The following is a 57,671-nucleotide window of genomic DNA, read 5'->3' on the forward strand; positions in this document are numbered from 1 at the left end:
CTATTAATATTATACTGGTATAAATACAAATATCTTTTTTTAAGAAAAAATAATTTTGTGTATTAGAAAAATTTGTAAATAAATTTTTAATTGTATTAATAGATTTTCCTATATAAGAAATAGGAAGTAAAGTTAAAATATTTGATATTACAATTAATAAAAATCCTATACACAAACGTAATTTGTATCTTTGACAATATTTTTTGCTAAAAGCAAATAAACCACTCATATAATATGCAAAAATACAAACTTTTTAAGTTTGATTTCTTATTTATATAATTGCAACAAAATTTTGTTGTATATAAAAATCAACATTTTTAATAAAAAATGTCTATAAGACGATACTTTAGAATAAGAGGTTTACAATTTTTATATGCTCAATATTTATCTAAAATGGATTCTAATCAAGTTGAAGTTAATATGCTTCAAAGTATTGAAGAATTACATAATTTATATATTTTTCTTCTTTGTTTAATTTTAAAAATTAGAGAAAACGCTATAAATTTTAAAAAAAATAAGCATAATGATTTTTTTATAAAAAAAATTGCATATAATTCCGTAATACAAATATTATCTAATAACAAATATTTAATAAAAGAATGTAATTCTTCAGAAAATTCTGGAAAAATATTGTGGAAAAAACAAAATGAATATATTTTTCTTTTTTTGAAAGAAATGCAAAAATCAACTTTATACAATAATTTTTGTGATAAAACTGATCTTTCTTTTGAAGAAGAAAAAAAATTTATTATAAAATATTACAAAAATTTTATTATTCCTAATAAAAGATTAATAGAATATATAGAAGATTTATATATTCATGGACAGGAAAATTTATGTATAGCTCATACCATGGTATGTAAAACTTTACGATTTATAAAACATTATACTCCAGTTAATTTTAAATTATATAATATTTATAAAAATGATGAAAATAAAAAATTTATTATTAAATTATATAGAAATACTATTTTTCATAAAAAGGAATTTAATGATTTAATTAATAATATATCAAATAATTGGGATATAAAAAGAATAGCAATTCTAGATTTAATTATATTACAAATGGCTATTTGTGAATTTTTGTATTTTCCTAATATTCCTCCAAAAGCGACAATGAATGAATATATAGAAATTACAAAAATATTTTGCATGGAAAAAAGCAAAATTTTTATTAATGGAATATTAGATCAAATATTTAAGCTTTTATACAAAAAAAAATAAAATATAGGAAAAATCCTTAAAATATATTTTATAGTTCACTATTTTTATATTTTTAAAATATTATTTTATGTTTTTTTTATTACAACAAAACTCTATTGCAAATACTATTTGGATGTTTGCATTAATTTTCATTATATTCTATTTTTTTATGATACGTCCTCAAATTAGAAAACAAAAAATTGAAAAAAAATTTCAAAAAAATTTAAAAAAAGGGAATAATATAGTAACAAATTCAGGAATACACGGTAAAATCATAGTTATTACAGATAACTTTTGTGTACTAGAAACAATTACAGGAAAAATAAAATTTGAAAAAAATACAATTTCCAAAGAATTAACCCAATTACGTTATAATAATAATGATGAAGATCAAAAAAAAGAAAAAGAAAAAAAATAAAGTTTATGTTAATAGGAATCACTGGAAAAATGGGATCTGGAAAAAGTTTATTTTCTTCTTTTTTTAAAAAAAAAGGAGTCCCTATATATTACTCGGATCAAAGAGGTAAAATATTAATGAATAAAATAAAAATTATAAAGAAAAATATTATAAAATTTTTTGGTAAAAATTCTTATAAAAAAGAAAAAATAAATAAAACTTTTTTATCAAAAATCGTATTTAAAAATCCTATAGCATTAAGATTATTATGCTCTATTGTTCATCCATGGATTTCTATTGATTTTAAAAATTGGAAATCTTCAATACAAAAAAAAACTTTATACATAATCAAAGAATCTGCTATTTTATTTGAAAGTGAAAGTTATAAAGAATGTGATTTTATTATTACTATAACTTCTCCTATAGAAAAAATGATTGAAAGAATAATAAAAAGAGATAATTTAAGTGAAAATCAAATTATCTATCGTTTAAAAAATCAAATATCTAATAAAAAAAGAGAAAAAAAATCTAATATGATTATTAGAAACCATTTATCTACAACTTATCTTCATTATAAAGCAGATAAAATACATGAATTATTAAAAAATTTATATTATTATGGGAAAAGGAGATAAAAAAACCAGAAGAGGAAAAATAAAAAATAAAACTTATGGAAATCTTCGTCCAAATCCAAAAAATGATAGAAAAAAGAAAAAAAAAATTATTCGTCTTTCTCCCCCGTAAGAAAAGATAAAAAATATATTAATTGTGCTAAACTTCCTAAAGCAGAGATAACATAAGTCATAGCTGCCCAATTTAAAGATTCTTTTGCTTTATTATATTCTTGATAATTTACTATATTTTTATTTTTCATCCAATTTAAAGCTCTATTACTTGCGTCAAATTCTATTGGTAACGTAATAAAAGAAAAACAAACAACTAAAAAAAATAATCCTATTCCTAATTTAAGTATAAAAGAATCTTTTCCACCTGAACTGTAAAAAATAGTCAATCCAGATATGATAGCAATGTTAGTAAACATAGAACTAAAATTTATAATAGGAATCAAATGATTTCGTAAACTCAATAAACTATAACCTAATTTATGTTGTAATGCATGTCCACACTCATGTGCAGCTACCGAAGCAGAAGCTGCTGTTTTTTCATAAAAAACTTTTTCGCTCAAATTGATTGTTTTATTTAAAGGATTATAATGATCTGTAAGATCTCCTTCAGTATAAAGAACATTTACGTCATAAATACCATGATCTGTTAGCATTTTTTCCGCTATTTCTTTTCCACTCATATTAGAATGTAAATAAAATTTGGAATAAATTCTGAATTTATTTTTTAATATAATATTCACAATAACACTTAATAAAAAAGTAGTCCCCAAAATAAAATAGTAAGTCATAGAATCTATTTTAAAACAAAATTATTAATTTATCAATTAAAATGAAAATATATATAAATTTATCTTTCAAACTTCTGATTATGAATATTCCAATAATAAACAATTTAAAAAGAGTCGTAATCATTGGCGCTGGATTTGCTGGATTACAAGTAGCAAAAAAATTGAGAAGAGATAAATTTCAGGTTATCCTCATCGATAAAAACAATTATCATACTTTTCAACCTTTATTATATCAAGTAGCAACAGCTGGATTAGAACCAGATTCTATAGCACATTCTATTAGAAATATTATAAAAAAAACAAAAAACTTTTTTTTTAGATTAGCTTATGTTCATTATATAAATACAGAAAAACAAAAAATATATACAAATATAGGAGATTTATCTTATGATTATTTAATTATAGCTACAGGATCTGTTACTAATTATTTTGGTAATAAAAATATTGAATTTTTTTCATTACCAATGAAATCTATCCCAGAAGCTTTAAATCTTAGAAGTCTAATTTTACAAGATTTTGAATCTGCTTTACTCATAAAAAATGATAAAGAAAGAGAAAGGCTTATGACTTTTGTTATTGTAGGTGGAGGGCCAACTGGAGTAGAACTTGCTGGAGCTTTAGCTGAAATGAAAAAATACATACTTCCACATGACTATCCAGATTTAAATATTCAATCTATGAATATTCATTTATTACAAGGGACTCCAAGACTATTAGATGGTATGTCAGAAAAATCAGCCAAACAAGCTTATAAAAATTTGAAAGAATTAGGTGTTATTATTTGGTTAAATTGTTTAGTTAAAGATTATGATGGAAAAATAGTTTTTATAGAAAAAAATAAAAAAATAGAATCCGCTAATGTTATATGGGCTGCAGGAGTAAAAGGAGCTATAATAAAAGGTTTTTTAAAAGAAGATATAAAAAGTAATAGAATTTTAGTAAACAATTATCTTAAAGCTATAAAATATAAAAATATTTTTGCTATTGGAGATATTGCTTATATGAAAAGCTATCCAAATGGACATCCTATGACAGCGCAACCTGCTATACAACAAGGTAATTATTTAGCAGAAAATTTTAATTCTTTTCAAGAAGAAAAAAAATGGATAAAACCTTTTATTTACAAAAATTTAGGTTCTATGGCAACTATAGGGAGAAATAAAGCAGTATGTGATTTTCCTTTTTTTAAATTAAAGGGTTTTTTAGCATGGATTGTTTGGATGTTTGTTCATTTAGTAAGTTTAGTTGGGTTTAGAAATAGAGTGATAGCCTTAACCAATTGGATTATTCAATATTTTCATTATAATAAAAGTGTACGTTTAATTATAAGACCATTTAATAGAAAAAATAGAAAAAAAAAGATCATTTAAAAACCAATTTAGAAAGAATATTTTTTATTTTATTTTCTGTTTCTATATATTCATGATTAACATTACTATTCATCGTAATACCACTTCCTGCATATAATGTTATTTCTTTCTTATTTTCTTTTATTCTTGCACACCTTAAATTAAGGTATAATTCCATATTTTTTTTATCTACAATTCCTATATATCCTGTATAAAAGTTCCTTTTATATTCTTCATGTTTTTGAATAAATTTTAAAGATTCTTTTTTAGGGAATCCGCATATAGAAGGAGTAGGATGCATCCGATTTAAAATTTCATAAAAATCAGGTTCTTTTAAAAAAGAAAAAGAAATTGGTGTTTTTAAATGTTTTAAATGACCTATTTTCTCTATTTTAGTTTTTTCTATAATAATGGATCCTTTATAAGATTTTAATAAATGAATAATATATTTTATTACAATTTGATGTTCTTTTATTTCTTTTTTGGTCCATTTATAGTTACCCCAAATAGTTCCTGCTAAAACTGATGTTTTAAATTCTTTTTTATTACATTTCATTAATAATTCTGGAGAAGATCCTATCCAAAATCCATGATCAACATCATACCAAAGACTAATAAAAGCATTAGGATAAGAAAAAATTAACTTTTTAAAAGTTTCTTTTAAAGAAAAATTTTGAAAAGAAATTTTTATAGATCGTGATAAAACTACTTTTTTAAAAAAACCTTTTTTAATATTTTTTATTGCTTTTTCTATTATATTTTTATATTTATAAGAAAAAATTAAAAAAGAAGAATTTTTGAAAAAAGTAAAATTATTATTATTATCTAATAAAGATTCTTTTATTTCTACAAAATAAATTTTTTTAGGTTTTATTTTTATCGTATAATTTTTATCAAAATCTTGAATTAAAAAAAATTTTTCTCCTTGAGAATCATAATGAGAATAAAAAAAAACTTTTTTTTCATTAGGTCTTCTAAAAAGAACAAAATTATTATGATCCCAATAATTTTTTATAATTTTTTTATATAAGGAAAAAATACTAATTTTTTTTATCATATTTTTTTTTTGAAATTATAATATTAGTCATTTTGCAAAAACTAATAATTTTTTTTTTTTCGTTATAAATATGAATTTTAATAACATGTAAAGTATTTCCCTTACAAATCATTTTAGCCTTTGAAAATAAAATTCCTTTTTTTATACTATGAATATGATTTGCAGAAATTTCAATATTAAAAACATTTATATTTTTTTTTTTATAAATATTAATAAAAGATAAAGAACTTCCTACACTTTCAGATAAAATCATTGTAGCTCCTCCATGAAGATATCCAAAAGGCTGTAACATTTTATTATTGATAGGCATTTTTGCTGTTAAAATATCTAATTTTGTGGATAAATAAATAAATTGAATATGCATATCACTTATCAAGGTATTTTTTTTTAAATTATTTAATTCATTTAATAATTTTTGAATTTTTTCTTTCATATAAAAAAACACTTAAAAAATTAAAATGCACATAAATTTATTGTACTAATTTACGTGACTTTTTTTTTGACTAAAAATAAAAATTAAAAATTAATGAATATGAAAAAAAAAAAAATAAATGATGATTTTATTCCTTTAATTGGAGAAAAAAATAAAATTATTGGTTTTGAAAAAAAAGAAAAAATTCATACAGAAGGATTATTTCATAGCGCTGTATCTGTATTTATTTTTAATATAAAAAATGATGATTTAATGTTACAAAAAAGGTCTTCCAAAAAATATCATTCTTCTATGCTTTGGACTAATACATGTTGTAGCCATCCTAAAAAAAATGAATCTGTTTTAATGGCAGCACATCGTTGTTTAATAGAAGAAATGGGATTTGATTGTTTTTTAAAAAAAAAATTTTGTTTTACTTATTATAAATTTTTCAATAATGGATTAATAGAAAATGAATTAGATCATGTTTTTGTAGGATTTTACGAAAAATCTCCAATAATAAATTACAAAGAAGTAGACAATTGGAAATGGATTTCATTAAATAAGTTGATTAAAAATATTCATATTAATCCAAATTCTTATACAATTTGGTTAAAAATAATTCTAAAAAATTATAAAAATAAATTAATAAAAAAATAAAAATGAAAGCAACTATAAGTAGAAAAGGACATTTTAGTGCTGCTCATCGACTTTATAATCATCATTGGGATTATAAAAAAAATATTGAAATATTTGGAAAATGTGCTTATTTAAACTATCATGGACATAATTATGAATATATTGTTAGTATTACAGGAAAAATAGATCCAACAACAGGATTTGTTTTAAGTTTGCAAAAATTAAAAAATATTCTTTATGACGAAATTGAAGAACTTTTTGATCATAAAAATATTAATTTAGATATAAAAGAATTTTACTCTATTAATCCTACTGCAGAAAATATTGTTATTTTCATATGGAATAAAATAAATAAAAGAATATCTTCTAATTTAGATTTAAAAATAACTTTATATGAAACAGTAAATAATTTTGTTGAATATGACGGGAAGAAATAATAAAAATTTGATAAAAACAATTTTATATAAAAATCACTTACGTTTAGGGGCTAAAATGGTTGATTATTCTGGATTTTGCATGCCTCTTCAATATACTTCTTCTTTAATAGAACATATGGCTGTTAGAAATACATCCGGTATTTTTGATGTTAGTCATATGGGAAAATTTATTTTAAAAGGAAAATCTTCTATGGAGATGATTCAGTATTTAACCACAAATGATTTATCTAAAATAAAAATAGGACAAGCTCAATATTCTTGTTTTATTAATAATTATGGAGGAATTATAGATGATTTAGTTATTTATAAAATTTCAGAAGAAAAATTTTTACTTATAGTTAATGCAATTAATATTGAAAAAAATAAAAAATGGATCAATTATTATATAAATAAAAATATATTTTCTAATATAGAATTAATAGATTTTTCTAAAGAATATTCTCTTTTAGCTATACAAGGACCTATGTCTTTATTTTATATTCAAAAATTAACAAATATAATATTGCATAAAATTCCTTTTTATCATTTTGATATTGGTGAATTTTCAGGAGTAAAGAAAGTATTAATTTCTTGTACAGGTTATACTGGATCTAAAGGAATAGAAATTTATATACCTAATAAATATGCTGAAAAAATATGGAATTCTATATTAGAAATAGAAAAAATAATTCCTTGTGGAATAGCAAGTAGAAATTCATTGAGATTGGAAATGGGTTATCGTTTGTATGGAAAAGATATTTCTGAAAAAATAACTCCTATAGAAGCTGGATTATCTTGGATAATAGAATTTAAAAAAAAATTTCTTGCAAAAGGAATATTGCAAAAACAAAAAAAAGAAGGGAAACACAAACAATTTACATCTTTTATTATAGAAGAAAAAGGAAAAATACCAAGAGAAGGATATCCATTAATAGATGAAAATGAAATTATTATTGGAAGTGTAACTTCTGGTATTTTTTCTCCAATTCTAAAAAAAGGCATTGGATTAGGATATTTAGATAATAAAAAAAAAAAACCTGTATTTATTTCAATAAGAAAAAAAAAGGTACCTATAAAAATAGTAAAATTACCTTTTTATAAAAAATAAAAATAAAAAAAAATATTTATTATAAACATTTTAAAAAAAATTTTTTATTAGCTGTTCCTGTATTTTTAACTCAATTAGGTTTGATATGCATAAGTTTATCTGATAATATGATGGTCGGTCTTTTAGGAAAAACAGCATTAGCTTCAGTTTCATTGGCTAATGCTGTTTTTTTTATTATGATTATTTTTGGATTGGGAATTACTACAGCTATATCTTCTTTGATTGCATCAACTGATGCAAAAGGGGAGTACAAAAAAGGTGCTATTATTTTATATCATGGATTAATAATAAACTTATTTTTATCCATATTAATGTATGGGTTTATACATATATTTTTTTATATTTTACCCTATTTAGGACAACCTGAAGAAATTTTAAATGAAACTATCTCTTTTTTGAGAATAATAGCTATTTCTTTTATTCCATGGATGATATTCGAAGTTTTTAGAAAATTTTCTGAAGGATTATCCCTAGTATATCCGAGTCTTATTATTACTTGGATTTCAGCTTTAATTAATTTAATATTAAATTATATGTTTATTAATGGAAGCTTAGGATTTCCTAAATTAGGAATAATAGGTGTCGCTTATGCAACTTTAATCTCTCGCATAATCATGTTAATAGGAATTATATTATTATTATATAAATATAAAAAAGTACATGATTATTACAATTATTTAAAATATTTTTTTTTTAAAAAAAAATATATAAAAAAAATACTAAAAATTGGTATTCCTTCTGGATTACATGTATTATTTGAAATGAGTACTTTTGCTATTTCTTCTTTTATATCAGGAAAATGTGGAATAAAAGTTTTAGCTGCTCACCAGATAGTTATTAGTTTAGTATCTTCTAGTTTTCTTCTTAGTACTGGTCTTTCTGTAGCAGCAACAGTAAGAATAGGAAATAATTTTGCTTTAAAAAATTATTCTGAATTAAGAATAATAGGAAAATCTATTATTTTTATGGGAGTTATTTTTATGCTTATTTGCAGTTTTATCTTTATTTATTTTAGAAATGAAATTCCTTATATGTATATAAAAAATGATGATGAAGTAATTCGTATAGCAAAAAAAATGATTTTTATTGCTGGATTATTTCAATTATTTGATGGTTTACAAGGAATTATCCTTGGAGCTTTAAGAGGATTACAAGATGTTCGCATACCTATGTGGATTAGTTTTTTTTCTTATTGGATTATTGCTTTACCTACAGCTTGGTTTTTATCTATTAAAATAGGAGGAATAGGAGTATGGATTGGTTTAGGGTTAGGCCTTTTTATATCATCTATATTACTTTTTATAAGATATGAAACTATAACTAAAAGACTTATAAATAATAAAAATACAATAATAAACTAATATTCAATTAAATAAATTCATTTTATTACAATAATAATAATTAAATATTTATATTTGTTATATGCAACAAAAATTAAGAAATGGTATTTTTTAACCATTTTTTTATGAAAACATTTAAAGAATACAATTTTTTTAACGATAAAATTCTTCAATCTTTAGAAGAAATAGGTTTTAAATATCCAACACCTATACAAGAAAAGGTAATTCCCTTTTTGCTTTCTTCAGAAAGAGATATCATCGCATTAGCTCAAACAGGAACAGGGAAAACAGCTGCTTTTGGATTACCAATTATTCAAAAAGTTGATTTTGAATTAAATAGACCTCAATCTTTAATTTTATGTCCTACAAGGGAGCTTTGTATACAAATTACACGTGATTTTTGTCGTTTTACTAAATTTTTATCATTAATTCGTATTATTTCTTTGTATGGTGGAGTAAATATTGAATATCAAATTAAATCACTACAAAAAAAAACTCATATCATAATAGGTACTCCAGGAAGAGTTATTGATTTAATTAAAAGAAAGGAATTACATCTTAATCAAATTAAATATTTGATACTTGATGAAGCGGATGAAATGTTGAATATGGGATTTAAAGAAGAATTAGATTATATAATCCATAAATTACCAAAAAAAAGACAAAGTCTTCTTTTTTCCGCAACAATGTCTAAATATATGAATGAGATAGCGCATACTTATTTAAAAAATCCTGTAGAAATAATTACAGGAAAAAAAAATGAAGTGGCTGACGATGTTAAACATGTGTATTATATGGTTGAAAATTTTAAAAAAAAATATTTAGCCTTAAAAAGAATTGTAGATATTAATCCAGAAATATATGGAATTATATTTTGTAGTACTAAAAAAGAAACTAAAGAAATAGCTGAATCTTTAATTCAAGATGGGTATAACGCAGACGCTTTATATGGAGATCTTTCACAAACACAACGTGAATTTGTTATGAGGAGATTTAGAAATAAAAATTTACAATTTTTAGTAGCAACGGATGTAGCGTCTCGTGGATTAGATGTAAATAATATAACTCATGTTATTAACTATAATCTTCCGAAAGAAAGTCAAATTTATGTACATAGAAGTGGTCGTACTGGAAGAGCTGGAAAATCTGGAATTTCCGTTTGTATTATTCATGCTAGAGAAAGTAAGAATATAAGAGAATTTGAAAAAAAAATAGGAAAAAATTTTAAACGTATCATGGTTCCTACAGGAAAAGAAATATGCGAAAAACAATTATTACATTTTATAGAAAAAGTAAAAAAAGTTGTTGTAGATGAACAATTAATGCAGAAATTTCTTCCAAATATACAAAAAAATTTAGAATTTTTTGATAAAAAAGAATTGATAAAACGATTTTCTTGGATTGAATTTCATCGATTTATAAATTTTTATAAAAATTCTAAAGATTATAAAAATATAAATCCCATTTATACTCCCTACTCTATAGTAAACAAGTTCAAAAAAAAACCTTTTTTAAGGTCAAAAAAATTAAGAAAAGAATCCTTTTCTAAACTTTTTTTAAACATAGGATATAAAGATAATTTAACAAAATTAGGATTGATAAATTTAATTAATCAAGCAGTTAATAATTCACGTATTAATATTGGACATATAGAAATTTTATCAAATTTTTCATTATTTGAGGTAGAAAAACGTTTTAAAAATAAAATATTAATAGGAATGAGTAGAATAAATCATTTGGGAAGACCTATTTCTATAGAAACTAAAAATTAAAACTTATGGCAGGGAATATTTTTGGAAATTTATTTAGAGTTAGTACTTTCGGAGAAAGTCATGGAGAAGCTTTGGGTGGAGTTATTGATGGATGTCCATCTGGTTTAGAATTAAATTTTGAAGAAATTCAATATGAATTAAATCGTAGGAAACCAGGACAATCATCTATCGTGACTCAACGAAATGAACCAGATAAAGTTAATTTTTTATCTGGAATTTTTGAAAAAAAAACGACTGGAACTCCTATTGGTTTTGTTATTTATAACAAAGATCATAAATCAAGTGATTATAAACATATAAAAAATATTTATAGACCATCTCATTCAGATTTTACATATACAAATAAATACGGAATAAGAGATTATAGAGGAGGAGGCCGTTCTTCTGCAAGAGAAACAATATGTAGAGTAGTAGCTGGAGCTATAGCTAAACAATTAATAAAAAAGATCATCATAACATCTTATGTTTCTTCTGTAGGTAAAATATCCGTTAATAAATCTTATAAAGATTTAGATTTATCTAGAGAATCAATAGAAAAAAATACTATAAGATGTCCTGATCCAGATGTTGCAGAAAAAATGATCGATGAAATTAAAAAAATAAAAAATAAAGGAGATACTATAGGTGGAACCATTATTTGTGTGATTAAAAATATTCCAATAGGAATTGGAGAACCTGTTTTTGAAAAATTACATGCAGAATTAGGAAAAGCTATGTTATCAATTAATGCTGTAAAAGGATTTGAATATGGAAGTGGTTTTTTTGGAACTAAATTAACTGGTTCTCAACATAATGATTTTTTTTATCCAAATGGAAAAACCAAAACAAACTTATCTGGAGGAATACAAGGAGGAATATCAAATGGAATGGATATTTATTTTAGAATAGCTTTTAAACCTGTAGCTACAATAATGAAAAAACAAAAAACTATAGATAAACATGGAAATTTTGTTTTAATGGAGGGAAAAGGAAGACATGATCCTTGTGTTTTACCTCGTGCTATTCCTATTGTAGAAGCTATGACCGCTTTAGTTTTAGCTGATTATTGGATGTATACTAAATTATCTAAATATTCTTCAATTTTTAATTGAGTTATAAATTTATCATTTTTATTTTAGGACCAACAGGAATAGGAAAAACTTCTATATCCTTATTTTTAGCTGAAAAATTTAAAACTGAAATTTTATCTTGTGATTCTAGACAATTCTATAAAGAATTAAGAATTGGGACTGCTATGCCTACTATGGAAGAACTTAATCGCATCCCTCATCATTTTATAGGACATTTAAGCATTAATCATACTTATAATGCAAAATATTTTGAAACAGATTCTTTAGAAAGAATTTCAAAATTATTTAATAAATATTCTATTTTGATTATGGTGGGAGGATCAAGTTTATATGAAAAATCTGTAACAGAAGGTTTATCAGAAATTCCTAAAATAGATTTTAATATTAGAAATAATTTGATTTTTTCCTTTAAAAAAAAAGGAATATCTTTTTTACAAAAAGAATTTATGAAAATTAAAAAACAAGGGGAATTAATAGATATTCATAATCCAAGACGTTTAATACGATATTTAGAAATAGTAAAATCCACAGGATATCATCCTTCCTTTTTTTTTCAAAAAAAAAAACCATATAAAAGAAATTTTATAGTTTTAAAAATAGGATTAATAATGCCAAAAGATAAAATTTATTCTAGAATAAATAATAGAGTTGAAAATATGATGGAAAAGGGTTTTTTAGATGAAGCAAAACTATATTATGATCAAAGAAATTTAAATAGTTTGCAAACTATAGGTTATAAAGAAATATTTGAATTTATTTCCAATAAATGTAAAAAAAATTATTTTAATGAAACTGTAGAAAAAATAAAAAAAAATACTAGAAAATATGCAAAAAGACAATTAACTTGGTATAAAAAAGATCCTTATATTACATGGTTTAATCCAAAAGAAAAAGAAAAAATTTTAAATTTTATTTTAAAAAAAATGGGCAATACTGGATTTGAACCAGTGACCTCCTGCTTGTAAAACAGATGCTCTAAACCAAACTGAGCTAATTGCCCTTATTTATTCAAATGTAAGAAAAAAATTTTTATAATATAATAAAATTTCAGATACAATAAACGTACTTCCACTTATTAATATTAAATCATTTTTTTTAGCTTTACTTTTTGCGGATAAAAAAGCTTTTTCTGCAGAATAAAAAAAATTTATTTTTTTACTATTTTTAAATATTTTATTTACTAATATTTTTAAATCAAAAATTGGAAATTTTCTACCTATATTAGGTTGACAAAAATAATAAAAAGATTCAATAGGAAAATATTTTAATAATTTTTCTACTCTTTTTTCTTTAACAAATCCTAAAACTAAATGTAATTTTTTATATGATTCTTTTTTTAATTGATAATTAATCATAGAAATCCCTTCTTCATTATGAGCTATATCACAGATTATTTTTGGATTTTTTTTTTGTAAAATATGCCATCGTCCTTTAAAATTTGTATTTTTTATTACGTTTTTTAATCCTTCTTTTATAGATTGATGAGAAATAAAAATGTTTTTTCTATGATGTAAAATATTTATAATTTTTAATACAATATTTTTATTAAAATTTTGATAATTTACTTTAAAAGGTATTTCATATTTAAAATCATTTTTATTTTTTATAGAAAAATAAATTGGAGCATTTTTTTTAAAAGCTTCTTTTAAAAAAATAAATTGTATTTTTTTTGATATATTTTTTCCTACTATTACAGATACGTTTTCCTTAATTATTCCTGCTTTTTCTAAAGCAATTTTTAATTTGTTATTTCCAAGGGTTTCTGTATGATCTATACTGATATTAGTGATTACAGATATTTCTGGAATAATAATATTAGTTGAATCTAATCTTCCTCCCATTCCAACTTCAATGATTGCTATATTTACTTTTTTTTCTTTAAAATATTGAAAAGCTAAAGCCGTATTCATTTCAAAAAATGAAATATTTTCTTTTTCTATAAAATTTTTATTATTTTTAATAAAATCTACAATAAAATTTTCATCTATTAATATTCCATTACAAGTTATTCTTTCTCTAAAATCTATTATATGAGGAGAAGTAAATAATCCAATTTTATATTTTTCTTCTTGTAGAATAGAAGATAACATATGTACTGTAGATCCTTTTCCATTTGTTCCACCAACATGTATACTTTTAAAAAAATTTTGAGGATTTCCTAAATAAGAACAAAAATTTTGTATTCTTTTTAACCCTGGTTTATATGATTTTAATCCTGTATTTTGATAAATAGGAAGACGTTTAAAAATCCATTGAACTGTTTCTAAATAATTCAAATTACAAGTATTAAAATGATATAGCAAAAATATATTTTTTAAAAAAAAATAATTATATTCGCATTAAAATTGATTTCTAATTAATATAATAGAATCACATTTTATTGAAAAAATTATAGAGGAAGATATAGGAAATGGATTTCCTATGGATAAGATTAGATTTCGTTTTCCTCCTGAACCAAATGGTTATCTTCATATTGGACATATAAAAGCTATATGTATAAATTTTGAGTTAGGTAAAAAATATAAATCTCCAGTTAATTTAAGATTTGACGATACTAATCCTATAGTAGAAAATAAGGATTTTATAAAATCTATAAAAAAAGATATTATTTTTTTAGGTTTTAAATGGAATATTGAAAGCTATGCTTCAGATTATTTTCAAAAATTATATGAATGGGCTATAAAATTAATTAAAGAAAATAAAGCTTATGTAGATAAGCAATCTAAAAATAAAATACAATTTCAAAGAAAAAACCCTTTTGAAATTGGTATTCATAGTGATTATAGAAATAGATCTATAGATGAGAATTTATATTTTTTTGAAAAAATGAAAAATGGTTTTTTTAAGGAAGGATCTTGTGTTTTAAGAGCAAAAATTAATATGAGTTCTTCAAATATGAATATGCGAGATCCAATCATGTATAGAATTTTGAAAAAAAAACATCATAGAACTGGAAATAAATGGTGTATTTATCCTACTTATGATTGGACTCATGGACAATGTGATTATATTGAACAAATATCTCATTCTTTATGTTCATTGGAATTTGAAAATAGACGTCCATTATATAACTGGTTTTTAGATCAAATACAAGATAGTAAAAAAATAAGGCCAAAACAAATAGAATTTTCAAGATTAAATTTAAGTCATACTATAACTAGTAAAAGAAAAATTCAATATTTAATTGAAAAAAAAATTATTCCATCTTGGGATGATCCACGAATATTAACAGTTTCTGGATTACGTAGAAAAGGATATACCTCTATTGCTTTAAAAAATTTTATTCATAAAATAGGAGTGACAAAAAGAAATAATGTTATTGATATATCTTCTTTAGAATTTTGTATTAGAGAACATTTGAATAAAATAGCTCCTAGAGTTATGGTTGTATTACACCCCATTAAATTAATTATTGATAATTATTCCATTAATACAACTGAATGGATGTCAGCCGAAAATAATCCAGAAAATTCTAATTTTGGAAATAGAAAAATTCCTTTTTCTAAGTTTTTATATATTGAAGAAAATGATTTTTTGGAAAAACAAGAAAAAAATTTTTTTCGTCTTTGTATTGGAAAAGAAGTAAGATTAAAAAATGCTTATATCATAAAAGCAAATTACATAATAAAAAATTCTAAAGGAAAAATAAAGGAAATACATTGTACTTATGATACAAAAAGTAAATCTGGAGAAAAAATAAAAGAAAAAAAAAGAATAAAAAGTACCTTGCATTGGGTCTCTATAAAACATTCTTTCCCCATAGTTATTAATTTATACAATACACTTTTTTTGAAAAGTAATACAAATAATTTCCATACATGTATCAATCCAAAATCAAAAGATGAAATTATAGGATACGCAGAACCTTCTTTAAAAAAAGCAAAAATAGGAAATCATTTTCAATTTCAAAGAATTGGGTATTTTTATGTAGAAAGCATTAATGTTAATAAAATGATTTTCAATAAAACGGCATCCATAAAAAACCAATGGGATAATAAAAACTAAATAAGTTTTACAGAAATATTTTCATATTCTCTTAATCCAGTTCCTGCAGGAATTTTATGTCCTACTATAACATTTTCCTTTAATCCATATAAACAATCAGTTTTACTACTTATAGCTGCTTCACTAAGAACTTTTGTAGTTTCCTGAAATGAAGCTGCAGATATAAAAGATTTAGTTTGTAAAGCTGCTTTAGTTATTCCTTGTAATATAGGTCTAGCGGTAGCAGAAATAGCATTTCTAGTTTTTATTAATTTTTTATTTTTATATTTCAAAACAGCATTTTCATTTCTAAAATCTCTATAACTAATAATTTCTCCATTTTTAAAAATTTCTGAATCTCCTGAATTTTCTACTACTTTCATTTGAGATATTCTATCATTTTCTTCTATAAAATCATCTTTATATTCAATATTCCCTTCTAAAAATTTAGTATCTCCAACATCAATTACTTCTACTTTTCTCATCATTTGTAATACAATCACTTCAAAATGTTTATCATTAATTTTTACACCTTGTAAACGGTATACATCTTGTATTTCTTTAACTAAATATTCTTGAACTGCCCTAGCCCCTTTTATGTTCAAAATATCATTAGGAGTTACAGCCCCATCTGATAAAGGCGTTCCTGCTTTTACATAATCATTTTCTTGAACAAGTATTTGATTAGATAATTTTACAAGATATTTTCTAATTTCTCCTGTTTTAGATTCTACTATAATTTCTCTATTTCCTCGTTTTATTTTACCATGACTTACTATCCCATCCATTTCTGATACTACAGCTGGATTAGAAGGATTACGGGCTTCAAATAATTCAGATAAACGAGGTAACCCTCCCGTAATATCTCCAGATTTTGCTGATTTTCTTGGAACTTTTACTAAAATTTTTCCTATATCTATTTTTTCCTCATCTTCTACCATTAAATGAGCTCCAACCGGTAAATTATACACTTTTAATTCTTCATTTTCATGATTCAATATTTTCAATGTTGGAACTAAATTTTTATTTCTTACTTCTGTTATTACTTTTTCTTGAAATCCAGTTTGCTCATCTATTTCTACTTGAAAAGTAACACCTTGTTCTAAATGTTGATAAGATATAATTCCTGAAAATTCTGCAATAATAACGGCATTATACAGATCCCATCTACAAATTAAATCACCAGATTTTAATTGATCTCCATGTTTAACATATAAAGATGCTCCATAAGGAATATTATTAACCATTAAAATAGATGATTTTTCTTTATTAAAAAGTTTCATTTCTGTAGATCTAGAAACTACTATTCCTACCTTATTATAATTTTTTTTTATTTTTACAAATTTTAAATCTTCAAATTCTATTATTCCATCATATTTAGCTCTTATTTGTGAAGATTCTGTAATATTTCCAGCAGTTCCTCCTACATGAAAAGTACGTAATGTTAATTGAGTTCCAGGTTCTCCAATAGATTGTGCAGCAATAACCCCTACCGCTTCTCCCTTTTGTACTATTTCTCCTGTAGATAAATTACGTCCGTAACATTTAGAACAAATCCCCATTTTTGCTTCACAAGTAAGAGGAGATCGTACTTCTACTATTTCAATTTCAGATTCATCAATGATTCTGGCTATTGTTTCATGAATCATATCACCAGAAGCTACTATTAATTTATTATTAATGGGATTAAATATATCATTTAATGATATACGACCTAAAATTCTATCGAATAAAGTATCAACTATTTCTTCATTTTTTTTTAATGCAGATATTTCTAAACCACGTAAAGTATTACAATCTTCTATTTTGATAATTACGTCTTGTGCTGCATCTACCAAACGTCTTGTAAGATATCCTGCATCTGCAGTTTTTAATGCGGTATCTGCTAATCCTTTACGTGCTCCATGAGTAGATATAAAATATTCTAAAATAGAAAGTCCTTCTCTAAAATTAGATAAAATAGGATTTTCAATAATTTCTCCTACAGGAGATCCTGCTTTTTGAGGTTTTGCCATTAAACCGCGCATTCCAGAAAGTTGACGTATTTGTTCTTTTGATCCTCTAGCTCCAGAATCTAACATCATATATACAGGATTAAATCCTTGTCTATCTTCACGCATATATTTCATTACTTTTTCTGTAAGCATAGCATTAGTATTTGTCCATATATCAATTACTTGATTATAACGTTCATTATTCGTAATCAATCCCATATTATAATTCATTTTCACATTATCAACCTGTTTAATAGCGTGATGAACCATATATTTTTTATTATCAGGAATAATAATATCACCTAATCCAAAAGAAAGACCCCCTTTAAATGCATTATAAAAACCTAATTCTTTAATATTATCTAAAAAATTTGCAGTAGTAGGAACATCTGTAAGATGTAATATTTTTCCTATAATTTCTCTTAATGATTTTTTTGTAAGAGATTCATTAATATATCCTACTTTTTTTGGGACAACTTGATTAAATAAAACTCTACCTACAGTAGTTTCTATTAATTTTTTAAAAAATTTATCTTTTTCACGAATATTAACTTTAACTTTAATTAAAGCATGTAAATCTACTACTTTTTGATTATATGCTATTTCAACTTCTTCTGAAGAATAGAAAATATATCCTTCTCCTTTTACTTTATTTATAGAATTTGATAATAAAGGTTTAGTCATATAATATAACCCCAATACCATATCTTGAGAAGGAACTGTAATAGGAGATCCATTAGCAGGATTTAATATATTTTGAGATGCTAACATTAAAAGTTTAGCTTCTAAAATAGCTCCATGGGATAATGGAAGATGAACGGCCATTTGATCCCCATCAAAATCAGCATTAAAAGCTGCACAAACTAAAGGATGTAATTGAATTGCTTTTCCTTCTATTAATTTAGGTTGAAAAGCTTGAATTCCTAATCTATGTAAAGTAGGAGCTCTATTTAATAATATGGGATGTCCCTTTAATGAATTTTCCAAAATATCCCAAATTATTGGATCTCTTTTATCAATAATTTTTTTAGAAGATTTAACAGTTTTTACTATTCCTCTTTCAATTAATTTTCTTATTACAAAAGGTTTATAAAGTTCAGCTGCCATATCTTTAGGAAGTCCACATTCATGCAATTTTAAATGAGGTCCTACTACAATAACAGATCGTGCAGAATAATCAACCCTTTTCCCTAAAAGATTTTGTCTAAAACGACCTTGTTTCCCTTTTAAAGCATCAGATAAAGATTTTAAAGGACGATTAGCTTCCGATTTTACGGCAGATACTTTTCTTGAATTATCAAAAAGAGAATCTACAGCTTCTTGAAGCATTCTTTTTTCATTTCTCAAAATAACTTCAGGAGCTTTAATTTCTATAAGTCTTTTTAAACGATTATTTCTTATAAGTACGCGACGATATAAGTCTGTCATATCTGAAGCAGCATAACGGCCTCCATCTAAAGGGACTAAAGGTCTCAATTCAGGTGGAATTACGGATAACACATGGATAATCATCCAAGCTGCATTCCCTCCATTTTTTTTTCCTTCTTTAAAAGATTCTACTATTTGCAAACGTTTTAATGCTTCAATACGTCTTTGTTTAGAAGTCTCATTATTAGCTAAATTTCTCAATTCAATTGATAAAATATTTAAATCTATACGATTTAATAATTCTTTTATACATTCTGCTCCCATTTTAGCAATAAATTTATTTGGATCAGAATCTTCTAACTGTTGATTTCCTTTTGGAATATTATTTAAAACATATAAATACTCTTCTTCAGTAAGAAAATCTCCTTTTTGGAAAGGAGATCCATCTGAACGAAAAGAGACACCTCCTTGAATTACTACATATCGTTCATAATAAATAATCATTTCAAGTTTTTTAGAAGGTAATCCTAATAAATAGCCAATTTTATTAGGAGATGAACGAAAACACCAAATATGAACAACCGGAACAACAAGACTAATATGTCCCATACGTTCTCTTCTTACTTTTTTTTCTGTAACTTCAACTCCACATCTATCACAAACAATTCCTTTATAACGAATTCTTTTATATTTGCCACATGCACATTCATAATCTTTTACAGGACCAAAAATACGTTCACAAAAAAGACCATCTCTTTCCGGTTTATGAGTTCGATAATTTATCGTTTCTGGCTTTAATACTTCTCCATGTGATTCTTTTAAAATAACTTCAGGAGAAGCTAATCGAATAATTACTTTATTAAATTTATTATTCTTTTTTTTATTCATGATTTTTTTTGATATAAAAAAAACATTACAATACTTATATTTTACTACTCTTCTAAACGAATATCTAATCCTAATCCTTTTAATTCATAACAAAGAACATTAAAAGACTCTGGATTATTTGGTTCAGGCATAGGGTCTCCTTTTACTATAGATTCATAAGTTTTAGCTCTTCCAACGACATCATCTGATTTTACGGTTAATATTTCACGTAAAATATTAGATGCCCCAAAAGCTTCTAATGCCCAAACTTCCATTTCTCCAAAACGTTGACCTCCAAATTGAGCTTTACCACCTAAAGGTTGTTGAGTAATTAAAGAATAAGGTCCTATTGAACGAGCATGCATTTTATCATCTACCATATGTCCTAATTTTAACATATATATAACTCCAACCGTAGCGGGTTGATCAAATCTTTCCCCAGTTCCTCCATCAAATAAATAAGTTGTACCAAAACGAGGAATTAAAGCTTTATCTGTAAATTCACAAATTTTTTCTATAGATGCTCCATCAAATATAGGGGTTGAAAATTTTATATTCAATTTTTGTCCAGCCCAACCTAATACGGTCTCATATATTTGTCCTATATTCATTCTAGAAGGAACTCCTAATGGATTTAAAACAATATCAACTGGACTTCCATCCTCTAAAAAAGGCATATCTTCCTCTCTAAGAATACGTGCAACAACCCCCTTATTACCATGTCTTCCAGCCATTTTATCTCCTACTTTTAATTTTCTTTTTTTAGCTATATACACTTTTGCCATTTTAACGATTCCAGAAGGTAATTCATCTCCAACCGTGATAGAAAATTTTTTATGTTTTAAAGAATTAGTTAAATCATTAAACGAAATTTGGTAATTATGTAAAATTTCTGATATTAAATTATTAGTTTTTATATTATCAACCCAATTATTTGAATAAATACCTATATAATCCGATATACTATCAAAAATTTTTATAGAAAAAGTAACTCCTTTTTCTATAATTTCTTCTTTTTTTGCATTAAAAACGGAATTATAACATTTTTTTCCATTTAAAATAAATAACAATTTTTTTAATAAAAGAGTTCTAAGATTTAAAAATTTTTCTTTATATTTTTTTTCTAAAAATTCTATTTTTATTTTATCCTTAGCTCTAGATGTTTTGTCTTTTATGCTTCTAGTAAAAAGTTTTGTATCTATAACAACTCCGAATAACGATGGTTCTGCTCTTAAAGATGCATCTTTAACATTTCCTGCTTTATCTCCAAAAATAGCTCTTAATAATTTTTCTTCTGGAGTAGGATCAGATTCTCCTTTTGGAGTTATTTTTCCAATAAGAATATCTCCAGGTTTTACTTCAGCACCTACCCTTATAATCCCATTTTCATCTAAGTCTTTAGTAGTTTCCTCACTTACATTGGGAATATCATTCGTTAATTCTTCCATACCTAGTTTTGTATCTCGAACATCCAAAGAATATTCATCTATATGTATTGAAGTAAACCAATCTTCACTTACTACTTTCTCAGAAATTAAAACAGCATCTTCAAAATTATATCCATTACACGGAATAAAAGCTGCTTTTAAGTTTCTTCCTAAAGCTAATTCTCCATTTTCTGTTGCATATCCTTCACATAAAATTTGTCCTTTAAAAACTTTCATTCCCTGTTTTACAATAGGTTTTAAAGTAATACATGTATTTTGATTTGTTTTTCTAAATTTAATTAAATCATAAACTTGAACTTCAGAATCAAAATTTACTAAAGCCTCTTTATCCGTTTTATCATAACGAATAATTATTTTTTTGGCATCAATATATTCTACTACTCCATTTTTTTTTGCATTAATTAAAATACGAGAATCTCTTGCTACTTGTTTTTCTAATCCAGTTCCTACAATAGGAGCCTCAGGTTGCAATAATGGAACTGCTTGACGCATCATATTAGAACCCATAAGTGCTCTATTTGCATCATCATGTTCTAAAAAAGGGATTAAAGACGCAGATATAGAAGCTATTTGGTTAGGAGCAATATCTATATAATCCACTTGATTTGGTTTTACAATTGGAAAATCTCCATCTTCACGAGCTATAATTCTATTAGAAAAAAAATTTCCATTTTTATCAATTGCATTAGCTTGTGCTATAATTTTACCTTCTTCTTCTTCTGCACTTAAATATTTTACTTTAGATTTTAAATCTACTTTTTGATGATCTACTATACGATAAGGGGTTTCAACAAATCCCATATTATTTATTTTAGCAAAAACAGAAAGAGAAGAAATTAATCCTATGTTAGGCCCCTCTGGAGTTTCTATTGGACATAATCTTCCATAATGAGAATAATTTACGTCTCTTACTTCGAACCCAGCCCTTTCTCTAGATAATCCACCAGGACCCAAAGCAGATAACCTCCTTTTATGAGTTATTTCAGATAATGGATTTGTCTGATCCATAAATTGAGATAATTGATTTGTTCCAAAAAAAGTATTTATTACAGATGATAAAGTTTTAGCATTTATAAGATCTATAGGCATAAACACTTCATTATCACGTACATTCATCCTTTCTCTTATTGTTCTAGCCATTCTAGCTAAACCAATACTAAATTGAGCATAAAGTTGTTCTCCAACAGTTCTTACTCGTCTATTAGATAAATGATCAATATCATCTACTTCTCTTTTAGAATTAAATAAAGCATTTAAATGTTCTACTATAGCAATAATATCTTTTTTAGTTAAAACTAAATAATTTGGATCTATTTTTAAACCAAGACGTTTATTTAAACGATATCTTCCTACAGGACCTAAACTATATCTAGTATCGGAAAAAAAAAGTTTATCTATAACCCCTCTAGCGGTTTCTTCATCTGGGGGTTCAGTATTCCGAAGTTGTCTATAAATATATTCTACTGCTTCTTTTTCTGAATTTGTTGGATCCTTATGTAAAGTATTATAAATAATAGAATAATCTTTTTTTCTTCCTCCTTCTTTATGTAATAAAACAGTTTTTATTTCGTGGTTTTTCATAAGATCAATATGTTCTTGTTTTAAAAAAACATCTCTTTCTATAATAATTTCATTTTTTTCTATCGATCCTACTTCTCCTGTATCTTCGTCTACAAAATCTTCATGCCAAATTTTTAAAACTCTAGCTGCTAAAGTTCTATTTAAAATATTTTTTCCATTGTCTATTATTTTTACTTCTTCAGATAAATCAAATATTTCCAATATATCTTTATCTCTTTCATATCCTATAGCACGTAATAAAGTAGTCATTGGTAATTTTTTCTTTCTATCTATATATGCATACATGACATTATTAATATCCGTAGCAAATTCTATCCATGATCCCTTAAATGGAATAATCCTAGCAGAATAAAGTTTAGTTCCATTCGCATGATGAGATTGTCCAAAAAAAACTCCTGGAGAACGGTGTAACTGAGAGACAATTACCCTTTCTGAACCATTAAAAATAAAAGATCCAGAATGAGTCATATAAGGATATGTTCCTAAATAAACATCTTGATATACTGTTTCAAAATCTTCATGTTCAGGATCTGTACAATAGAGTTTTAATTTAGCTTTTAAAGGAACATTATAAGTTAAACCTCTTTCAATACATTCTTCAATAGAATATCTAGGAGAATCAATGGAATAACCTTTAAATTCCAAAACAAAAGAATTTCTTGCATCAGAAATAGGAAAATTTTCTGTAAAAGCTTTGAATAATCCTTCGTTTTTTCTATCTTCTGGTTTTGTATCTAATTGAAAAAATTCCTTAAATGATTTTATTTGAATATCCAAAAAATCAGGATACTCTACTTGTTTTGCCACTGAAGCAAAAGTAATTCTTTCTGATATTTTTTCTGTATTCACCAATTTTAATTTAATGGATATTTTAAAATTTTTTTTTTAAAAAAACATATTTATTTTAATTCTATTTCAGCACCTATTTCTTCAAATTTATTTTTTAAATCCTCTGCTTCTTTTTTATTTATAGATTCTTTTAGTACACTAGGAATATTATCAACTAAATTTTTAGACTCTTTAAGGCCTTTTCCAGTTATTTCTTTCACTAATTTAACCACAGATAATTTAGAATTACCAGATGATTTCAAAATTATATTAAAAATGCTTTTTTCCTTTTTTTCAAGTATTTTTTCTTTTTTATTAGAAAAATCTTCTGACTTTACTGAACTATATGGTTCTATCCCATATTCTTTTTTTAAAAGAGTAGCTAATTCCCCAACTTGTTTCACAGTTAAATTAACTAATTGTTCTGCTAATTTTTCTATCATTTTATTATTTTTTTTTAAGTAAATAAAGTATAAAAATACTTTGTATGTTTTTTATAACGATTTTTTAGAAGATAAAGATTCTAAAAATCCATATATTTGATGTTTTGTTGATTTTAATAAAGTTAAAATGATATTTTTAATTGGATTTTGAATAAAATTTAAAACATCAATAATAATTTCTTCTTTAGATTTAATATTTATCATAATATTTAAATCTTTATTTCCAAAATAAAAAGATTTTTGTAAGTAAGCTACTTTCAAATATGGTTTTTCTATTTTTTCTTTAATATGAAAATTTTTTATAATTTTTGCTATCATATTTCCTACTCCTATATTTGAAAATAACATAGTAGTATTTCCTTTTAAAATAGGAAAAAAAGAATCTAATTTTTTAGTTTCCATTTTTTCTAAAGCTTTTTTTAATAAAGTATTTTTTACTACTTTCATTTTAATATCATGATCATGAAAATTTTTTCTTAAAAAAGATATTTTATTTGAATTTAAATCATATATATCAATTAAATATATAATTTCATGATCAGATAATATTGAAATTAATTTCAACAATTCTTTTTTTTTATTTTCCTTATTCATTTGTTAACGAAACTTTTTGAATCTAATAAAATACTATTACTCATAGTAGTAGATAAATAAATACTTTTTATATAAATTCCTTTAGAAGTAGAAGGTTTATTTCGAATAATTTTTATCATAAACTCCTTAATGTTATCCAATAAATATTTATTTGAAAATGAAATTTTTCCTATTGAAGCATGAACAATTCCATAACGATCTGCTTTAAAAAATATTTTTCCAGATTTTATTTCTTTAATAGATTTTTTTGGATTCGTAGTTACAGTATCCATTTTAGGATTTGGCATTAATCCTTTAGGTCCTAAAATTTTTCCTATACTAACTAACTGATTCATAACATTAGGTGTAGCTATGACTACATCAATATTAGTCCATCCAGATTTAATTTTTTCAATATAATCTAATCCAACATAATCTGCTCCAGCTTCTTTAGATTCTAATTCTTTATCTTTATTTACCAAAGCTAAAATACAAACTTTTTTTCCTGTACCATGAGGTAATTGGACCGTCCCTCTAACCATTTGATTTGGTAAACGAACATCTATTCCAAGATGGATAGAAAGATCAACAGAAGCATCAAATTTAACAAAATTTATTTCTTTAAGAAGCAGTATAGCATCTTCTAAAAGATATTTTTTTTTAGAAATTTTTTCTAAAATTTTTTTTCTATTTTTAGTTATTTTTTTTGACATATGAAAATGTAGAATATTTTAAGATTCCACCTCTATCCCCATAGATTTTGCAGTTCCAGAAATCATAGATATAGCAGATTTAATTGAAAAACAATTTAAATCTTTCATTTTATTTTTTGCAATTTTTTTAACTTCATCTAAACTTATTTTACCAATTTTCAATTTATTAGATTCTTTAGATCCTTTTTCTTTTTTTATCATATTTAGCAATTGAGTAGATACTGGAGGTTCTTTTATTAAAAAAGAAAATGATTTGTCTTCATATACAGTTATTACAACGGGACATATTTCTCCATTTTTATCTTGAGTACGAAAATTATATTGTTTACAAAATTCCATTATATTAACTCCAGAACTTCCTAATATAGGCCCAATAGGAGGTGCTGGAGTTGCTTTTCCTCCATTTATTTTTTGTATTTTAATACTTTTTATTATTTTTTTATTTTCTTGAACCATAATTATTAAATTTTTTCTATTTGTGTAAAATTCAATTCTAATGGAGTTTTCCTACCAAAGATTAAAACAGCTAATTCTAATTTTTTTTTTTCTTCGTTAATTTTCTCAATTGTCCCATTAAAACCTGTAAAAGGACCATCTATTACTTTAATTGTTTCTCCTACGATAAAAGGGATGCTAAAATTTTCATAATTTTCAGATAGTTGATCTATTTTCCCTAACATTTTATTAACTTCTTCTTCCCTCATAGGAATAGGAATTGCGGAACTTCCTTTTCCTTCACTTAAAAAATTAATAACCCCAGGAACATTTTTTATTGCATGAAAAGCTTCTCCTTCTAAATTAGCTTCCACCATAACATATCCTGGATAATGAACTTTTTCTCTGTGAATTTTTTTTCCTTTTCTCATTTGTATAATTTTTTCAATAGGAACTAATATTTTTCCTATATATTCTTTAAATCCATTATCTCTAACTTCATTCTCTATATATAACTTTACTTTGTTTTCTTGTCCACTAATAGTTTTAATAACATACCATTTTTTTACTAAATTACTCATCAATATATAATTTTATAAAGAAAATAATTTTTTAATTAAAAAAATAAAAAAACCATCCACTCCATATAAAAATATGGATAGAAATATAGAAAAAAAAGATACTATCATTGTTGTTAGTTGTAAATCTTCCCACTTAGTCCATGTCATACAATGAAAAAATTCTTCATAAATTTCCAAAAAAAAATTATTTTTTTTCATAACACAATGCATAAAAATAAAGCACGGACGGTAAGGTTCGAACTTACGACCTTCGGTTTTGGAGACCGATGCTCTACCAACTGAGCTACATCCGTAAAATTTATAATTTTAATCTATTATCGAAATTACTTTTCCTGCTCCTACGGTTTTTCCTCCCTCACGAATAGCAAAACGCAAATTATCACTCAACGCAACAGGCTGATGTAATTCCACTTCCATAGAAATATTATCTCCTGGCATGACCATTTCTATTCCTTTTGGAAGATGAATTTCTCCTGTTACATCTGTTGTTCTTAAATAAAATTGAGGTCTATATTTATTATGAAAAGGAGTATGTCTTCCTCCTTCCTCTTTTGTAAGAATATATACTTCTGCTTTAAATTTTTTATGAGGTTTAATAGATCCTGGTTCACCAATAACCATTCCTCTTCGAATATCTTTTTTATCAATTCCACGTAACAATAATCCTACATTATCTCCTGCTTGCCCTTTATCCAATATTTTTCTAAACATTTCTACCCCTGTTACAGTAGAAGATAATTTTTTTTCTCCCATTCCTATAAGATCCACTAAATCTCCTGTATGAATAATTCCACTTTCAATACGACCAGTAGCTACTGTACCTCTTCCTGTTATAGTAAAAACATCTTCCACCGGCATTAAAAATGGTTTATCCATTTCACGAATAGGTTCAGGAATATAATCATCTAAGATTTTCATTAAATCTTTAATTTTTTCAATCCATTTTTTTTCTCCATTTAAAGCTCCTAAAGCAGATCCTTGTATAATAGGAATATTTTCTCCATCATATTCATATTTAGAAAGGAGCTCTCTAATCTCCATTTCTACTAATTCCAATAACTCTAAGTCATCTACTTGATCTACTTTATTCATAAAAACTACAATTTTAGGAACTCCTACTTGACGTGCTAATAGGATATGTTCCCTAGTTTGAGGCATAGGACCATCTGTAGCCGCAACAACTAAAATTGCTCCATCCATTTGAGCTGCTCCTGTTATCATATTTTTTACATAATCAGCATGTCCAGGACAATCAACATGAGCATAATGTCGTTTAACAGTTTCGTATTCTACATGGGACGTATTAATGGTAATTCCTCTAGCTTTTTCTTCAGGTGCATTATCTATAGCATCAAAACTCTTTTCTTCTGCTAGTCCTATTTCTGACAAAACTTTCGTTATCGCAGCAGTTAAAGTTGTTTTTCCATGATCAACATGACCTGTAGTTCCTATATTTAAATGTGGTTTGTCTCGTTTAAATTTTTCTTTTGCCATGATAAAATTTTTAAAAAATTCAAAAAAATAAGCCAACGGCGGGAGTTGAACCCGTGACCTCTTCCTTACCAAGGAAGTGCTCTACCACTGAGCTACATTGGCCATATAAAAGAGCGGAAGACGGGATTCGAACCCGCGACATTCAACTTGGAAGGCTGATGCTCTACCAACTGAGCTACTTCCGCTTATAATGAATGGGGAGAGCAGGATTCGAACCTGCGAAGGCAAAGCCAACAGATTTACAGTCTATCCTCGTTAACCAAACTTGAGTATCTCCCCGAAAAAAAGCCGGAGGAGGGATTCGAACCCACGACCCCGAGATTACAAATCACGTGCTCTGACCAACTGAGCTACACCGGCAAATAAAATTTTATTCGTAATAAATAATGAAAATTAGGATGATACAAATCTATCAAAAAAATAATAAATTATCATAAAATTTTTATATTTTTTATCTTATAATTAAATACAAACAATAAAATAACACCAATAAATATAAACATATCGGATAAATTAAAAATTGGTTTAAAAAACTGAAAGTGACTACCTCCAAAAAATGGGATCCAGGTAGGTAAACAAGTATTTATTATAGGTAAATAAAACATATCTACCACACATCCTTCCATAAGGGAAGCATATCCTACATGAAAACTATTTTCAAAAAATGAATTTATTTTAGATATTCCAAAATAAGGGATCCATTTATTATATAGTTTACTATAAACTGTTCCTGTATCAAATAATAGTCCATATAAAGCACTATCTAAAAAATTTCCTATAGCTCCCGATAAAATAAAACTAGTAGGAATGGTTAAATAATGAGAAGATCCTTTTTTTATATTTTTGTAAAGAAAAGAAGATATTAAAAAAATTAAGAAAAAACGAAAAATACTTAATAATATTTTTCCAGAAGATCCATTCCCAAAATAAATACCATAAGCCATCCCAGGATTTTCTATAAAAAAAATCCAAAAAAAAGGAAATATGGAGATACCAGTTCCTAATTCAAAATGAGTTTTAATATAAATTTTTAAAATTTGATCTATTAATAAAATAGAAAAAATAATGAAAAAAAATTTTTTCAAAAAATTAAGATTTATTTATTTTTTTTCTACAAATTTTTTTCCTTCAATGCTTAAAGTCGTATGAGGAACAGCCATTAAACGGGCTTTAGGTATTAATTTTTTTGTAATACGACAAATTCCATAATCTTTATTTTCTACTCTAATTAAAGCCGTATTTAAACTTTTTATAAACATTTGTAAATGTTGAAGAATTTTAGCATTTTGCTCCTTACTCAAGGTTTCCGAACCTTCTTCAAAAGCTTTAAAAGTAGGAGAAGTATCATCTGTACCATTATTTTGATCATTAGTAAAAGACTCCTTAAGAATAAATAAATCTTTTTTTGCTTTTTCTAATTTTTCAAGTATAAGTTTACGAAACTCTTTTCTTTCTTCCATAGAATACCCTTTTTTTATTTTTTCTTCCATTTTTCATGTATTTTCTACTTTTCGAATCTGTATATATAATATATTTTCTCCAAAATAGATTTTCTCTCCTTTCACCTTTTTTTCTTTTTGTAAGAAAATATCCAAAGAAAGAGTTTCTCTACAAATAAAATCTTTATTTTTTTGTATAAAAAATTGTATTCTCTGATTTAGTGTACTAATGTATATAAATATTTTTTCAACTATATCATAATTATATTTTTTTCTTAATTTTTGTATATGTCTAATTAATTCTCTTATTAATCCTTCTTCCAAAAGAAAATCTGTAATACGTAAATCTAATGCTATTGTTAATTCATTATCAAATAAAATAGACCAATTTTTAATATATTCAGTAGTAATTTTTACATCTTCTAAAAGAAGAATAATTTTTTTACCTTGAAAAAAAATAACACAATGTTTATTTTTTTCTATTTCTTTAATTTCTTTTTGAGTAAATTTTTTTATAATATCGGAAATATATTGAGTTTTATTTCCAAATTTATATCCTAAAGATTGATAATTTGGTTTAATATGTTTAATTAATTCTAAACTTTTATAAGAAGAAGGAAATTCTAATTCTTTTACATTAGCTTCCTTTATCATAATTTTATATGATTTATTTAATTGAATACGTTTTTTTTCATCAGAAATAAGAATAAGTAATTTTTGCAAAGGTTGACGAATTTTTATTTTATTTTTTTTTCTAATAGAAAAAACCATAGCAATAATTTTCTGCACTAAAGACATTCTATCTTCTAATTCTTTATTAATTAAATTAGGATTATAGTGAGGAAAATTAGTCAAATGAATACTATCAAAATATTCTTTTTTAGTAATAGAATTTAAATCTAAATATAGTTTTTCAGAAAAAAATGGAACAATAGGAGAAATTAACTTAGCAATAACAATTAAACAATTATAAAGTATTTGATATGCAGAAATTTTATCTTCTGCATATTTTTCTTTCCAAAATCTTCTTCTACACAATCTTATATACCAATTACTTAATTTATCTAATACAAAAGATGAAATTAAACGTGCAACTTTAGTAGGATTGTAATTAGCATAATAATTATCCGCTTTTTGAATTAAAGAATTTAATTCAGAAATAATCCATAAATCCAATTCCGTATAATTATAAGTTGACTCCTTTTCTTTATAAAAAAATCCATCTATATTAGCATACAAAACAAAAAAAGAATAAATATTATACAGTGTACCAAAAAATTTATTAATCACTATCTGAATCCCATCAACATTGAATTTTAAATTATCCCAAGGTTCAGAATTATATATCATATACCATCGTATTGCATCAGGACCATAATTATTAATTAAATCAAAAGGATTAATTGAGTTCCCTTTACTTTTAGACATTTTATGTCCGTTTTTATCCAAAACTAAACCTGTTGATATAACATTTTTATATGCTATAGAATTAAATAATATACTACTAATAGTATGTAAAGTAAAAAACCATCCTCTTATTTGATCAATTCCTTCTGATATAAAATCTGCAGGGAATAATAAATTTTTATCTATATATTCTTTATTTTCAAATGGATAATGAAATTGAGCATATGGCATAGCTCCAGAATCAAACCATACATCTACTAAATCTGGTTCTCTTTTCATTGGAACCCCTTTAGAAGAAACGAGTATAACTTTGTCTAAAATATGTTTATGTAAATCTATTTTTTGATAATTATCATCACTCATATCATTTAATCTAAAATTTTTAAATATATTATGAGACATCAATCCATATTGAATAGATTTTTTAATTTCTATAAATAATTCTTGAATTGATCCAATAATTATTTCTTCATCTCCTTTTTCTGTTCTCCAAATAGGTAGAGGAGTTCCCCAATATCTAGTACGTGATAAATTCCAATCTTTTGTATTCTTCAACCAAGAAAAAAAACGTTTTTTACCTATAAAATCAGGATTCCATTTTATTTTTTTATTTAACCCAATCATTTCATCCTTAAATTTCGTAGTTTTAATAAACCATGAATTTAAAGGATAATAAATAATTGGTTTATCTGTTCTCCAACAATGTGGATAAAAATGAGTATATTTTTCTGTTCTAAATATCTTTTGTTTTTTTTCTAAAAAAAGAACAATTTCTTTATCTACATAAAAAAAATTTTCTTTTTTTAAATTAAAATCATTTTTTACATACTTTCCTCCAAATCCATGAGGAAAATTTTTTAAAAATTTTCCTTGTAAATCTACCAAAGGTACAGGTATATTTTCTTTATTTAAAACTAACATTGGAGGAATATTATATTTTTTAGCTATCATAAAATCTTCCACTCCAAATGTTGGAGATATATGCACAATTCCAGTTCCTTCATCGTTATTTACAAAATCTCCTACTACAATTTGAAATGCATTTTTTTCATTATGATAAGGCTTAAACCATGGTAATAATTGTTCATATTTACTAAATATTAATTCTTTACCTTTAAATTTTTCTACAATAAAATAAGGTATTGGATGATTATTATTTTTTACATTAAAAAAATTTAAATTTAATTCAAAATTATTTGATACAGAATAAAATTTACTAGATAATAATACTTTATGAAGTAATTTTTCAGATAAAATAATATATTCTATTAAATAAGTATAAGTGTTATAAGTTTTTACTAAAATATAATCTATATCATATCCAACAGCTAATGCTGTATTTGAAGGGAGAGTCCAAGGAGTAGTTGTCCATGAGATTAAATATATATCTTCTAATATATTTTTAAATTTATTTGAAAAAGTATTTTTTTTAATTTTAAATTTTAAAAATGGTGATATTTCTTTTACTTTTCTATAAGTTCCCGGCATATTTAATTCATGATGACTCAATCCTGTTCCAGCAGCAGGAGAATAAGGCTGAATTGTGACCCCTTTATAAATAACATTTTTATAATATAATTTTTTTATTAACCACCAAACACTTTCTATATATTTTGTATTATAAGTGATGAAGGAATGATCTACATCAATCCAATATCCTATTTTATCTGTAAATGATAACCATTTATTTAAAGATTTTTTTGCAAATTTTTTACAAAAAATATTGTATTCTTCTATAGAAATTTTATTTCCTATATCATTTTTAGTAATTCCCATTTTTTTTTCTACATTGAGTTCAATAGGAAGTCCATGCGCATCCCAACCAGCTATTCTAAAAACTCGTTTTCCTTTAAGAGTATGGTATCTGCAAAAAATATCTTTTATTGTTCTTACTAATATATGATGTATTCCAGGATTTCCATTTAATGAAGGGGGACCTTCATATAAAACATAGGAAAAAGAATCTTTTTTTTTAGAAAAATTTAAACTATTTTGAAAAATCTTATGTTTTTTCCAATATTGAGAGATCTCTATAGTTATCTTATTAAGATCCAATTTTTTATATTCTCTAAATATTTTTGACATAAGGTTTTTATTATAATGATAATTTTTAAAAAATCTTTTATTAAATTCTAAATAATGATATTATTATGAATAAAAAAGATAATTCTTTTTGTAAAAAAAAAGAAGAAACTCCATTAATTAAACAATATAATGATATAAAAACTAAATATCCAGATACAATTTTATTATTTCAAGTTGGAGATTTTTATGAAACTTTTGGAGAAGATGCAATCAAATGTTCTAAAACATTAAATATTGTTTTAACTAAACGATCTAATATTCATTTAGCTGGATTTCCTTATCATTCAATAAATACTTATTTACCAAAATTAATACAATCAGGATTTCGTGTAGCAATTTGTGATCAATTAGAAGAACCAAAAAAAGGTAAAAATATTGTAAAAAGAGGTGTTATAGAGCTTATAACTCCAGGTATAATAATAAATGAAAATATTTTAAAAAATAAATCTAACAATTTTTTAGCCTCTATTCATATAGAAAAAAATAATTTAGGATTAAGTTTTTTAGATATTTCTACTGGAGAATTTTTTATAACAGAAGATAAAAAAGATAAAATATTACAATATTTAAAACTTTTTAACCCTAGTGAAATTCTTTTTCAAAGAAAAGAAAAAAATTTTTTTGATCAATTATTAAAAAATAAATATTATACTTTTTTAATAGAAGATTGGATGTTTGATTATGCATTTGCATATGAAAAATTAACATCACATTTTAAAACTAATTCTTTAAAAGGATTTGGAATTGATGATTTAAAATTAGGAATTATTTCTTCTGGAGTTATTTTATTCTATTTACAAAATACTCAACATTTCAATATGAAACATATTTCTTCTATACAAAAAATAAAAAAAGAAGAACATATGTGTATTGATGATTTTACTTTTCGAAATTTAGAAATATTTCATTCTTTGAATCAAGAAGGAGTTTCTTTAATAAATATTTTAGATAAAACCATAACACCTATGGGTGGTCGATTATTAAAAAATTGGATTCTTTTCCCTTTAATAAATATTCTTCATATAGAAGAACGCCAAAAAATAGTAAAAGAATTATATTTTAATAAAAGTATACGTTTTTTTATAAAAAGAAAACTTAAAGATATTCATGATATAGAAAGAATGATTTCCAAAATGATCACAGGAAAAATATCACCTCATGAAATATATATTTTTAACAAATCCTTAATTTCCATTATTGAAATAAAAGAAAATATTTTATCTCAAAAATCTAAAATACTTATAGATATTGGAAATTCTTTTATTGATTGTTCCTTTATTTCTAAAAAAATAGTTGATACTATACAAAAAAATCCTCCACATCAAATTGAAAAAGGAAAAGGAAATGTTATTATGAAAGGATTTTCTAAAAAATTAGATAATATACGTTTACTTTATTTTTCACAAAAAGAATATTTGGATAGACTTTGTTCAAAAGAACAATTAAATACCGGAATAAATAATTTAAAAATTGGATATAATAATATTTTTGGATATTTTTTTGAAGTAAAAAATTCAAAAAAACATAAAGTTCCATCTCATTGGATACAAAAACAAACATTAACTAATTCATCCAGATATATTACTGAAGTTTTAAAAACTTATGAATTAAAGATTTTAAATGCTGAACAAAAAATGTTTTTTTTAGAAAAAAAAATATTCAATAATTTAATTGATCAAATATTAGAAAATATAAAACATTTACAAAAAAATGCGAAAAAAATTGCAGAATTAGATGTTTTATGCTCTTTTTCTAATTTAGCATTAGAAAACAATTATGTTCAACCAAAAATTAATCAATCCTTAAAAATATGTATCATAAAAGGAAGACATCCAGTTATTGAAAGACAACTAATATCCAAAACGTCTTATATTCCTAACAATATTATTCTAAATAAATCAGATCAACAAATTATTATAATAACAGGTCCAAATATGTCAGGTAAATCTGCTATTTTGCGGCAGACAGCTATTATTATACTCATGGCTCATATTGGAAGTTTTGTTCCTGCAAAATATGCAGAAATAGGATTGATTGATAAAATATTTAGCAGAGTTGGAGCTTCCGATAATATTTCTTTAGGAGAATCCACTTTTATGGTAGAAATGAACGAAACGGCAAGCATATTAAATAATATTTCCAAAAGAAGTTTTATTATTTTAGATGAAATAGGAAGAGGAACAAGTACTTACGATGGTATTTCAATAGCAAAATCTATTGTTGAATTTTTACAAGAAAATAAATTTCGACCTTTAACTTTATTTGCAACTCACTACCATGAATTAAATGAAATGAGTTCTTTTTTTAAAAGAATAAAAAATTACCATGTTTCTGTAAAAAAAATTAATGATAATATTATTTTTATGCGTAAGTTAATAATAGGAGGGAGCGATCATAGTTTTGGCATTCATGTAGCAAAAATATCAGGAATGCCTATGAAGATTATTTATAGAGCAAAAGAAATATTAAAAACATTAAATAAAAAAAAAGAACTTTGAATTATTAATTTGTTTATTTATATTGGCGAGAATAGCTCAGTTGGTAGAGCACGACCTTGCCAAGGTCGGGGGCGCGGGTTCAAATCCCGTTTCTCGCTTTTTTTTACCTGGGTGGTGGAATTGGTAGACACACAGGACTTAAAATCCTGTGATCATTGCGATCGTACGGGTTCAAATCCCGTCCCGGGTATTTATTTTTTGAAAATAGTTTGGCGTTTCTTTTGTTATACTTACACTATGTGGATGATTTTCTTTTAATCCTGAATTAGTTATTCTTACAAATTTTCCTTTTTGCATGAGTTCGGTAATAGAAGATACTCCACAATATCCCATACCAGAACGCAATCCTCCACAAATTTGATAAATTACATCTTTTATTTTTCCTTTATAGGGGACTATAGCCTCTATTCCTTCTGGAACAGATTTTTCATGAAATTGAAAATAACGATCTTTACTTCCTCTTTTCATAGCAATTAAAGACCCCATTCCTACATAAGTTTTAAATTTTCTTCCTTTAAAAAAAACTTCTTCTCCAGGAGATTCATCTGTACCTGCAAATAAACTACCAATCATAACAGAACTAGCTCCAGCAGCTATAGCTTTTACTACATCTCCTGAATATCGAATTCCTCCATCAGAAACTACATTAACATTTCTTTTTTTAGCATATTCATATACATCATTAATAGCTGTTATCTGAGGCATTCCTACTCCAGCTATAACTCGCGTTGTACAAATAGAACCAGATCCAATTCCTACTTTTAAAATATTAGAACCAGCGTTTATTAAATCTTTTGCCCCTTCCATTGTTACTACATTTCCAGATAATAATGGAATTTTTGGAAAAGAATATCGAATGGATTTTATAGTTTTTAATATTCTAGAAGAATGACCATGTGCAGAATCTATTACTATAATATCCGATCCTATTTTAACTAAAGAATCTACTCTTTCTAAAGTTTCATTATCTATACCTATAGCTGCTCCAACACGAAGACGTCCTTTAGAGTCTTTGCATGCATTAGGATATTCAATTAAATTATCAATATCTCTAATTGTAATTAATCCTATTAATTTATTATGATCATCTATAATAGGTAATTTTTCTATTCTTGCTTTTAATAAAATATTTTTTGCTTTTTCTAAAGTTATATTTTTTTTGGAAGTAATTAAGTTTTCTTTCGTCATCACATCTTCTACTAAAGAATCTAAATTTGTACGATATTTTATATCTCTTCTAGTAATTATTCCTACCAATAAATGATTTTTTTCTATTACAGGTAATCCTGATATTTTATATTTTTTCATAAGAGATTGAGCGAATTTTAACGTAGAATTCCTAGAAAGAGTAATAGGATCATCAATCATTCCACTTTCACTTCTTTTTACTTTATAAACTTCTTCGGATTGATTTTTTATATTCATATTTTTATGTATAATTCCTATTCCTCCTTCTCTAGCTATGGATATAGCTAAGGAAGATTCTGTTACTGTATCCATAGCTGCACTTAATATGGGAATATTAAGAATAATATCAGATGTTAGATAAGTTTTAAGAGAGACTTCTGATGGTAAAATGGAAGAATAGGATGGAACAAGGAGGACATCATCGAAAGTTAAAGCCTCTTTTAAAATTTTTTTATTTAAAAACATAATTTTTTATTTATAAAAATATATAATTTTGTTTAGGTTTAATAAAAAAAACACAATTTTATAATATTCTTATTTTCAAATAAAAAAGAAAAGATAAAACTTAATTATATTACTTTTTGTATTTGAAAATAAAAAAAATACAAATAATGATATATTTTTTCATTCCAAATTTTTATATAAATTTGTCCAGAATATGTAATAACTGAAATACTATTGATTATGATGAAAAAATTAAGAATTACTGTTACTACAATCCTATTAGCAATATTTTTGTTTACTATCAGTTGTAATAACAAAAACAAAAGTGAAACTCCTTCTCCTGCAACAGAAGAAGAAAAAACAGCTAATAATAATGAAAATCAAACAGATTCTACAACTACAACAAATCCTCCTGCTACTTCTGGATCTGGAGAAGAAACCTCAAAAAATAATAATGAGGAAAATGGAACTACATCTGAAAAAGAAAAAGTGACTTCTGAAGAAAACGAAAAAAACAATAAATAGAAGAATAAAAAGCAAAAAAGAGTACGCTTAATTCTCTCTTTTTTGCTTTTCTTCTCTTATTCTATAAACTTTTAATCCTTGCTTTTTTACCTTTTAAATATCTAAAATAATAAATTTTGGCTCTTCGAACTTTACCTTTTTTATTAATTTCTATTTTTTGTATATTTGGCTGATTAAAAATAAATATACGTTCTATTCCTATACCTGCACTTATTTTACGTATGGTAAATGTTTTAGTTAAACCTTTTCCTTGTTTTTTTATTACGACCCCTTTAAAAGATTGTATTCTTTTTTTTTCTCCCTCTTTAATTTCAAAAAAAACAGTTATTGTATCTCCAGAACAAAATAATGGAAAATTATTTTTTGAAATAAATTTATTTTCTATATATATAATTATATTTTGTAACATAAAATTCATAATTTTTTTACTTCACATATAATTTCTTTTGCCAAAAAATTAGCTCTTCTTTTTGAATAACTTTCAGTGTGTATTCTAATGATATTTTCGGTATTAGATTTTCTTATATGTATCCATTCATTATTTAATAAATAAATTTTAATTCCATCACTAAAATTTATTTTTTCTTTTTTATATTTTTTTTTTATTATATTAAACAATATTTTAATTTTTTCATGAGAATAAAATCGTATTTTTTTTTTAGACATAAAATAATTAGAATATCTTTTTTTTAATTTAGATAATGTAATATTTAGTTTAGCTATTTGAGTTAAAAATAAAGCAATTCCTACTAATGCGTCTCTTCCATAACGTAAATCAGGATAAATAATTCCTCCATTACCTTCTCCTCCAATTACAGCATGTACTTCTTTCATTTTTTTAACTACATGTACTTCTCCTACAGAAGTAAAATAATGTGGAACCCCTTTTTTTATAGAAAGATCTTTTAATGCATAAGAAGAAGATAATGTAGAAACAACAGGACCAAATTTATTTTCTAATATATAATCAGCAATAGATACCAAAGTATATTCCTCTCCAAAAAAATCTCCATTTTCACAAATAAATACTACACGATCAACATCAGGATCCACTGATATCCCTAAATTTGCTTTTATTTGTGGTACTTTTTTACATATTTCTCTTAAATTTTTTTCAATAGGTTCAGGATTATGAATAAAATCTCCATGAGGTTCACAATACATTTTTACTACATGAACGCCCAAATATTTTAAAAGTATAGGAACAGCTATTCCCCCTGTAGAATTTATTCCGTCTACCACGATTTTTAATCTAGCTTTTTCAATAATATTTTTATCTATAATAGGTAATGAAATAATTTTTTTTATATGTTTTTGAATATAATTTTTAACATAAAAAATATTACCTAATTTTTTATAAGAAGAAAAACGAAAATGTTCTTTTTCTACTATAAAAAATAATTTTTTAAAATCTTTTTCAGATAAAAATTCTCCACAAGAATTGAACATTTTTAATCCATTCCAATTTTTTGGATTATGACTAGCCGTTAACATAATCCCTCCATCCGCTTTTTCATTTTTAACGGCTATTCCTACGGTAGGAGTAGTGGATAAACCTATGTTTATAACATTTATTCCAAGACTTTGAAAAGTAATTACTAAAAATTGTTGAAATAAAGCGGAAGTTACTCTTCCATCTCTACCTAATATAATAATATATTTTTTTTTTTTATATTTTTTTTTCATCCAAGAAACATATCCAGCAGAAAATTTTATTATCTCTAAAGGAGAAAAGCCTTCTCCTACTTTTCCTCCCAATGTTCCTCTTATTCCAGATGAAGATTTTACAAGTGTCAAAAATTAATTGAATTTTTTTATTTTTTACAAACAAAAATACAAAATTAAATTTTGAGATTTATTCAAATTCTATAACTTTTATGGGAGATGTTTTATTAATAATAAAAAAAGAAGGAAAAAATATTGATACAAAACAAATAAAAATAATGGAAAAATTTATCATAAAAATATGATTTATGTTAAAATAAACTGGAACATAATCTACAAAATATTGTATTTTATTTAATGAAATTAAATGAAATTTTTTTTGTATTACTAATATAGTAATTGCTATTCCATTTCCTATAATTAATGAAGGAATAAATATTTGTAAAACATACAATAAAAATATTTTTTGTATTACTTTATTTTTTGCCCCTAAAGTTTTTAAAATACCTATGGTTTTAATTCTTTCTAAAAGAAGTATTATAATAAATACAATCATATTTATAATCAAAGCTAAAAAAACAATAAAACTAATAACAATAATATTTACATGAAAAATATTTATCCACTCTACAATTGAATGATAATTTTTATCATAAAAAATTTGAACTGAAAAATCATTAGGTTTTTTTTTATAAATTTTTATATTTTTTTCTTTATAAAAAGAAGGAGATAAAAAAATTTCTAATTTTTCTGAAAAAAATTTTTTTTGATAATAAATATGTGGAATAAATTTTATATTTCCAATAATGTAAACATTATCAAATTCTGGAATACCAGTTTCATATAAACCAGAAATTTTAAATTTTTTGGATAAAATAATAGGTTTTTTATTATTTTTAAAGAAAAAAAAATATATTTTTACATTTGAACCAATATTTAATCCTAATGATAAAGAAATTTTTTTTGATAAAAGAACGCTTTGATTGGAAAATAACTTTTTTTTTATATTAAAAATGTTTCCTTTTATCAAAAAAAATTTAAAAAATAGTGGGTTATAGTCTTTATATAATCCTTTATAAATATATCTATCTGTTTTTTTATTTGTATTAATAATCACATTATTTTCGGCTATTTTATAAATTTTTTCAATATAATTAAGATGGAAAAAATTTTTTTTTAGAAAATTTATTTCTTTTATATTTAACGGAACAATAGAATCTTTTTTTTGAACAAAAATTTGACCTTTAATATTAAATAATTTATTTTTTACAATTTTTTTTAAACCAAATCCTATAGAAAAAGTTAAAATAGTTATAATTAATCCGAAAATTATTGTTATTTGTGTAATGATTACTATTGATCTAAGATATTTATTTTTACTGCAATCTTTCCAAACTGTTTTTTTAGAAAAAAACCATTCAAAATTCAATACATTTTCATTTTTTTAATCTTCATCTAAATAATTTTCATTATTAAAATCTATATCATTATTTTCATCATATGGAGATTTTAACATTTCCTTGTCAAAATCTCCATATGATGACATTAAAAAACTTTCTTTATCAAGAACATTTTTTTTATAATCTTCTTCCCAAACTAATGAATTTTGTTTTTTTTCTTCCATATTTACGAATTTAGCTTGATCACTTATAAATTTTAAACGAAATTTATCCAATCCTCCATTTCTATGTTTAGCTATGATAATTTCTGCTTGACCAACACAAGAATCATTCTCTTCATCTGAATCCCAAATTCGAAATCCATAATATTCAGGTCTATAAATAAATAAAACTATATCTGCATCTTGTTCTATAGCTCCTGATTCTCTTAAATCAGATAATAAAGGACGTTTACTTCCTCCTCTTGTTTCCACAGCTCTAGAAAGTTGTGATAATGCTATTATAGGAATATCAAGTTCTTTAGCTATAGATTTTAAATTTCTAGAAATAATTGATATTTCTTGTTCTCTATTTTGAAATTTAGAACCATGATCATTTATACCCATTAATTGCATATAATCTATCAATATTAATTTTATACCATGTTGAGATATTAAATGACGACATTTTGCACGTAAACTGAATATAGATAAAGAAGGAGTATCATCTATAAATAGAGGAGCATCCTTTAATTTTTTTGATTTATTTATCAAACATTCCCAATCTAAATTTGACAAATTTGCTCTTTTAATTTTTTCTGAAGAAATTCCAGTTTCTGATGATATTAATTTTGTAATTAATTGAATAGAAGACATTTCTAATGAAAAAATAATAACCGGTATTTTTTGTTCTACAACGATATTTTTTACCATGGATAACATAAAAGTAGTTTTACCCATTCCAGGTCTAGAAGCCAATATAATTAAGTCAGAATTTTGCCAACCAGAAGTAATTTTATCCATTTTATAAAATCCAGAAGAAATACCACTTAGCCCTTCTTTTTTTGTTTTTTTAATTTTATCAATAGCTTTTTTTACAAGACATGGAGTTGTTTCATATTTTTTTGTTATTAAATATTTTTTATTGACTTCGAATAATTTTGATTCCGCATAATCCAAAAGATCAAAGACATCCGTACTTTCCTCATAACATTTTTGTATAATATCAGAAGATATACTAATTAATTTTCTCAAAATAAACTTCTGTAAGACTATACGACTATGATATTCTATATGCGCAGAAGAAATTACTTTTTGTGTTAATTCTATCAAATAAAACTCTCCACCTATTAATTCCAATTTTCCAATTTTTTGTAATTCATCCACTACAGTATATAAATCAATTGGATTTGAATGATGGTATAATTTCTGTATAACTCTAAAAATTTCTTGATGTGCTTTTTTATAAAAAATTTCAGGAAAAAGGATATCAATAATTTCATCTAATCCTTTTTGATCTACCATAACAGCCCCTATAACAGCTTCTTCTAAATCTAATGCTTGAGGAGGTATTTTTTTATAAAAAAAATTATCTTCTTTTCCTGATTTTATAAAACTATTCACTTTATTCATCTCATTATTATACACTATTCCTATTCTATCCTAATCCTCCTTTTTTTTTATGATGAAATGGATGGAGTAATATTATTTATTGAATCACTAAATTTATTCATCAAAAAAACCTATGGAAATATACTTATTTTTTCTCTTTTTAATAAGAGATTCAATTTCAATTATAGATAATTGTTTATAATGTTTAATAATTTGTTTTTTTACAAATTTATAAGCTTTATTTGGACAAAAATGAGCTCCACCCAAAGGTTCTTTGATAATATCATCTATAAGATTTAATTTATGCATATTTTCTGCCGTTAGTTTTAATGCTTCTGCTGATTTTTCTTTTTTATCCCATGTTCCCCAAAGTATTGTAGAACAACTTTCGGGTGAAATAACAGAAAACCAAGAATTTTCCATCATAGAAACCTTATCTCCTATACCTATTCCCAAAGCCCCACCACTTGCTCCTTCTCCTATAATTAAAACAATAATAGGAACTTTTAAACACATCATTTCATAAATATTTTTTCCAATTGCCTCCCCTTGACCTCTTGTTTCTGCTTCAATTCCAGGAAAAGCTCCTGGTGTATCAATAAAAGTAACAATAGGCTTACTAAATTTTTCAGCTAATTTCATAAGACGTAAAGCTTTTCTATAGCCTTCTGGATTAGGCATTCCAAATCTTCTATATTGTCTATCTTTGGTATTTTTACCCTTTTGAGTACCTATCAACATAAAAATATTATCCTCTATTTTACCAAAACCTCCTACGATAGCTTTATCGTCTCCAAAATTACGATCTCCATGCAATTCTATAAAAGAATCTTTTTTTGTTATATACTGTATATAATCTAAAGTATAAGGTCTATTTGGATGTCTAGATAATTGTACTCTTTGCCAAGGAGTTAAATTATTATGTAATTTTTTAATAGTTTTTTCTAATTTTAACTTCAATTGATTACAAACTTCCCTCATATTAACTCCACTTTTTTTTTCAATCAAAAGACAGTTTATATATTGATCCTTAATTTCTTGTATTGGTTTTTCAAAATCTAAATATTCCATTATAAAAAAAAATTAATTGGTAAATGAATGGATATACTCATGATTCATAAAAGAAATATATTCTGTAGATATTCCTTTTGGACACTCTATTTCACATGCTTTAGTATTGGTACAAGTTCCAAATCCTTCTTCATCCATCTTATTAACCATATTTAATACTCTTTTTTTTCTTTCTATTTTTCCTTGAGGTAATAAAGCAAATTGTGAAATTTTTGCTGAAACAAATAACATAGCAGATCTATTTTTACATGCAGCGACACAGGCTCCACAACCAATACATGTAGCCGCATCAAAAGCTTTATCTGCTTTATTTTTTGGAATAGGAATCATATTTCCATCTACTGTTTTTCCTAATGTATTTACGGATATAAAACCACCTGAAATCATTATTTTATCAAAAGAAGATCTATCTACAACAAGATCTTTAATGATAGGAAAAGGTTTAGCTCTCCAAGGTTCTATATATATAGTTTCTCCATCATAAAAATGTCGCATATGAAGTTGACAAGTGGTAATTAAACTATCTGGGCCATGTGCTCTTCCATTTATGTATAATGAACACATCCCACAAATTCCTTCACGACAATCATGATCAAATGATATGGTAGAAGATTCTTTTTTTTCACATATAATCTTATGATTTAATAAATCTAACATTTCTAAAAAAGAACTATCAGGAGATATATCATGAACTGGATAAATTTTAAAAAACCCTTTTTCTTTATTATTTTTTTGTCTCCATATTTTTAATTTAAAATTCAAAAGTTTTTTCATAAAATTAATTATGTTTTGTTTTATTTATAAGAACGTGTTTCTGGTTTTACAAAACTATAATTTAAATTTTCTTTATGCATAATTTCATCACTAATGGATTTACTTTCTTTATTATACATCCATATAGAAACATATTTATAATGTGAATCATCTCTAAGAGCTTCTCCTTCTTTTGTTTGATATTCTTCTCTAAAATGACTTCCGCAAGATTCTTTTCTATTCAAAGCATCCATTGCTATGAGCTCTCCCAATTCTAAAAAATCGGACACACGTCCTGCTTTTTCCAATTCTGAATTAAATCCATCTTCAATTTTTCCAGGAACAAAAACATTTTTCCAAAATTCATCTCTAAGTTCTTGTATTTTTTTAATAGCTTTAGATAATCCTATATAATTTCTACTCATACCTACATATTTCCACATTATTTTTCCAAGTTTTTTATGAAAAAAATCAACAGACATATTTCCTTTATTTTGAATAAATTTTTTAATTCTATCTTTTACATTTTTCTCTGCATTTTCAAATGCTGGATGTTTGATAGATATTTTTTTTGTATTTTTCACAAATTTTGATAGATAATCTGCTATAGTATACGGCAAAATAAAATATCCATCAGCTAATCCTTGCATTAATGCAGATGCTCCCAACCTATTCGCTCCATGATCAGAAAAATTTGCTTCTCCTATTATATAACATCCAGGTATAGAAGACATTAAATTATAATCTACCCATAACCCTCCCATTGTATAATGAACGGCAGGATAAATTTTCATAGGAGTATCATAAGGATTTTCATTGGTTATTTTTTCATACATATGAAATAAATTTCCATATTTAGATTCTATAATTTTTTCCCCTAATTTTTTTATTTCTAATGAATCATAGTTTTGTATGCCAAGTTCATTTGCTCGTTCTCTTCCATATTTATCTATAGCATGATTAAAATCTAAATAAACCCCCTCTTTAGTTTCATTATCTACTATTCCAAATCCTTTATCACAACGCTCTTTAGCCGCTCTAGAAGCTACATCTCTAGGAACAAGATTCCCAAATGAAGGATAGCGTCTTTCTAGATAATAATCTCTTTCTTCTTCACTGATATTTTCAGGTTTTTTAGTTTTTTTTCGTATAAAAATAGAATTTTCTAATTTTTTAGGAACCCATATACGCCCATCATTTCTTAATGACTCTGACATTAACGTTAATTTAGATTGATAATTACCATGGACTGGAATACAAGTAGGATGTATTTGCGTGTAACAAGGATTAGAAAAATATCCTCCTTTTTTATGAACTTTCCATATAGCACTTACATTAGATCCCATTGCATTAGTAGATAAAAAAAATACATTTCCATAACCTCCTGATGCTATTACTACAGCATGTGCTGTATGTTTTTCAATTTTTCCAGAAATAAGATTTCTAGCAATGATTCCTCTAACTATACCTTCTACAATTACTAAATCAAGCATTTCATGTCTATTATACATTTTTATTCTTCCTTTTCCTATTTGTCTAGACATAGCAGAATAACAACCCAATAATAGTTGTTGTCCTGTTTGTCCTTTTGCATAAAAAGTTCTAGAAACTTTTGCCCCACCAAAGGATCTAGTTTCTAAATATCCTGCATAATCACGAGCAAATGGAACCCCTTGAGCTACACATTGATCAATAATATTAGAAGATATTTCTGCTAAACGATAAACATTAGCTTCTCTAGATCTATAATCTCCACCTTTAATAGTATCATAAAAAAGTTGATAAATAGAGTCATTATCTCCTTTATAATTTTTAGAAGCATTGATTCCACCTTGAGCTGCTACAGAATGAGCTCTTCTTGGAGAGTCTTGATAGCAAAAAGCTTTAACTTTATATCCTAATTCAGCTAAAGAAGTACAAGCAGAACCTCCTGAAAGTCCTGTTCCAACAACAATAATTTCCATATTACATCTATTATTAGGAGATACTAATTTTAAAGTAGATTTATGATTTTTCCATTTTTTATGTAGAGAACCTAATGGAATTTTTGAATTTAATGAATTTTTCATCATTGAAAAATATTAGTTATCTTAAAAAAAACCAAATAGCAATAATAGAAAACCCGGAGCAAATAAACCAAAAATAAAAAAAACCAAATTTTTGTATCCAGATTAATCTCTTTTTATTGGATAATCCTAAAGATTGAAAAGAAGATTGAAATCCATGGTTTAAATGAATTCCTAAAATTAAAAAAGATAATATATATATAAATGTGTATAAAGGATTTTTGAATAAAGAAATCACGATATAATAATCTGAAGTAAAATGATTAAATTTCATGGGTATCATGAAATTTATTAGATGCAAAATTAAGAAAAATAAAATTAAAATTCCTGTATATATCATGGTCCTACTACTAAATGTCGTTGTAAAATAAGATTTCATCGCATAATCTACTTCTCCTTTTATTTTTCTATTTTTCCAATATAATTGAACTCCCAAAATAATGTGAATAATGAACCCTATAGCAAGAACATATTCCATTATTTTAATAATAAAATTTTTTCTCATAAAAAAAACGGCTTCATTGAAAGCTTTTTCTCCTAAAAAAAGAAAAAGATTCACACTCAAATGCAATAATAAAAAAATCATAAGAAAAATTCCTGTGGTAGCCATGACTACTTTTTTTCCAATAGAAGATTGAAAAAAATTTCTATAATTCACTAATAGGATATAAATAAGTAAATATAAGAAATATTTTATGAAAAATTTTTTTGTTTATTTATTTTATATAAAGCTCTTATTAACAAATCTATATCTTTTTTTTCATTAAAAATTCCAAAAGAAATCCTAATAGGCATCATTTTATTCAAAAGATATCTATTTGTGATAGATTTAATTACATGAGATTCTTTTTTTACGTCACTATGACAAGAACTACCTTTAGAAACAGAAACTCCCATTAAATCCAAATGAAAATATAATAAATGATCTTTTTTTGTTGGATATAAAAAATTTAATATAGAAGGAATGCTTTTATCAATATCAGATGATAATCCATTAAAAATAATATTTGGAATTATTTTTTTTAATTCTGAAATACAATATAATTTTAAATTTTGTATTTTTTTTATATGTCGTAAAAAATTACAACAACATAATTGAAAAGCTTCAGAAAGACCTGCTATTCCATGTGTATTTTCCGTACCTGAACGAATTCCATATTCTTGTAATCCTCCAATTAAAAAAGGTTTTATTTTTTTTAAAATATTATTTCTGATAAAAACAAATCCTATTCCTTTTGGTCCATAAAATTTATGTGCACTTGCAGTAGCAAAGTCTAAAGATAATTTTTCCATATTAATAGGAAAATTTCCAATAAATTGAATTGTATCTGAATGAAAATAAGTATTATATTTTTTACACAAAAAAATAACTTTCTCTATCTCCAATAAATTTCCAATTTCATTATTAGCATACATTAAACTAACAAGTGTTTTTTTAGCATCATTTTTTTTTAATATTTCTTCCATATGATTTAGATTTAGCATTCCTTTTTCTTGAATTTTAATAAAGTTTACGCATACTTTATATTTATAAGATAAATACAAAACTGTTTGTAAAACAGAAGGATGTTCTAATTTAGATGTCAAAATATGTCTTACTCCTAAATCTGAAATAGAAGATTTTAATACAAGATTATTTGCTTCAGTTCCTCCAGAAGTAAAAATGATCTCATCAGGAGAAGCTTTTATATTTTTAGCTACACGAATTCTAGATTCTTCTATGATAGAACGAGCTTCTCTTCCATAACTATGTTGAACAGAAGAAGGATTTCCAAATGAATATTTTAGAGTATTTATCATAACTTTTATTACCTCGTTTCTTACAGGAGTTGTAGCTGCATTGTCTAAATATGCACGTTCCATTAAAATTTTTATTTTTATTTATTAATATATATAATATATTAAAATTCTGTTTTTTAATTTTTTTTAAAAAAAATATCATCTTTAATTTTGTATATTTATAAAATTCATTATTGAATTAGTTCAATTCTTTTCAAAAAAAATTTTTGTAATTCCTGTTAAAAATTTTATGTTTTATAAATGTTATAAACATCTCTATTTTATTTTTATTAAATTGATATAATATGAAAATAGATGTTGGATTTTCGATTTTAATGGGGTTTGTGGTTGGAATTGTTGCATGTTATTTTTTTGGAAAAAAAACCATATTAAAAAAATATATTCAGTTTTTAGAAAAAGCTAATTTTCAAGCAAAAAAAATCATAAAAAATGCAGAAAAAGAAGGGGAATCTATTAAAAAAAATAAAATGATTCAAGCAAAAGAAAAATTTATAGAACTTAAATCTAAATATGAAAAAGATGTTCATATTAGAGAAAGGAAGATAATGGATATAGAAAATAGGACAAAAGAAAAAAAAAATAGATTATCTAAAGAAATAGAAATATACTTTAAAAGAAACAATCGTTTAGAAGAAAAAATACATGATTATGAAAATAAATACAAGTTTCTTCAAAAAAAACAAGAAGAATTTAAAAATATGCATATTAAACAAGTAGAATTACTTGAAAAAATATCTAATTTTTCTTCTGAAGAAGCTAAAAATAAATTGATTGAACTTTTAAAAGGGGAAGCAAAAGTAAAAGCACAATCTCATATACAAAATATTATAGAAGAATCACAATTAACAGCAAAAATGGAAGCAAAAAAAATTGTAATTCAAGCTATTCAAAGAATTGGAACAGAAGAATCGGTTGAAAATGCTGTATCTGTTTTTAATATAGAATCAGATGATGTAAAAGGTCGTATCATTGGAAGAGAAGGAAGAAATATAAGAGCTCTAGAAAAAGCAACAGGAGTAGAAATAATTGTAGATGATACTCCGGAAGCCATTCTTTTATCTTGTTTTAATCCTATACGAAGAGAAGTAGCTAGACTATCTCTTCATAAGTTAGTAATAGATGGACGGATACACCCAGCAAGAATTGAAGAAATAGTAGCAAAAACTGAAAAAAAAATTGAAGAAGAAATACTAGAAATAGGAAAAAAAAATATAATAGATTTAGGTATTCATGGAATACATACAGAATTAATTCGAATGATAGGAAGAATGAAATATCGTTCTTCTTATGGACAAAATCTTTTACAACATTCTCGTGAAGTAGCACATTTAGCAGGAATATTAGCTTCTGAATTAGGATTGAATGCTAAATTAGCAAAACGTGCAGGATTACTGCATGATATAGGAAAAATTCCTGAAATAGAATCGGATCTTCCTCATGCTATTTTAGGAATGCAGTGGGCAGAAAAATATGGAGAAAATACGGAAGTTTGTAATGCAATAGGATCACATCATGATGAAATAGAAATGAAAGTATTGATATCTCCCATAGTGCAAGTTTCAGATTCTATTAGTGGAGCTCGTCCTGGAGTTAGAAGAAATTCTTTTGAATCCTATTCCAAAAGATTAAAAAATTTGGAAAAGATAGCTTTCAGTTTTTATGGAGTTAATAAAGCTTTTGCTATACAAGCAGGAAGAGAGTTACGCGTTTTGGTAGAAAGTAATAAAATTGATGATAAAAAAGCTTTTCAATTATCTTGTGATATAACAGAAAAAATAAAAAATGAGATGACTTATCCAGGTCAAATAAAAGTTACTGTAATTAGAGAAACTAGGGCAGTACAAATAGCTAGATAAAATAAAAATAAAAATTATGAAAGACTTTTCCATTACTTCTTTTATTGAAAAATACTTTCTTCATTTTAATGCTTTAACTTTATTAGAAGCTGCTAAAGCATATAAATATCATATTCAAAATAATGGAAAAATGATGATTACACTAGCTGGTGCAATGAGTACGGCTGAATTAGGTAAAATATTAGCTGAAATGATCAGAAAAGATAAAGTTCACATTATTTCTTGTACAGGAGCTAATTTAGAAGAAGATATATTAAATTTGATAGCTCATTCTCATTATAGAAAAATACCTAATTACAGAGATTTAACTCCTGAAGAGGAAAAAAACTTTTTAAAAAAAGGATATTATAGAGTAACAGATACTTGTATCCCAGAAGAACAAGCTTTTAAAAAATTACAAAAATATATTTTTAAAATGTGGAAAAAAGCTCAAAAAAAATCAAAACGTTATTTTCCTCATGAATACATTTATCAATTATTATTAGAAAATATTTTAGAACCCTATTATAATATTGATTCAAAAGATAGTTGGGTATTAGCTGCAGCAAAAAAAAATATACCTATGATCGTACCAGGATGGGAAGATAGTACTATGGGAAATATTTTTGCTTCATTTTGTATAAAAAAACTATTTCAACCTTTTCTTGTAAAAAATGGAATAGAATATATGATGCATTTAGCTAAATGGTACCAAAAAGAATCCGTTAAACATAAAATTGGTTTTTTTCAAATAGGAGGAGGCATTTCCGGTGATTTTCCTATTTGTGTAGTACCAATGCTATCACAAGATGTAGGATTACATCCTACTCCATTTTGGGCTTATTTTTGTCAAATTTCTGATTCAACTACTAGTTATGGATCTTATTCAGGAGCTATTCCAAATGAAAAAATTACTTGGGGAAAACTTGATAAAGATACTCCAAAATTTATGATTGAATCAGATGCTACTATAGTAGCTCCACTTATTTTTGCATATATATTAAATATGTAACTTTATTTAAAATATCATTTTTAATGAGTAAATATGATCTTGTTGTAATTGGATCTGGGCCAGGAGGGTATATTTCTGCTATTAGAGCAAGCCAATTAGGCCTACGTACTGCAATTATAGAAAAATATAAAAATTTAGGCGGAACATGTTTAAATGTAGGGTGCATTCCTTCTAAATCTCTTTTAGATTCTTCTAAATATTTTTCATTAGGAAAAAATAACTATTCTTTACATGGAATTTTTTTCGAAAAATTATCATTTGATTTTCAAAAAATGATAAATAGAAAAAACGGAATAGTTAAAAATATTAATAGTGGAATAAAATATTTAATGAATAAAAATAAAATTGATTTATATCAAGGAGTAGCTTCATTCAAAACAAAAAATATACTTTCTATAAAAGAAATAAAATCATTTAAAAAAAAACAAGAAATACAATTTAAATTTTGTATTATATCTACAGGATCTAAACCTTCATGTTTCCCCTATTTCAATTTTGATATAAAAAATAAAATAATTTCCTCAACAGAGGCTCTTAATTTAAATGAAATTCCTAATAAATTAATAATAATTGGAGGAGGAATAATTGGATTGGAGTTAGGTTCTATTTTTAATAGACTAGGAAGTAAAGTAACTATCATAGAAATTATGGATAGAATTATATCAAATATGGATAATTCTTTAAGTCAAGAAATTAGAAAAATATTGGAAAAATCTTCCATTAAAATAGAAACTTCTTTATCCATTACTAATATTATTCAAGAAAATAATGAAGAAATATCAGTATTTGTAAAATATCATAATGGGGAAAAAATGAAATTTATAGGAAATTATTGTCTATTTTCAATAGGAAGAACCCCATATACAAAACATTTAGGATTAGAAAATATTGGAATAAAAATAAATAAAAAAGGATTTATACTCGTAAATGATTCTTTACAAAGTAATATTAGTAATATATATGCAGTTGGAGATGTTATAGGTGGAAAAATGTTGGCACATAAAGCTGAAGAAGAAGGATTATACGCAGTGGAACACATGGTAGGACAAAAACCAAATAAATTAAATTATGATTTAATTCCATCAGTCATTTATACTTATCCTGAAGTAGCAAGTATTGGCCGTACAGAAGATGAAATAAAAAAAGATAAAATAGAATATAATGTTGGAACTTTTCCTATGAAAATATTAGGTAAAGCTCGTACAAGTGGATGTACTGATGGTTTTTTGAAAATCATTTCACAAAAAAAAACAGATGAAATATTAGGAGTTCATATCATTGGAGAACATGCTGCAGACATGATTATGGAAGCGGCTATAGCCATGGAATTTAGATCCTCTTCAGAGGATCTATATAGGATATGTCATCCTCATCCTAGTTTTAGCGAAGCTTTTAAAGAAGCCGCTTTACTAAGTTTTGAAAATCGTGCTATACATATGTAATTGATTTTTATAAAAAGAGATTTTAAAAAAAATTCATTTAAAAAAATAAAAATATATTTCATTTAGGTTCATGTAATAAAAATTTTTTTTTTAAAAGTTTTTCTTTAGTTTCTATTTTATCCAAAACACAACAATGAACAGGACATACAGTCATACATTGTGGTTGATCGTAAAATCCAATACATTCTGTACATTTTTCTGAAATTATAAAATAAATATCCTTTCTTTTTGGTTTATAAAATATGGGTTTATATGGTTTAGAAGTCCCATCTGATATACTCCATTTTTTCCCACCTTCATAAATTGCTTTATTAGGACATTCTGGTTCACAAGCTCCACAGTTAATACATTCTTCTGTAATTTTTATGGACATTGTATTTGAAAATTTTAAAATAATGATAAAAACTTTTAATGAATTAGGATCTTTTTTAAGGGAATTTAAAAAATTTTATGCAAACGATAAATATATTTCTAAAAATTTTAAAATTTTTTTTACTCCTTTTAAAAAAGAATTGAAAAAAATAACTATAAAAAATAGTTGGTTTAGAATAGAAGATTTATTAATAACTATTGATCATTGGGGAATGATTCTTAAAAAAGAAAAACTAGAAAATTGGATTAATAAATACTCTTTAAATGAAAAAAAAAATAATTTAAAAAAAGTTCTCGTTATTATGCCTGGGAATATCCCCATGGTAGGGTTTCATGATTTTTTATGTGTTCTTTTTTCAGGACATAATATAATCATTAAATTATCTCAAGAAGATAATTTATTAATTCCTTTTTTATGCAAAATAATAATATTTAAAAAACCTATATTGAAATATAGAATAAAATTTACAAAAAATATTTTTTATGAAAGATTTGATTATGTCATAGCTAGTGGAAACAATAATACGGCTCGTTATTTTGAATTTTTTTTTAGAAAAAATCCTATTTTAATTAGAAAAAGAAGAATATCCATCGCAGTTTTACAAAATAATGAAAAAGAAAAAGAATTAATTAATCTAATAAAAGATATACTAACTTATTCTGGAAGAGGATGTAGAAATGTAGGAAAAATATTTATTCCTTATGATTATAATATTCATTTTATTTTAAAAAAATCATTTGTATCTGAATATATAACAAAGAACTATAAATATAAAGATAATTATAAATATAATCTATCTATTTATACCATGAATAAAATTCCTATTATAAAAAATAATTTCCTAATTTTAAAAGAAGAAAAAAATTATTATAGTCCAATATCTGTAGTTTATTATGAATTTTATAAAGATTTAAATAAATTAAGAGAAATAATTAAAAAAAATAATCAATATATACAATGTATTGTATCTAATAATTTTTTACAAAAAGAAATTAATTTTGGCAAAACACAATATCCAAAATTAGAAGATTTTTCAGATGGAATTGATACAATTAAATTTTTAAATTAAAAATTTAGTTTAAATTTCATGAAATTTTATAACTAATTGATCTTGATTATCAAGATATATTTTTTTAAATATTTTTCCTTTTATTTTAGGAGCTATAAGACCATTTTTTAATATTTTTTTACATATAAAAATTCTACATTCATCCCAAATATTTTTTTTTATAAAACTTTCCAAGGTTTTTTTTCCACCTTCCACAATTAGTGACAATATTTTTTTTTTATACAAATGATTTAAAATATGATTGATTATTTTTTTATCAAAAGAAATTTGAACATATTCTGTATTTTTTTTATTTTCTTTTTTTTTTTCTGTAAAAACAATAGTACGTTGAGTCCCATCTAAAATAAAAAAAGAAGTAGATATGTTTAATTTTTTATCAATAAAAATTCTAATAGGATTGTATCCAAACCATTCTCTAACATTTAATTTAGGATTGTCATTTAATACAGTTTTTTTACCTACTAGAATGCTGTCTTCTTCAGATCTCCATTTATGATTTAATTGTTTTGCATATATTCCACTAATACAAGTGTTTTTTTTACCTTTAAAAGTTATAAAACCATCATAACTTTGAGCCCATTTTAAAATAATATAAGGACGATTTTTTTCATAAAAAGTAAAAAAACGTTTATTTAAAATACGACATTGATTTTTTAAAACATTTTCTATAACTTCTATTCCAGATTCTCTTAATTTTTTGATTCCTAATCCTTTAATTTTATTAAAAGGATCTTTAATTCCTATGATTACTCTTGGAATATGTTTTTTAATTATTAAGTCAACACAAGGTGGGGTTTTTCCAAAATGAACACATGGTTCTAATGTTACATAAAGAGTGGAATCAAGGAATAAATTTTCATTTTTAATTCTATTAATAGCTTTTACTTCTGCATGATCCATTCCATTTTTATAATGCCATCCTTCTGAAAGAACTAAACCATTTCTCTCTATAACACAACCAACCATTGGGTTAGGAGAAGTTAATCCTAATCCATTTTTTGCTAATTGTATAGCTCTTTTCATAAAAATTTCTTTATATATCATTTTGAATTCCATATTTTCCAAGATTCTTCTGCTTGAATATGCAACATTTCTAATCCATTCTTAATGATAGCTCCTTTTTCTTCCGCTTTTTTTAAAAATAAGGTTTTATTTGGATTATAAACTAAATCATAAAAATAATGTTCAGAAGAAATATATTGATAAGGTAAAGGAGGATAAGAATTTATATTGGGAAATGTTCCTAAGGGAGTGCAATTGATAATAATTTTGTATTGTTTTAACAAATTTTTGTCTATATCATCATAAGATAAAAAATTTTTATTTTTTTTTCTAGAAATATGTATATAGGATATTTGTAATTTTTTTAAAACAAATGAAACCGTTTTAGAAACTCCACCAGTCCCCAAAATTAATGCTTTTAAGTTTTTTTTTTCTAAAAATGAATTCATATTCTTTTTAAAAGAAAATTCAAACCCTGAAACATCTGTGTTATAACCTATTATAGATTTATTTTTTATTTTTATAACATTTACAGATCCTATGTATTCTGCTTTAGGCATAATTTTAGTTAAAAAAGGAATAATACTTGTTTTATAAGGGATGGTAACATTACATCCTTTTAAACATGGATTTTGTAATATTAATAATACATTTTCTATATTTGGAATATCAAAGTTTTTATAATCTGTATGAATAATGGATTCTTTTTTAAATTTTTTTAAAAAAAAATCTCTTGAAAAAGAATGACTAATTCCTTTTCCAATTAATCCAAAAATAAATTTATAGTTTTTATTTTTTTTTCTCATAAACATAAAACTATTCTTCTTTTTTTAATTTTATACGTTCTCTATACTTTGCTTTTAATATTTTATTCCTCCTTCCTTCAGAAGGTTTTATGTATTGTTGTTTTTCTCTAAACTCTTTTAAAATTCTAGTTTTATCAAATTTTTTTTTACATTTTTTTAAAGCTTTATCAATGGATTCTCCTTCTCTAACTGTAGTAATTAAAATCATAAAAAAATTAATAGTTTTTAAAATAATTCATTTTTTGTGGACACTATCGGATTTGAACCGACGACCTCTACCCTGTCAAAGTAGCGCTCTAAACCAGCTGAGCTAAATGTCCTTTTAAATCAACAAAATTAAGTATTTTTTAAAAAATATAAAAGATCATAATTTATATGTACTGCAATATTTTTAAAAAATCTATAGAAAATTTAAAAGGATTAAGTTTAAAAAAAGCTTATTTATTTAATACGGAATTAAATCTTTATACATACGAAGATTTACTTTTTTTTTATCCAAAAGGATATATACAGTTATTAACTTTTAAAAAAATATCAGAATTATCAAATAATAATAATAATAATTTTGTACGAATACTAGGAAAAATAACTAATATTGAAGAAATAAATTTTAAAAAAAAAAAAGGTAAAATATTTATAGCACGTTTAGAAGATAAAACAGGATTTATTGAATTAGTTTGGTTCCAAAAAATAAATTTTAATATAAAAAAGAATATTATAATGATGGTTTTAGGAAAAATAAAATTTTTTCAAAAAAAAATTCAAATTATTCATCCAATCATTCATACAAATATTAAAAAATTTAAATTTTTTAAAAAAGATTTTTATATATATCCTCTTTATTCTATTCCAAAAAATATGAAAGAAAAAGGAATTAATAATTCTTTTATGATTAATTTATTACAAAATTTAATAAAAGAATTAAAAAATAACATAAAAGAATTTTTTTTTGAAAAATTTATTGATAAAAAATTAATGTCAAGAAAAAATGCTTTAATTCAAATTCATTTTCCAGAATCTTTCGAAAGCTTATTACAAGCTCAATATTCTTTAAAATTTGAAGAATTATTCTTACTAAAATTATTTTTTTTATCAAAAAAAAGAACGGCATATAGTAATCCATTTTTAAAATTGGGAAAAAATTTTCATAATTTTTACAAAAATTTTTTGCCTTTTACTTTAACAGAAGAACAAAAAAAAGTATTTAAAGAAATATGGAATGATTTGAAAAAACCAATTCAAATGAATAGATTATTGCAAGGAGAAGTAGGATGTGGAAAAACTATAATAGCTATATTATCAATGCTTATTGCTTTAGATAATGGATTTCAATCCTGTTTAATGGCTCCAACTGAGGTTTTAGCTATACAACATTTTTCTTCTATAAAAAAAATGTTTTCTAAAATTGGAATTAAAATAGCTTTATTAACAAGTTCGACCTCTAATTCTATACGAAAATATCTCTATCATGAAATATTTACAGGAAAAATTTCCATTTTAATAGGAACACATACTTTAATACAAGAGAAAGTTAAGTTTAAAAATTTAGGATTAGCAATCATAGATGAAGAACAACGTTTTGGTGTAATACAAAGAACTAAAATTTGGGAAAAAAATAATAAACATCCTCATATTCTTATTATGACAGCTACCCCTATTCCTAGAACCTTAGCAAAGATTATTTATCATGATTTAAACATTTCTGTTATTAAACAG

At 24.4% G+C, this 57,671-nt stretch carries 51 protein-coding genes and 9 tRNA genes (2 of these 60 running past the window's edge); 22 read left to right on the plus strand and 38 right to left on the minus strand.

Features of this window, described 5'->3' with window-relative positions; all coding sequences use genetic code 11:
• Positions 1–229 carry the 5' portion of an ABC transporter ATP-binding protein gene (locus tag H0H59_RS02170; protein ID WP_185861995.1) on the minus strand. 1,493 nt of this gene lie to the left of the window's left edge, so 229 of the gene's 1,722 nt are visible here — the first part of the coding sequence; it begins with the start codon at positions 227–229; its stop codon lies off the left edge, out of view.
• Between the two features lie 98 nt (positions 230–327).
• Here H0H59_RS02170 and nusB point away from each other — a divergent pair, with 98 nt between their 5' ends.
• The 4 genes from nusB (at position 328) to H0H59_RS02190 (ending at position 2,344) form a co-directional block, all read left to right on the plus strand.
• Positions 328–1,224 carry a transcription antitermination factor NusB gene (gene nusB / locus H0H59_RS02175; RefSeq protein WP_185861996.1) on the plus strand — a complete coding sequence of 299 codons (897 nt, stop codon included), beginning with the start codon at positions 328–330 and terminating at the stop codon, positions 1,222–1,224.
• A gap of 67 nt (positions 1,225–1,291) precedes the next feature.
• Positions 1,292–1,621 carry a preprotein translocase subunit YajC gene (gene yajC / locus H0H59_RS02180; protein WP_185861997.1) on the plus strand — a complete coding sequence of 110 codons (330 nt, stop codon included), beginning with the start codon at positions 1,292–1,294 and terminating at the stop codon, positions 1,619–1,621.
• Between the two features lie 5 nt (positions 1,622–1,626).
• On the plus strand, positions 1,627–2,235 hold the full coding sequence (gene coaE / locus H0H59_RS02185) for a dephospho-CoA kinase (RefSeq protein ID WP_238785011.1): 609 nt from the start codon (positions 1,627–1,629) through the stop codon (positions 2,233–2,235).
• Positions 2,219–2,344: a 30S ribosomal protein THX gene (locus tag H0H59_RS02190; protein WP_185861998.1), complete on the plus strand. Its 126-nt coding sequence runs from the start codon at positions 2,219–2,221 to the stop codon at positions 2,342–2,344. The genes coaE and H0H59_RS02190 overlap by 17 nt, the downstream gene beginning before the upstream one ends.
• On the opposite strand, the gene H0H59_RS02195 is transcribed toward H0H59_RS02190, so the two are convergent.
• Positions 2,322–3,014 (minus strand): zinc metallopeptidase, encoded by a 693-nt coding sequence (locus H0H59_RS02195; RefSeq protein ID WP_185861999.1) that lies wholly within the window; start codon positions 3,012–3,014, stop codon positions 2,322–2,324. The two genes, H0H59_RS02190 and H0H59_RS02195, sit on opposite strands and share 23 nt — an antisense overlap.
• 80 nt (positions 3,015–3,094) lie before the next feature.
• Here H0H59_RS02195 and H0H59_RS02200 point away from each other — a divergent pair, with 80 nt between their 5' ends.
• On the plus strand, positions 3,095–4,384 hold the full coding sequence (locus tag H0H59_RS02200; protein WP_185862430.1) for an NAD(P)/FAD-dependent oxidoreductase: 1,290 nt from the start codon (positions 3,095–3,097) through the stop codon (positions 4,382–4,384).
• On the opposite strand, the gene H0H59_RS02205 is transcribed toward H0H59_RS02200, so the two are convergent.
• Complete coding sequence (locus tag H0H59_RS02205; protein WP_185862000.1) at positions 4,377–5,420, minus strand: chorismate-binding protein; 1,044 nt, start codon at positions 5,418–5,420, stop codon at positions 4,377–4,379. The two genes, H0H59_RS02200 and H0H59_RS02205, sit on opposite strands and share 8 nt — an antisense overlap.
• A complete protein-coding gene (locus H0H59_RS02210) occupies positions 5,404–5,853 on the minus strand; it encodes a hotdog fold thioesterase (protein ID WP_185862001.1) in 450 nt (149 codons plus the stop codon). The genes H0H59_RS02205 and H0H59_RS02210 overlap by 17 nt, the downstream gene beginning before the upstream one ends.
• 99 nt (positions 5,854–5,952) lie before the next feature.
• Between H0H59_RS02210 and H0H59_RS02215 the strand changes: the two genes are divergently transcribed.
• The 7 genes from H0H59_RS02215 (at position 5,953) to miaA (ending at position 13,142) form a co-directional block, all read left to right on the plus strand.
• Entirely contained in the window at positions 5,953–6,492 is a 540-nt protein-coding gene (locus H0H59_RS02215; protein ID WP_185862002.1) for an isopentenyl-diphosphate Delta-isomerase, read from the plus strand.
• A 2-nt stretch (positions 6,493–6,494) separates the two neighbouring features.
• The gene (locus H0H59_RS02220; protein WP_185862003.1) at positions 6,495–6,908 is read left to right on the plus strand and encodes a 6-pyruvoyl trahydropterin synthase family protein; all 414 of its coding nucleotides are present in this window, start codon (positions 6,495–6,497) and stop codon (positions 6,906–6,908) included.
• Positions 6,892–7,995, plus strand: coding sequence for a glycine cleavage system aminomethyltransferase GcvT (gene gcvT / locus H0H59_RS02225; RefSeq protein WP_185862004.1), 1,104 nt, complete (start codon positions 6,892–6,894; stop codon positions 7,993–7,995). The genes H0H59_RS02220 and gcvT overlap by 17 nt, the downstream gene beginning before the upstream one ends.
• A 110-nt stretch (positions 7,996–8,105) precedes the next feature.
• Positions 8,106–9,356 (plus strand): MATE family efflux transporter, encoded by a 1,251-nt coding sequence (locus H0H59_RS02230; RefSeq protein WP_238785012.1) that lies wholly within the window; start codon positions 8,106–8,108, stop codon positions 9,354–9,356.
• A gap of 104 nt (positions 9,357–9,460) precedes the next feature.
• Positions 9,461–11,107: a DEAD/DEAH box helicase gene (locus H0H59_RS02235; protein ID WP_185862005.1), complete on the plus strand. Its 1,647-nt coding sequence runs from the start codon at positions 9,461–9,463 to the stop codon at positions 11,105–11,107.
• A gap of 5 nt (positions 11,108–11,112) precedes the next feature.
• Positions 11,113–12,198 carry a chorismate synthase gene (gene aroC / locus H0H59_RS02240; RefSeq protein ID WP_185862006.1) on the plus strand — a complete coding sequence of 362 codons (1,086 nt, stop codon included), beginning with the start codon at positions 11,113–11,115 and terminating at the stop codon, positions 12,196–12,198.
• Positions 12,195–13,142, plus strand: a complete 948-nt coding sequence (miaA, locus tag H0H59_RS02245; protein WP_185862432.1) for a tRNA (adenosine(37)-N6)-dimethylallyltransferase MiaA — start codon at positions 12,195–12,197, stop codon at positions 13,140–13,142. Before aroC ends, miaA begins: the two co-directional genes overlap by 4 nt.
• On the opposite strand, the gene H0H59_RS02250 is transcribed toward miaA, so the two are convergent.
• Positions 13,102–13,177: transfer RNA gene (locus H0H59_RS02250), tRNA-Val, on the minus strand. The genes miaA and H0H59_RS02250 overlap by 41 nt on opposite strands.
• A 4-nt stretch (positions 13,178–13,181) precedes the next feature.
• Positions 13,182–14,453 carry a bifunctional folylpolyglutamate synthase/dihydrofolate synthase gene (locus tag H0H59_RS02255; protein WP_185862007.1) on the minus strand — a complete coding sequence of 424 codons (1,272 nt, stop codon included), beginning with the start codon at positions 14,451–14,453 and terminating at the stop codon, positions 13,182–13,184.
• A gap of 145 nt (positions 14,454–14,598) precedes the next feature.
• Between H0H59_RS02255 and glnS the strand changes: the two genes are divergently transcribed.
• The gene (gene glnS / locus H0H59_RS02260; RefSeq protein WP_185862008.1) at positions 14,599–16,182 is read left to right on the plus strand and encodes a glutamine--tRNA ligase; all 1,584 of its coding nucleotides are present in this window, start codon (positions 14,599–14,601) and stop codon (positions 16,180–16,182) included.
• Here the strand turns inward: glnS and rpoC are convergent.
• The 17 genes from rpoC to ileS all read right to left on the minus strand — a co-directional run bounded on the left by rpoC (position 16,179) and on the right by ileS (position 33,417).
• On the minus strand, positions 16,179–20,411 hold the full coding sequence (rpoC, locus tag H0H59_RS02265; RefSeq protein ID WP_185862009.1) for a DNA-directed RNA polymerase subunit beta': 4,233 nt from the start codon (positions 20,409–20,411) through the stop codon (positions 16,179–16,181). The two genes, glnS and rpoC, sit on opposite strands and share 4 nt — an antisense overlap.
• A 44-nt stretch (positions 20,412–20,455) precedes the next feature.
• On the minus strand, positions 20,456–24,268 hold the full coding sequence (gene rpoB / locus H0H59_RS02270) for a DNA-directed RNA polymerase subunit beta (protein ID WP_185862010.1): 3,813 nt from the start codon (positions 24,266–24,268) through the stop codon (positions 20,456–20,458).
• Between the two features lie 50 nt (positions 24,269–24,318).
• Positions 24,319–24,690 carry a 50S ribosomal protein L7/L12 gene (gene rplL / locus H0H59_RS02275; RefSeq protein WP_185862011.1) on the minus strand — a complete coding sequence of 124 codons (372 nt, stop codon included), beginning with the start codon at positions 24,688–24,690 and terminating at the stop codon, positions 24,319–24,321.
• 51 nt (positions 24,691–24,741) lie between these two features.
• The gene (gene rplJ / locus H0H59_RS02280) at positions 24,742–25,284 is read right to left on the minus strand and encodes a 50S ribosomal protein L10 (protein WP_185862012.1); all 543 of its coding nucleotides are present in this window, start codon (positions 25,282–25,284) and stop codon (positions 24,742–24,744) included.
• Positions 25,281–25,976: a 50S ribosomal protein L1 gene (gene rplA, locus H0H59_RS02285; RefSeq protein WP_185862013.1), complete on the minus strand. Its 696-nt coding sequence runs from the start codon at positions 25,974–25,976 to the stop codon at positions 25,281–25,283. Before rplA ends, rplJ begins: the two co-directional genes overlap by 4 nt.
• 18 nt (positions 25,977–25,994) lie before the next feature.
• Positions 25,995–26,432: a 50S ribosomal protein L11 gene (gene rplK / locus H0H59_RS02290; protein ID WP_185862014.1), complete on the minus strand. Its 438-nt coding sequence runs from the start codon at positions 26,430–26,432 to the stop codon at positions 25,995–25,997.
• Positions 26,433–26,437: 5 nt separating this feature from the next.
• Positions 26,438–26,992 carry a transcription termination/antitermination protein NusG gene (gene nusG, locus H0H59_RS02295; RefSeq protein WP_185862015.1) on the minus strand — a complete coding sequence of 185 codons (555 nt, stop codon included), beginning with the start codon at positions 26,990–26,992 and terminating at the stop codon, positions 26,438–26,440.
• 12 nt (positions 26,993–27,004) lie between these two features.
• On the minus strand, positions 27,005–27,190 hold the full coding sequence (locus H0H59_RS02300) for a preprotein translocase subunit SecE (protein WP_185862016.1): 186 nt from the start codon (positions 27,188–27,190) through the stop codon (positions 27,005–27,007).
• Between the two features lie 22 nt (positions 27,191–27,212).
• Positions 27,213–27,285: transfer RNA gene (locus H0H59_RS02305), tRNA-Trp, on the minus strand.
• A 13-nt stretch (positions 27,286–27,298) separates the two neighbouring features.
• Positions 27,299–28,486, minus strand: a complete 1,188-nt coding sequence (tuf, locus tag H0H59_RS02310) for an elongation factor Tu (protein ID WP_185862017.1) — start codon at positions 28,484–28,486, stop codon at positions 27,299–27,301.
• Positions 28,487–28,516: 30 nt separating this feature from the next.
• Positions 28,517–28,588 (minus strand) — tRNA-Thr (locus tag H0H59_RS02315).
• 10 nt (positions 28,589–28,598) lie between these two features.
• Positions 28,599–28,671: transfer RNA gene (locus tag H0H59_RS02320), tRNA-Gly, on the minus strand.
• 10 nt (positions 28,672–28,681) lie between these two features.
• A tRNA-Tyr gene (locus H0H59_RS02325) sits at positions 28,682–28,765 on the minus strand.
• A 7-nt stretch (positions 28,766–28,772) separates the two neighbouring features.
• Positions 28,773–28,846 (minus strand) — tRNA-Thr (locus H0H59_RS02330).
• 71 nt (positions 28,847–28,917) lie between these two features.
• Positions 28,918–29,571: a lipoprotein signal peptidase gene (locus H0H59_RS02335; protein ID WP_185862018.1), complete on the minus strand. Its 654-nt coding sequence runs from the start codon at positions 29,569–29,571 to the stop codon at positions 28,918–28,920.
• Positions 29,572–29,586: 15 nt separating this feature from the next.
• Positions 29,587–29,976 carry a TraR/DksA family transcriptional regulator gene (locus H0H59_RS02340; RefSeq protein ID WP_185862019.1) on the minus strand — a complete coding sequence of 130 codons (390 nt, stop codon included), beginning with the start codon at positions 29,974–29,976 and terminating at the stop codon, positions 29,587–29,589.
• Between the two features lie 3 nt (positions 29,977–29,979).
• A complete protein-coding gene (gene ileS / locus H0H59_RS02345; RefSeq protein WP_185862020.1) occupies positions 29,980–33,417 on the minus strand; it encodes an isoleucine--tRNA ligase in 3,438 nt (1,145 codons plus the stop codon).
• Between the two features lie 65 nt (positions 33,418–33,482).
• Between ileS and mutS the strand changes: the two genes are divergently transcribed.
• From mutS to H0H59_RS02360, 3 genes are all read left to right on the plus strand, one after another.
• The gene (mutS, locus tag H0H59_RS02350) at positions 33,483–35,915 is read left to right on the plus strand and encodes a DNA mismatch repair protein MutS (protein WP_185862021.1); all 2,433 of its coding nucleotides are present in this window, start codon (positions 33,483–33,485) and stop codon (positions 35,913–35,915) included.
• 25 nt (positions 35,916–35,940) lie between these two features.
• Positions 35,941–36,013, plus strand: a tRNA-Gly gene (locus H0H59_RS02355).
• 7 nt (positions 36,014–36,020) lie between these two features.
• Positions 36,021–36,105, plus strand: a tRNA-Leu gene (locus H0H59_RS02360).
• Here H0H59_RS02360 and guaB read toward each other — a convergent pair.
• Positions 36,087–37,568: an IMP dehydrogenase gene (gene guaB / locus H0H59_RS02365; protein WP_185862022.1), complete on the minus strand. Its 1,482-nt coding sequence runs from the start codon at positions 37,566–37,568 to the stop codon at positions 36,087–36,089. The two genes, H0H59_RS02360 and guaB, sit on opposite strands and share 19 nt — an antisense overlap.
• A gap of 219 nt (positions 37,569–37,787) precedes the next feature.
• Between guaB and H0H59_RS02370 the strand changes: the two genes are divergently transcribed.
• Complete coding sequence (locus H0H59_RS02370) at positions 37,788–38,072, plus strand: hypothetical protein (protein WP_185862023.1); 285 nt, start codon at positions 37,788–37,790, stop codon at positions 38,070–38,072.
• 61 nt (positions 38,073–38,133) lie between these two features.
• Here the strand turns inward: H0H59_RS02370 and rplS are convergent, their stop codons facing one another.
• From rplS to H0H59_RS02415, 9 genes are all read right to left on the minus strand, one after another.
• The gene (gene rplS / locus H0H59_RS02375; protein ID WP_185862024.1) at positions 38,134–38,481 is read right to left on the minus strand and encodes a 50S ribosomal protein L19; all 348 of its coding nucleotides are present in this window, start codon (positions 38,479–38,481) and stop codon (positions 38,134–38,136) included.
• 5 nt (positions 38,482–38,486) lie between these two features.
• Positions 38,487–39,869 carry a phosphoglucosamine mutase gene (gene glmM / locus H0H59_RS02380; RefSeq protein ID WP_185862025.1) on the minus strand — a complete coding sequence of 461 codons (1,383 nt, stop codon included), beginning with the start codon at positions 39,867–39,869 and terminating at the stop codon, positions 38,487–38,489.
• Positions 39,870–39,927: 58 nt separating this feature from the next.
• Positions 39,928–41,166 (minus strand): ABC transporter permease, encoded by a 1,239-nt coding sequence (locus H0H59_RS02385; protein WP_185862026.1) that lies wholly within the window; start codon positions 41,164–41,166, stop codon positions 39,928–39,930.
• A 15-nt stretch (positions 41,167–41,181) separates the two neighbouring features.
• On the minus strand, positions 41,182–42,747 hold the full coding sequence (gene dnaB / locus H0H59_RS02390) for a replicative DNA helicase (RefSeq protein ID WP_185862027.1): 1,566 nt from the start codon (positions 42,745–42,747) through the stop codon (positions 41,182–41,184).
• 93 nt (positions 42,748–42,840) lie between these two features.
• On the minus strand, positions 42,841–43,797 hold the full coding sequence (locus H0H59_RS02395) for an acetyl-CoA carboxylase carboxyltransferase subunit alpha (protein WP_185862028.1): 957 nt from the start codon (positions 43,795–43,797) through the stop codon (positions 42,841–42,843).
• Positions 43,798–43,809: 12 nt separating this feature from the next.
• Positions 43,810–44,571 (minus strand): succinate dehydrogenase/fumarate reductase iron-sulfur subunit, encoded by a 762-nt coding sequence (locus H0H59_RS02400; protein WP_185862029.1) that lies wholly within the window; start codon positions 44,569–44,571, stop codon positions 43,810–43,812.
• Positions 44,572–44,591: 20 nt separating this feature from the next.
• On the minus strand, positions 44,592–46,619 hold the full coding sequence (locus tag H0H59_RS02405; protein ID WP_394798654.1) for a fumarate reductase/succinate dehydrogenase flavoprotein subunit: 2,028 nt from the start codon (positions 46,617–46,619) through the stop codon (positions 44,592–44,594).
• Between the two features lie 16 nt (positions 46,620–46,635).
• Positions 46,636–47,274: a succinate dehydrogenase cytochrome b subunit gene (locus H0H59_RS02410; RefSeq protein ID WP_185862031.1), complete on the minus strand. Its 639-nt coding sequence runs from the start codon at positions 47,272–47,274 to the stop codon at positions 46,636–46,638.
• Between the two features lie 35 nt (positions 47,275–47,309).
• Positions 47,310–48,479 carry a cysteine desulfurase family protein gene (locus tag H0H59_RS02415; RefSeq protein WP_185862032.1) on the minus strand — a complete coding sequence of 390 codons (1,170 nt, stop codon included), beginning with the start codon at positions 48,477–48,479 and terminating at the stop codon, positions 47,310–47,312.
• A gap of 221 nt (positions 48,480–48,700) precedes the next feature.
• On the opposite strand from H0H59_RS02415, the gene rny reads away from it, so the two are divergent.
• Genes rny through lpdA form a run of 3 tightly spaced genes read left to right on the plus strand, consistent with a single transcriptional unit; the run spans position 48,701 to position 52,705 of the window.
• The gene (gene rny / locus H0H59_RS02420) at positions 48,701–50,272 is read left to right on the plus strand and encodes a ribonuclease Y (protein WP_185862033.1); all 1,572 of its coding nucleotides are present in this window, start codon (positions 48,701–48,703) and stop codon (positions 50,270–50,272) included.
• A gap of 16 nt (positions 50,273–50,288) precedes the next feature.
• On the plus strand, positions 50,289–51,263 hold the full coding sequence (locus H0H59_RS02425; protein WP_185862034.1) for a deoxyhypusine synthase family protein: 975 nt from the start codon (positions 50,289–50,291) through the stop codon (positions 51,261–51,263).
• A gap of 23 nt (positions 51,264–51,286) precedes the next feature.
• Positions 51,287–52,705 carry a dihydrolipoyl dehydrogenase gene (lpdA, locus tag H0H59_RS02430; protein WP_185862035.1) on the plus strand — a complete coding sequence of 473 codons (1,419 nt, stop codon included), beginning with the start codon at positions 51,287–51,289 and terminating at the stop codon, positions 52,703–52,705.
• Between the two features lie 58 nt (positions 52,706–52,763).
• Here the strand turns inward: lpdA and H0H59_RS02435 are convergent, their stop codons facing one another.
• A complete protein-coding gene (locus tag H0H59_RS02435; protein ID WP_185862036.1) occupies positions 52,764–53,078 on the minus strand; it encodes a 4Fe-4S dicluster domain-containing protein in 315 nt (104 codons plus the stop codon).
• A 22-nt stretch (positions 53,079–53,100) separates the two neighbouring features.
• On the opposite strand from H0H59_RS02435, the gene H0H59_RS02440 reads away from it, so the two are divergent.
• Positions 53,101–54,147 carry an acyl-CoA reductase gene (locus tag H0H59_RS02440; RefSeq protein ID WP_185862037.1) on the plus strand — a complete coding sequence of 349 codons (1,047 nt, stop codon included), beginning with the start codon at positions 53,101–53,103 and terminating at the stop codon, positions 54,145–54,147.
• 9 nt (positions 54,148–54,156) lie between these two features.
• Here the strand turns inward: H0H59_RS02440 and ribD are convergent, their stop codons facing one another.
• The 4 genes from ribD to H0H59_RS02460 all read right to left on the minus strand — a co-directional run bounded on the left by ribD (position 54,157) and on the right by H0H59_RS02460 (position 56,275).
• Positions 54,157–55,191: a bifunctional diaminohydroxyphosphoribosylaminopyrimidine deaminase/5-amino-6-(5-phosphoribosylamino)uracil reductase RibD gene (ribD, locus tag H0H59_RS02445; protein WP_185862038.1), complete on the minus strand. Its 1,035-nt coding sequence runs from the start codon at positions 55,189–55,191 to the stop codon at positions 54,157–54,159.
• Complete coding sequence (locus tag H0H59_RS02450) at positions 55,188–55,955, minus strand: shikimate dehydrogenase family protein (RefSeq protein ID WP_185862433.1); 768 nt, start codon at positions 55,953–55,955, stop codon at positions 55,188–55,190. The genes ribD and H0H59_RS02450 overlap by 4 nt, the downstream gene beginning before the upstream one ends.
• 10 nt (positions 55,956–55,965) lie before the next feature.
• Positions 55,966–56,163, minus strand: a complete 198-nt coding sequence (rpsU, locus tag H0H59_RS02455; RefSeq protein WP_185862039.1) for a 30S ribosomal protein S21 — start codon at positions 56,161–56,163, stop codon at positions 55,966–55,968.
• A 37-nt stretch (positions 56,164–56,200) separates the two neighbouring features.
• A tRNA-Val gene (locus tag H0H59_RS02460) sits at positions 56,201–56,275 on the minus strand.
• Positions 56,276–56,330: 55 nt separating this feature from the next.
• Here H0H59_RS02460 and recG point away from each other — a divergent pair.
• Positions 56,331–57,671: the 5' portion of an ATP-dependent DNA helicase RecG gene (gene recG / locus H0H59_RS02465; RefSeq protein WP_185862040.1), read on the plus strand. It continues 723 nt past the right edge of the window; 1,341 of the gene's 2,064 nt are visible here — the first part of the coding sequence; it begins with the start codon at positions 56,331–56,333; its stop codon lies off the right edge, out of view.

Origin of the sequence: Blattabacterium cuenoti, assembly GCF_014251715.1 — a bacterium.
Taxonomy (GTDB): Bacteria; Bacteroidota; Bacteroidia; order Flavobacteriales; family Blattabacteriaceae; genus Blattabacterium; species Blattabacterium cuenoti_M.

Excerpts from the sequence above, each read along its gene's own strand:
- nusB (WP_185861996.1), top strand. The coding sequence starts at position 328 with ATGTCTATAAGACGATACTTTAGAATAAGAGGTTTACAATTTTTATAT.
- yajC (WP_185861997.1), top strand. The coding sequence starts at position 1,292 with ATGTTTTTTTTATTACAACAAAACTCTATTGCAAATACTATTTGGATG.
- coaE (WP_238785011.1), top strand. The coding sequence starts at position 1,627 with ATGTTAATAGGAATCACTGGAAAAATGGGATCTGGAAAAAGTTTATTT.
- H0H59_RS02190 (WP_185861998.1), top strand. The coding sequence starts at position 2,219 with ATGGGAAAAGGAGATAAAAAAACCAGAAGAGGAAAAATAAAAAATAAA.
- H0H59_RS02195 (WP_185861999.1), bottom strand. The coding sequence starts at position 3,014 with ATGACTTACTATTTTATTTTGGGGACTACTTTTTTATTAAGTGTTATT.
- H0H59_RS02200 (WP_185862430.1), top strand. The coding sequence starts at position 3,095 with ATGAATATTCCAATAATAAACAATTTAAAAAGAGTCGTAATCATTGGC.
- H0H59_RS02205 (WP_185862000.1), bottom strand. The coding sequence starts at position 5,420 with ATGATAAAAAAAATTAGTATTTTTTCCTTATATAAAAAAATTATAAAA.
- H0H59_RS02210 (WP_185862001.1), bottom strand. The coding sequence starts at position 5,853 with ATGAAAGAAAAAATTCAAAAATTATTAAATGAATTAAATAATTTAAAA.
- H0H59_RS02215 (WP_185862002.1), top strand. The coding sequence starts at position 5,953 with ATGAAAAAAAAAAAAATAAATGATGATTTTATTCCTTTAATTGGAGAA.
- H0H59_RS02220 (WP_185862003.1), top strand. The coding sequence starts at position 6,495 with ATGAAAGCAACTATAAGTAGAAAAGGACATTTTAGTGCTGCTCATCGA.
- gcvT (WP_185862004.1), top strand. The coding sequence starts at position 6,892 with ATGACGGGAAGAAATAATAAAAATTTGATAAAAACAATTTTATATAAA.
- H0H59_RS02230 (WP_238785012.1), top strand. The coding sequence starts at position 8,106 with ATGGTCGGTCTTTTAGGAAAAACAGCATTAGCTTCAGTTTCATTGGCT.
- H0H59_RS02235 (WP_185862005.1), top strand. The coding sequence starts at position 9,461 with ATGAAAACATTTAAAGAATACAATTTTTTTAACGATAAAATTCTTCAA.
- aroC (WP_185862006.1), top strand. The coding sequence starts at position 11,113 with ATGGCAGGGAATATTTTTGGAAATTTATTTAGAGTTAGTACTTTCGGA.
- glnS (WP_185862008.1), top strand. The coding sequence starts at position 14,599 with ATGGATAAGATTAGATTTCGTTTTCCTCCTGAACCAAATGGTTATCTT.
- rpoC (WP_185862009.1), bottom strand. The coding sequence starts at position 20,411 with ATGAATAAAAAAAAGAATAATAAATTTAATAAAGTAATTATTCGATTA.
- rplL (WP_185862011.1), bottom strand. The coding sequence starts at position 24,690 with ATGATAGAAAAATTAGCAGAACAATTAGTTAATTTAACTGTGAAACAA.
- rplJ (WP_185862012.1), bottom strand. The coding sequence starts at position 25,284 with ATGAATAAGGAAAATAAAAAAAAAGAATTGTTGAAATTAATTTCAATA.
- rplA (WP_185862013.1), bottom strand. The coding sequence starts at position 25,976 with ATGTCAAAAAAAATAACTAAAAATAGAAAAAAAATTTTAGAAAAAATT.
- rplK (WP_185862014.1), bottom strand. The coding sequence starts at position 26,432 with ATGGTTCAAGAAAATAAAAAAATAATAAAAAGTATTAAAATACAAAAA.
- nusG (WP_185862015.1), bottom strand. The coding sequence starts at position 26,992 with ATGAGTAATTTAGTAAAAAAATGGTATGTTATTAAAACTATTAGTGGA.
- H0H59_RS02300 (WP_185862016.1), bottom strand. The coding sequence starts at position 27,190 with ATGAAAAAAAATAATTTTTTTTTGGAAATTTATGAAGAATTTTTTCAT.
- tuf (WP_185862017.1), bottom strand. The coding sequence starts at position 28,486 with ATGGCAAAAGAAAAATTTAAACGAGACAAACCACATTTAAATATAGGA.
- H0H59_RS02340 (WP_185862019.1), bottom strand. The coding sequence starts at position 29,976 with ATGGAAGAAAAAATAAAAAAAGGGTATTCTATGGAAGAAAGAAAAGAG.
- ileS (WP_185862020.1), bottom strand. The coding sequence starts at position 33,417 with ATGTCAAAAATATTTAGAGAATATAAAAAATTGGATCTTAATAAGATA.
- mutS (WP_185862021.1), top strand. The coding sequence starts at position 33,483 with ATGAATAAAAAAGATAATTCTTTTTGTAAAAAAAAAGAAGAAACTCCA.
- guaB (WP_185862022.1), bottom strand. The coding sequence starts at position 37,568 with ATGTTTTTAAATAAAAAAATTTTAAAAGAGGCTTTAACTTTCGATGAT.
- H0H59_RS02370 (WP_185862023.1), top strand. The coding sequence starts at position 37,788 with ATGATGAAAAAATTAAGAATTACTGTTACTACAATCCTATTAGCAATA.
- rplS (WP_185862024.1), bottom strand. The coding sequence starts at position 38,481 with ATGTTACAAAATATAATTATATATATAGAAAATAAATTTATTTCAAAA.
- dnaB (WP_185862027.1), bottom strand. The coding sequence starts at position 42,747 with ATGAATAAAGTGAATAGTTTTATAAAATCAGGAAAAGAAGATAATTTT.
- H0H59_RS02395 (WP_185862028.1), bottom strand. The coding sequence starts at position 43,797 with ATGGAATATTTAGATTTTGAAAAACCAATACAAGAAATTAAGGATCAA.
- H0H59_RS02400 (WP_185862029.1), bottom strand. The coding sequence starts at position 44,571 with ATGAAAAAACTTTTGAATTTTAAATTAAAAATATGGAGACAAAAAAAT.
- H0H59_RS02405 (WP_394798654.1), bottom strand. The coding sequence starts at position 46,619 with ATGAAAAATTCATTAAATTCAAAAATTCCATTAGGTTCTCTACATAAA.
- H0H59_RS02415 (WP_185862032.1), bottom strand. The coding sequence starts at position 48,479 with ATGGAACGTGCATATTTAGACAATGCAGCTACAACTCCTGTAAGAAAC.
- rny (WP_185862033.1), top strand. The coding sequence starts at position 48,701 with ATGAAAATAGATGTTGGATTTTCGATTTTAATGGGGTTTGTGGTTGGA.
- H0H59_RS02425 (WP_185862034.1), top strand. The coding sequence starts at position 50,289 with ATGAAAGACTTTTCCATTACTTCTTTTATTGAAAAATACTTTCTTCAT.
- lpdA (WP_185862035.1), top strand. The coding sequence starts at position 51,287 with ATGAGTAAATATGATCTTGTTGTAATTGGATCTGGGCCAGGAGGGTAT.
- H0H59_RS02435 (WP_185862036.1), bottom strand. The coding sequence starts at position 53,078 with ATGTCCATAAAAATTACAGAAGAATGTATTAACTGTGGAGCTTGTGAA.
- H0H59_RS02440 (WP_185862037.1), top strand. The coding sequence starts at position 53,101 with ATGATAAAAACTTTTAATGAATTAGGATCTTTTTTAAGGGAATTTAAA.
- ribD (WP_185862038.1), bottom strand. The coding sequence starts at position 55,191 with ATGATATATAAAGAAATTTTTATGAAAAGAGCTATACAATTAGCAAAA.
- H0H59_RS02450 (WP_185862433.1), bottom strand. The coding sequence starts at position 55,955 with ATGAGAAAAAAAAATAAAAACTATAAATTTATTTTTGGATTAATTGGA.
- rpsU (WP_185862039.1), bottom strand. The coding sequence starts at position 56,163 with ATGATTTTAATTACTACAGTTAGAGAAGGAGAATCCATTGATAAAGCT.